This window comes from Methanococcoides orientis (assembly GCF_021184045.1).
In the GTDB taxonomy this organism is placed as follows: Archaea; Halobacteriota; Methanosarcinia; order Methanosarcinales; family Methanosarcinaceae; genus Methanococcoides; species Methanococcoides orientis.
In genome coordinates, this window is record NZ_CP073710.1 from 458393 (window position 1) to 516063 (window position 57671).

Genomic DNA, 57671 nt, shown 5'->3' on the forward strand with positions numbered 1-57671 from the left:
TATCAGCGGTGGAGAGATCATCGTTGGTGGAAATGTCGGTCACTACTGTGGTATTCGCCAGAACGGCGGTCTGATCGCTGTAAAAGGAAATGCGATCCGCGCAGTTGCTGCTGAGATGACAGCCGGTACAATGGTTGTTAACGGAACCATCGAAAGGTTCTCACCTGGATTCGAATATGTAACAAACGAAAGCGACCTTAAGTTCGATGATATAGAATGTCCTGGTAACTTCAAGAAGTTCCTCGGTGACAATGCGATCACAAAGAGGCCAAAAGGCACACTCTATGTCAATCAGGCAGCAAACATGGATCTGTGAGGTGTGATTATGAGAGTATTACTTAACACAGGAAGTACCATTGACGAGGGCAGGCTTGCAAAAGGCGGTGACAAATATACAGAAGATTACAGACAGGAATGTGCTGTATGCTGGATCTCACCTTGTGATTTTGCAACTCTTGGAAGCCCGGAAAAAGTAAAAGTAACAAGTAAGGACGAAAAACATTCCATCATAGTTTTCACAAAGTGCACAGATGCTGTAATGGATGGAAATGTATTCATGCCAAGGGCTATCTGGTCCAACGTGGTCATTGACCCTGATACATTCTCTACAGGTTCCCCTCTCTACAAGGGTAACCCTGTAACTGTTGAGGCAGGAGAGGGCGAGGTGCTAAGCGCAGAGGATGTTGTCCTTAAACTGTACATGGGAGGTAACTGATATGGTTTTTAAGAACATTATGTGTCCGGTTTGCGGAGCATCATGTGATGATATTCAGGTAGAGCTCGGGGACGGCGAGATCACTGTCAAGAACGCATGTAAGATGGGTAACGGAAAGTTCCAGGAGATCGTAAGCTCACACCGTCTTAAAGACCCACAGGTCAGGAAAGACGGAAAGCTTCAGAAAGCTGCATGGGATGAGGCGATTACAAAGGCAGCAGAAATGCTTGTAAACGCTGAGAGACCTCTTTTCTTCCTCGGAAGTGAGACCTCATGTGAAGCACAGGAAGTCGGTCTTCACATCGCAGAATACCTTGGTGGTGTAGCAGATTCCAACGCTACCATTTGCCACGGTCCTACTGTAATGGGTATCCAGGAAAGTGGATGTCCTGCAGCAACGGCAGGTCAGACCAAGAACAGAAGTGATGTTAACATCTACTGGGGAAGTAACCCTCTGGCATCCATGCCAAGACACATGTCAAAATATGCTGTCTTCCCAAGAGGCTACTGGTCCAAGAGAGGAAGGTTTGACCGTAAGGTCATCACAGTTGACCCAAGGGTAACTGACACTGCAATAGCATCAGACCTTCACGTCCAGCTCAACCCTAACACCGATTATGAGCTTTTCAGTGCATTGCTGACACTCATTAACGGTAAGAGACCACACCCATCTGTTGAGCAGATCACTGGTGTGTCTATCTCTGTAATGGAAGAGATGGTCGAGACAATGATGAATGCAAACTTCGGTAGCATTTCCGTTGGTCTTGGTCTTGGTTCATCTATCGGTAAGCACAGGAACGTTGAACTTGGACTTAACCTTGTCAAGGAACTCAACAACAACCACGGAACAAAGTTCGTACTCGGTGCATTGAGAGGTCACTGTAACGTAGCAGGTTTCAACCAGATCGCATCATACCTGTACGGATACCCATTCGGTATCGACTTCTCAAGAGGATATCCAAGGTACAACCCTGGAGAGACCACTTGTGTAGATGTTCTGAGAGAGAAGGACGTAGACGCTGCATTCGTAATGTGTGCTGACCTTGTCAACCACATCCCTGCAGATGCTGCATCATACCTGGCAGAGATCCCAATGACCTGCCTGGATATTGCACCATGTCCAACAGTCACTGCTTCAGATGTTGTTCTTCCTGGTGTTATTGACGCAATGGAGAATGATGGTACATTCTACAGGCTCGACAACGTGCCAATGTACTTCAAGCCATTCACAAAACCTCCATTCGAGTTCACCCAGAGCAACGAAGACACACTCAAGCAGCTCTTCGCAAAGATAAAGGAAATTGCATAATCATGCCGTTGGATTGGCACGTCGACAGGAAAACAGGTCAGAACAACTTCTGGCGTGATGAGGAGAGGGATGTATCCGCTCCTTATCTTCCTTACAGATGTGTCGAGCTTACGGAAGATGGCAATAACGAAATAGACGTGGACGTCATCGTTGAGAAAGAATTCCATCTTTCTCTCAATGATGTCCCACTTGCTTCTTTTTTTGCTACCCCCAGGGAGTTTAAGGAACTCGCAACGGGATTCTTATTATGTGAAGGTTTTATTGATCACGCTATTGATATCATCTCAGTTGAAGTCGAAGATGACAAACTGGTATGTCATGCGGATATCTGCCCGGACCGCATAAAAAAGACCAGGCGCGATATCGATCCGGATGCAAGATTCGATTTTTGCAGTTGTGCAATTGGTTCAAGACCATGCAGGAAAAAGATCGGAAGTGAAACGGATATTAAATTTGACCGCAAGGTCTTCTTCAAGGCAGTCGAACACCTCAAAAAGGATGCTAAGACATGGAGACGTACCGGTGGTACACACTCGGTCATCGTCTGTGACAGTGAAGGCGAGATCCTTGCATTCTGTGAAGACGTGAGCAGGGCTTCAGCCGTTGATAAAGCAGTTGGCAAAGCAGCCCTTGCAGGCGTTGATATGTCAAACTGTGCACTGGTAGCTACCGGAAGGCTGTCAGTCACAATGGTCTCCAAGGCCATCAATGCAGGAGTTTCTGTACTTGCCAGCAAAGCAGGTCCGATAAATGAGGGTATCGATCTTGCAAGGGCAACAGGCCTGGCACTGGTGGGTTTTGTCCGACCTCCGAATATGTATGTCTATAACGGCATTGAGAGGATTATCTGAGTAAATTTTGATTTTTTTCTATTTCTTACGTTTCTCCTTTCTATATTGATTCATTACTTCTTTAATTTCAGACTAATTAAGAATATTTTTATACAATAGATGATAATTTCCTATGTATTGTTAGATAACAATTTCTTGTTTTGGGGAAGCAGGTATGAAATGCATCAAACGTCTCAGAATTATTAAAACATCTAAAACGATACTAGTCTTGCTTTTAATAATTTCCATACTCTTCACAGTGGGATGTGTCGATTCAAAAGAGCCTGAACAGCAAACAGTTGAATTGAATTTTACTCTTGTACCTGAAAAGGCACAGGTACAGGAAGAAGAAATATTCAAGATTCATCTGATGCTAACAAATACCGGTAACAAAACAATCAATTTATGGAAACTGGAAGAACAGATTAGTTATGACATCAATTTTTATGATCAAGACGGTACTGCAGTCCCTTATGAGTGCGGGGTAATTTCACGACCATCGTTAACTAATGAGTTCCTTGTTGAACTTGGTCCCGGCCAATCTCTTAACGCAACTTTTGATTCAAGATGCTGGACTTTGAGCGATGGAAAGTACACTCTCAATGCCATATACCACACCTCAAGAGGTGAATCAATTGCAAAACCTTACTGGCTAGGCAATGTTGAATCTAATAATGTCACCATAGAGGTTGTAAAGGCGAAGCAACCGGAATTGATCGAATTATCGATGTTTGATGATTCACTGATCAGCCTGAGTACCGGGGTGGAACCTTTAGGGTCGGACTACGAAGGCCCTTTAAACATGGAGCTGATGGGTTTACTTGCATCAATGGGCCAGGATGATCTGACCATCAGGTCTGATACAATCCTCACAGGTACCGTAAAGGAGATCCTTCCGAGCAAATGGAATATTCCTGGTGGATGGCATAACGATTCGGTCAGGGGTTCAGAAAAGGCAATGTATACTGATGTTGTCATAAACGTTGACCAATATCTCAAGAATCCATTATCATCCGATGAAGTTATCGTAAGAATACGGGGTGGAACAGTTGAAGGCACCACGATGTCTGCTGATTTTGAACCTGATTTCACTAACAATGAAAAGGTACTGCTTTTCCTGAGGGAAGATCCATTCCGTTTGACCAGGGACATCGCTCCCGAACATTTCACCGTCACCGGGTATGTACAGGGTAAGTTCACATTGACTGAAGATGGGAATGCTGTCAGGTGGAGGGAAACTGTGCCTATTGGGGAGTTGTTGGACACAATTGAAACTCATGCCGACACTACTCTGAAGTTACCGGAAGACTTTGTTGGACATATGATCATAAGTCTTAATGTAAACCTTGAAAAGTTGAGCTATGAAGATCTCAGCAGGGAATCCGATAGCATTCTCATTGGTGAAGTCCAGAAGATTCATCCTGCCAGGTGGAATACTCCTGATGGAAAAATACCAACCGGTTCGATAGATGATCTACAAAGGGACGATACCATCTACACTGATATTACTATAGATGTTGATCAGTATCTCAAGAATCCTCTGCCTTCCGATGAAGTTACTGTGAGAATAGAAGGGGGAGCTGTTGACAATGTCATTGTTTTAACGGACCATGAACCGTATTTTACAGAGGGGGAAGTTGTTTTGCTTTACCTGAGCAAAAACACATATCCGCTTGCTAAGGACATTGCTCCCGAACATTTCATCGTCACCGGCTATAAGCAGGGCAAGTTTACAGTGCTTGATAACGGAAAAGCTGTTGGACAGGATGAAACAACAAATTTGGAAAACTTGTTGGATATAATTGATGACAGTGTTGTTGAAGGGGTAACAATTTGAGGTTCAAAATTTCCTTTGTAGTATTCCTGTTGGTTCTGCTTATGATCAGTGGTAGTGTTGCAGCTAAAGAGATCACTGTGGATGATGATGTAGCTGCAGATTTTATTTCAATACAGGATGCTGTTAACTCTTCAAAAAGTGGAGATGCCATTGTGGTCTATTCCGGTTCGTATGTCGGGAACTTGTATATTGATAAAGAAATTAAATTAATATCGAAGGCAAGCGAATATGATGCTGCCTTTGTGTATGCAACCAATCCCGATGACCCTGTTATCCATATAAACGCAAATAATGTTACTGTCTGCGGTTTTGCATTATTGGGAATTGAAGAATTTGAACAGGCAGGAATATTTCTCGATGAGGTTTCCGGAAATATAATTGAAAACAACAATGTTGTGACCTTGAAGTATGGAATTTGCATGTTGAATTCCAGTAACAATACAATTGCTGGCAACACTATTAATCCGGACAACTATAAGTTTTATAGCTCCTACGGCCACAATCCGGCTGATATCGGCATCAAGTTTTATCTCTCGGATAACAATATTCTGTCCAACAATGTTGTAAATTCAAATAATGATATGGGCATTTCTTTCCAGATATCCAGCAATAATACATTGGATAATAACCATATATCGAAGAATGGGGTCGGTATTGATCTGGTTTCGTTTAGTCAGGGCAACATAATAACGAACAACTCTCTTTCTGATAATTTGAAAGGCATTGATTCAGATGATACTGCTGTGAATAACATCTACAATAATGAGATCACATTTCGAGAGCAAAAGGAAGAAAGATCTTTTAATATCTCAATTAGTCTGATCATGCTTTCAGCAGTGTTTGTTCTCTTCATAATACGAAAAATGCGGGGCATGGTATTTTGATGCTGATCTGTATTGAAGAATTTGATGTAATGTGTCAATAGGAGCTGATCTCGTGAAATTGAATATTAAAATTATGATTTTTCTTCTAATTCTATCCGCACTGACATCAAATGCCTGTGCAGATGTATTATTTCCCGGTACACGCGGGATGGAAAGATGCGTTAAAATAGTGAATCTGGATGAATTCCCGGAAATAGTTATGGTAGGACATATTACCGGTCCGGTCATACAGTGTGAGAATCCTTACATCATAAGTTCGGATGAATGCCTGACTAAATTTTATAAGGCCAATGACCTGACGATCTATGCGATAGATAAAGATTATCTGGAGGCCAAAGGGCTTGAGAATATAGATCTGGAGACTGATCCGAAGCTGTGTTATTATGAAGTTGAAATAAATCCTGAATGGGATGTTGTGAATGAAGATGATCCGCTCATCAGGGAAGATCTCGAATATTCGATAGCCGGTTTTTTGGAGGACAGTCTGGTCATCTATACTTCGAGAAAAGTTTCAAGATACAATGATGTCACTCCGGATCGGATCGAAACATTTGAGGAACCTGATATTCCGGGTATCAGATTTGAGATAAAAGAAAATACCTCTTCTGCAGAAGAAAATATGTCTTCTCTTGATGATGATCTACCTACAGATGAAGGGACGGTTCAGGATGGGGGTAAAGTAAAAAATGAAAGTATTCTGGATTCCATAATTCGTTTTCTTAAGGGTCTGTTTAACACCAAGTGATGAAAATGATCTATGAATACCACTTTTTAATTGCATTGCTTGTTACGGTGATGATAGAGATAATGGTACTTTTCACTACTGTCCGTTATCTCTTCAAAATAAACCGGACATCGATCCCTGATTCATTGTTGCTATTCACAGGGACTTTTTGTTCATTTTCAACACTTCCGTACCTCTGGTTCGTACTGCCAATGTTTATCAAAACATATTCTCATCTGGTTGCCATCGGAGAGGTTTCAGTGATCCTGGTGGAAGCTGTGATCTACTTCTTCGTATTGAAGGTCCGTATTGAAAAAGCACTCTTCATGTCCTTCATCTGTAATCTTGCTTCCTTTTTGGCAGGAATTTATTTGTTTTCTCTTTTTTGAGTTATTGCTGACCTCCCCTTTTCTTGAGATATAGAATTGCTTCCATAGAAAAAAGCAACGAAAATTCTGATATTTGAGATCGTTATTCTCTTAATTCAATGGTGTTTTCTTATATTTCAGCATGAATTACCGTGTTCAGCTCTGGTTCCACCCGGGGGTCCAGAGAATACCTTCTATATCTTCCGTCCTTTTCAGCTAGCAATAGTTCGTTTGTGGTCATCTTTTTCAGGTGGTATGAGACCGTGCTGTTGGTGATGCCAAGGACTTCTGATATCTCATTGTTTGTCATACCCGGCTTATCCCTTATCATCAGGAGGATTCGTTTTTGATTTTCATCCTGCAAAAAGGGAGCTATGATCCGGGCTTGATCGCTGTAGGTCGAATTGTTCTGAAAGAACCTTGGAGAGCTTCCATGATCGGATACAATGATCTTATGTTCGCTGTGCAGCTTTTTCAGATGGTATTTTACAGTACCGCGGTTTAGCTCAAGACCATGGGATATGTCAGCTACACTGCATCCCGGATTACTTACGATATGATCAAAAACATCGTTCCTGTTCTTATTTGCAAATATCAGATTGAACTGTGCCAGTATAAGGGGAGACAGTTTGGCAAGGCCAATCGCTGCCAGAAATACGGTAAAGATATGTATCATCTGCAATTTTAAAGGAAGTTCCCAGAAACTTAAGGTTCTATCTGCTCCTTCATAATGGTAACCTGGTTCATACATCTCCTCGCTGGCTGGCACTACGACGTATTCACCTGTGTCTGTATTGTATTCGGATTCAACATATACGATCCCGCATGCCAGAAGTGGTACTAGAAATAAGAGCAGGATTGCTAGTATCCATTTGTTCATTTAATGCGAATAAGATTTTATAATGTATAAACATTTCTTAAATTTCAAACAATTGCCTAAAAATAATCTCTCTGATTTTCATGTACATTTTTCAGTTCGATGAAATGGACACAAACAATTTATAAAAGAATGTTACATTGGTGACATTATAAAAATTTAGTAGACTGTTATATGTTGATAATTGGAGAATGAGGTATTTGAAAAGGACTAAGATTTTACTTGTATTGCTCTTGATGTGTTCTGCATTTTTCTCAGTGGGCTGTGTGGATGAGCAGCTCACGGCAGAAGAGATAGTAGAGCAAATGCAACAGAAAGAAGATAGTATTGAGGACTACTCGTGTACTATGTACATCACATCTTCGTTAGGCGAAGAGGACAATGTGGTGGTATATGAAATGCTCTTTAAAAAGCCACGTAAGATGAGGTCAGTTGTAATACAACCTGCCGAGAAGGCAGGAAGTCTTGTAGTTTCAGACGGAGAGACCATCTGGACATATCTTTCACATGAGAACAAGGTCGTGCAAAAGGGAATGCCTGATATTTCGGAGGTTGGTCATATGGATTATATCGGAATGATCGGAGATGTCCTGAATGAGAGTGATGTTTCATTTTTGGTTTTTGAAGAGTTTGATAACAGGGATGTTTATGTGATCGGTCTGATTCCAAAAGAAGAGGATGAAACCCCTCTCTTTGGAAGTAACGGAAAAGCCTGGATCGATAAAGAAACCTGGGTGCCGCTAAAATATGAAAGGTACGATGAGGATGAAAATCCGATGCTCTCATATGAGATTCGGAACCTGAAGGTGAACACCGGCATTTCAGATGATGAATTCGAGTTTAAAATACCAGGAGGTGCAGAGGTAGAGATCATTGATCCTATTGACATAAATGAAATTGCTGCTCCGGAAGAGGTCACATTGGAGGAAGCTAAGGACACTGCAGGGTTTGACTTACTTTTACCTTCATATATTCCGGAAGGCTATGAGTTTGACCGAGCACTGATCTTCAACAATAGTGCTACCTTTGAAGAAGATGTTTTTGAAAAGGTCATATTGGTATATAATAAGGGAGATGACTGGATCCGTATATCAGAAGTAGTTTATGAAACCGGTTCTTCGGATATATCTGAGTTAGATGATGCGGAAACAGTTGATATCAATGGTTCCGAGGGAAAATTTGTAGCTTTTGTTCAAACCAATCTCTTAAGATGGACGACAGGAGATATTGAACTGAGCATACTGGGGATGGAGGATAAAGATGAGATCGTGAAAGTGGCGGAATCCATGGATTGATCTGATAAAGTTGCTTTCTTATGTCTATTTCATCGGATTTTTTACTTTTCATTTCGGTGAAATGGACATAAAAGTTTTATAATGTGATATTACATTTGATAATGGGACTGTTGAAGAGAGTATGTTTAATATTTAAACTTAGTTTTGCAAGTACTCCTATTTTTATAATAGTTCCTGCAGGCATTGTGATAACAGACATGACTGCCATTGAGGCCAACAGAGGGACGAGGGAGGAATTATTTAGCAATGGCAAAAGAAAATAGGGTTGATAAGAAAACCCCCGATATTGATCGGGAAAATTTTAAAAAATCCATTTCGCCTCCTAAAAATACAACGCATGATGACTATCTCTACTTGAACAAAAGGATTGAGAAGTTAGAGAAACGAGTTGCTTTTCTCGAAGGTAAGGGGTATACACAGGAGCCTGAAGTAAGAGTAGCACCAGCAGCTGAAAAAGTGATGGCTGAAAAAGTGGCAGCGGAAGCTTCCAGAGAAACGTACAAACCAACCGAGAATCTTGGATTCAAGATCTTCGGAGCAGTAGGTTTCGTGCTACTTATGCTTGGTATGTTCTACCTTTACAGTTACGCTGTTGACCAGGGATGGATAGGGATCCTTGAGCGTGTTGCTTTGGGGATTGCCTTCTCACTTGCGGTCTTAGTAATTGGGGAGATATTCAGAAGGAAAGAGTATGAGCGTTTTTCACAGCTCATTAACGGTGGTGGGATTGCACTGCTCTACTTCACAATGCATGCCACGTACCATTTTCAGGCATATAGAGAAGCGCTCAGCATGAGCCTTGGTATGAACACCGCATTACTTTTTCTTGTAATGCTCTTCGCTGTCTTCCTGGCACTTAGACAAAATTCAGTTATTCTTACAAGCTTTGCGTTTTTCCTTGGATATCTGGCAGCGTTTCTCACAGGGGGATCGCATCAGATGATGATATCAACCATCATCCTATCAGCTGGTCTGGTGATGATCCTCTGGAAGAAGAATTGGGGAATTGGTCTCTATCCTGTGATTGCCTCGTATTTACTGTACAGCATATTTTTCTTCGACTCGAATATCCTTCGCGGAACAGTGGTATCTCCTATTGTCTATTATGCTATTGGGTATCTCATCTGTTTCTTCGCACTCTTCAATATGCTGAGTATCATTCTCGAAGACAAGGAGAACTATTCTCAGAACATTATCAGTATGGTTATTAATGCATTTGTAACATTCGGTTTCGGGCTTGCTGTAGTCTGGCATTATTGGTATTCTTTCAGAGGTATATTTGTAGTTCTGCTGGCAGCAGTGTACCTGGGGTTAGCATATTTCACAAAACAGAAGGAACTCAAGAACCTGTCCCGGACGTTCTTCATTCTGTGTGTCACATTCCTCTCGATCGCGGTATATGTCCAGCTTGAGGATTTCTGGATAGCACTCACATGGGCAATTGAAGGATTCCTCCTCGTTTACATAGGTGTCAAGCTTCATAATCTTGATCTTCGATACATGGGATACATCGTTCTCGCTGCAGCTGCGATCCGATCATTGTTATGGGATAGCACAGGCTTAATGTTCGCTGAAAGAACGATCAGTATGTTGTCAATAACCCTTGCTCTGTACGGGGCAGCATACCTTGTTTCACATTTAAAACTTGAAGATGAGGAACAACTGGTCCGGGAACTATTAGGGATTGCGGCTACGGTTATTCTAACTATCACTCTCGCGATAGAGATCACTGACAGCACAGGTTTATTTGCTGTATTTTCCGAGAATGCCAGACAGGTTCTCCTCTCTGTGGTCTGGGCTACGGAATCCGTAATCCTTATTGTTGTTGGATTCCTGGGGAAATCAAGTTCTCTCAGGACTACTGGTGTGGTACTCTTTGGTATTACTGTGGTGAAGATCCTAGTTATTGATCTTAGTAATCTTGAAATGATCTACAGGATCGTCGTCACGATCATCGTAGGTCTCATAGCGTTGAGTGCTTCGTTTGCGTATGTGAAGAACAAAGAACGTATTCAGGAGTTCTTACAGGAAAATGACTGATCGATTAGGGGATGGTATGGAAATCAATGAGTGGTTATCTCCTCAGGGATATACATCCTCTTCAGTTCGATGAAATGGTCACAAACAATTAATACTAAATTTATCGTTATAATTATTAAAAAAAAGTAGAATGACGAGCTTATGAATAATCCTGGTAAAATACATCTGAACTACATACTATATGCATTTATATGTGCAGTCATTGGTGCAAACCTATTTCTGGTTTCCATTGGGCAAATGCTGACATCAAACATCTTTTACCAGGAATATCTTTTTGGACCGCTTCTTAGCTGGACAGCTTTTGGTACCGGCTTTGTACTTCTGGTGGCATCAATATTTTTTGTAAGGGAATCTTTTGGAGAATTGTAAGATGATGGACAATTTAACTGAGATACAAAAGAAATACATATTTTTCTTCTGCATTGGAATTTTTACGTTCTATCTTAGTGGTTATGTTCTCAGAGGCTTCCATCCACCTCAGAACATCTATTTGATGCTTCTTATCTATGGGATACTATTTGGAATCGGAATACTGTTCAGCAAGGAACGATCCAGTGTTTTTGTCGTAAATGCATTCGTAATATCGTTTGTAGCTTTACTTCTGATCTCTGCAGGTTTCTTTGCATGGGGTGCATATGGGCATATGAATTCTAAATCGATAAGTGCTCATCGATTAGATTATGTTCCTGAGGATTTTGTCGTTGTAACGCAAGAGGAGTTGAATGATTATCCTGCCCTGAAGGAAACTATCGAAACCCAGAGCTATGTGAAAGCGAGTCCCGGTGAATGGAGAAGAACAATTGAGTTCCTTGAAGAAAAGGGATCCTCTGTGATCAAGGTTGGGGATGAATATTATGGGATTGGATTCGATACTGCGTGATAAGTTGGAAATATCATAAAAATCTTTAATTACACAATGTCTGAGAACTTAATTTCGTTGAAGGTAAGTCAATGCAGGGAAACAAAAAGTCCGTAGTTGCAATTTTGATCACGTTGTTGTTGGTAGTGCTTGTTATCGGTGTGTTCATCTATCCCGGAGTCCGCATGGACGCGGAAGTTCCTGAAGTACCGGTAAATAATCTGTCTGTCTTTCAGGCAAAAGTACCTTCGAGTATCCTGCACGTCGATTTCGTGAACTCAACTGAAGACTTCAATAGTTCTGCAACCGATGTTTGTTTCTTTATTATCAATGATTCTATTGGGAATACGAAATTCAATGCAGATAGCTTTCATCCCATAGGGGAAGCAAAGATTGAAAATTCAAAGGAATACCTGATCCGGCAAGTAAAGGCCGGCAACTTTGTCACAGACAGGGGTGATTATCCCATGTCATCTCTTGGACGTGTCAGGATCACTGAAGTCGAATTTGTTTATTTCGATCGTTTTGCTGATTATCCGTATGACTATCGGGGTGAAACCACATACTATCCAACCTGGAAACTTACAACAGAAACCTCTAATTATGGGCATGAGATCCTGATGGTCAAGGCAATATCTCCTGATACATCCATATCATATACTGATGTTTATGACAGCATTACCGTGGCAGGATCATTAATATCTGATATGGCAGATGAGAATATTTCTGTCAGGGTCAATGCTGTCAAAGAACTCGTTGAAATGGATAAATCAGCAGTAGAACCTTTGATCCGGGCATTGGAAAGCTATAATCCGAAGATCCGGGAGAATTCAGCCCGGGCTCTTGGTAAGATTGGGAATGAAACTGCTGTGGAGCCACTTATTCATGCTTTGGGTGACAGGGACAGCGAGGTTCGAAACGCTGCAAAATTTGGTCTTATGGATATTGGTGATTCGGCATTCGAACCCCTTGTAAGGGTTGCGAACGATCTAAATGAAAGTCACGCCTCCCGGGTATGGGCGGTCCAGACTCTTGGTGAGATGGGGGAACCGGCAGTGGAACCTCTGATTTTTTTACTGGCTGATGAAACCGGACTTGATTCGACAGCAGCACATTCTTTGAGCATAATAGGTGAGCCTGCGGTAGAACCTCTTATCCTTGCATTAGATGACAATGACCTCAAAGTACGTAACCATGCTGCTGTGGCTCTTGGCAGGATTGGGGATGAAATAGCTGTTGAACCTCTTACCAAAGCATTGAACGATGAATCGGAACTTGTACGCACTTCTGCAAAAATAAGCATTGAAGGAATTGTAAACAAACACAAGTATGGTGCCATCGCTACTTATGGAAATGTGCCGGAATTCTATATTGGGGATGAGAGGGATCTGTGGATCGATGAACTTGCAATTATTGAAAAAGAAGTAAGTGATGATATGCTGGCATATACCTATCCGAATGGATCAGTGGTCACATATGGGCCTGATATAAATGGATTTATTGTTGTCGATATTCTGGACGATTCACAGGTCAGCACTTCTCTGATGGATGAGATCTATGGGATATTTGATCAGCAAAGCAGGCAGTTTGGTATCAACGAAGTGCCGGTAGTCTTCCAATTCCAGACCAACGAACCGGAAAATGGCTGATTTCCACAATGAAGTGCTGAGTTAAAAAATCATTTCGATTTTGGATCTTATCAGATATAAAACGTGGTGAGTATTGTAACAACGACCACTTACTGGTTCTATCTCTATTTTTTATGATTGTAACACTTCTCTTAAATACTGTGTCGTTCATCAATTACCTCTTTTCAGATTACTGCAACATGTTTCAGGCTAATTCAAAATACCGTTTCATCCTATTGTGGCTTGATCATAAATGTCAAGGATGGCATAAAATTGATCAAAATCACAAGTTATTGGAAAAATGATCATACTTGTTCTTCCTGGCAATTTTCCGGGGGTTCAGTTTAGAAATTCCATAGGCTTGATTATATCGATAAATTGGAGGATGAAATAATTGACAAGGATTAAAAATATACTTGTGTTGCTCTTGCTGTGTTCTGCATTTTTCTCAATGGGATGTGTTGATGAGCAGTTCCCAGAAGAAGAGATTGCAGAGCAAGTGCAACAGAAACTTGATGATTTCGAGAAGCAGAAGGATGATAAATTCGAGAAGCAGAAGGATGATGAATTTGAAAGTTCGGATGGCTTGATACAATTCACTGGTCAAGATGATGACATTCCAATTCAGGAAGAGCTAACATTAGATGAAGCAAAAGATACTGTCGGTTTTGAAATACTTTTGCCTTCATATATTCCGGAAGGGTATGAGTTCGATCATGCACTGGTTTATAGTAATGGTGCTACGTCTGAAGACAACATTATTGAAACTGTTATTTTAGTCTATAAAAATGGTGACGACTGGCTTCATCTATCACAAATATTTTCTGGAAACGAATTTTCAGGAATGCTTCCGGAGGGTGATGTAGAAACAGTTAGTATTAATGGTTCTGAAGGACAATTTTCAGCTCTTCTTGAAACCAATATTCTACGATGGACAACAAATGATCTGAAACTGAGCATAACGGCGAATATCGATAAAGATGAGCTTGTGAATATGGCTGAATCAATGGCCTGAACTGGCAAAGTTTTCCATGTCCTTTTCATCGAATTGTATCACTTTTCAGTTCGATGAAATGGACACAAACAGTAATCAAAAATTATTTGCCATTTACTATAAATATGTTCATTACCATTATGAATTCATCATGAACGGTGATGTTCTAAAAGGCTTCCATCCACCAGAGGCCATCTATTTGATGTGGCTTATTTTCTGGTAATTTTTACTACTGGTGTGATATTCAGCAGAGAAAGATCCCGTATTTTTACCTTAAATGCATTTGTAATATCGTTTCTGGATTTACTTCTGATATAGATATCTTTTTTTGCATGGAGTGCATACGACATATGAATTCTAAATCGATAGATTCTGATCGATGAAATTATGTTCCTGAGGATTTTGTCTTTGTAACAGAAGAGGAGTTTAACGATTACCCTGCCCCGAAGAAAATCATCGAGACTCGGGTCTATATGAAAGCTAGTCCCGGTGAATGGAGGCGAACAATTGAGTTCCTTGGAGAAAAGGGGTCCTATGAGATCAAGGTGGGGGATGTATTTTATTGGATTGGCTTTGATACTGCGTGATTAGGCGTAATCTGCGGGACTGTTTTTCTGGACCTTATTTATGATGGTGATCTATGAGACCTATTTTAATTTCGGCGGCTTATCCGTAATGAAATCGGTTTCAGTTTTGTGAAACATTCTTTATTTATTGGTCGCAGCATAATGTTTTTCGTGAGGGATAAATTTTGCCCTATCTGGTTGCTTGCCAACTTGTCGTGGAGTTTTATTAACTGTATTTAATTCTATTTTCCGTATCTTTTTGTTTTGTTCTTCTAGATATTAAAAAACCTTTACCATTCCGGTCCCTATTTTTGAACATACACTTATTTAATCAGTTGTTTATGAAAAATAAAATGCGGTCTATATTGGAACAACAGGTAAATGCTTTAGTTCTTCTATTTTTTCGGTCATAAACATGCCTTTTAAATACTGTATCGATTACCAATTACAATTTTTAGCGTTAAAGCAACATGTTTCAGGCTAATTCAAAATACCGTTTCATCCTATTGTGGTTTGATCATAACTGACAAGGATGAATTAAATGAATCAAAATTACACATTATTGGATAAACAATCTTACTCGTTCTTCCTGGCAATTCCCCGGGAGGTTCAGGCTTGATAGGCAGAAAAAAAGTAGTGATGTCATTTATTATGGCAATATTTGTACTTGCAGTTCCTTCACTGGCTACAACTAATTCTGTAGAAGTGTCTGATCTGAATGATATCAACTACAAAGGCTGGCTCAAAGAAGAGATTGAGCTATCAGCTAATGAGGAAATAGAACTGGGTAACTACACTTTGAATTATATCTATCCTCAGAGCGGTGGTACCTTTGTTGTAGGTCTGACCATTCAGGAAAAAAGGACAGATGGTGCTGGTAATGAGAGGTTCTATCAGATAGCAGATTTCAGCGGTCATGAAGATATTTTTGGTCTCAAAGGAAAAGTCATCTTTATTGAACGATCATCTCTGGCATTCAGGATCAATGAGGTCGAGAATGGTGACCTTAATCTGACAGTCTGGTCAAAAGATGATATCTTTTCAGATGTTGAGATCTCAATAGATGTTCCTGAATTTGTTCAGTTCTATAAGGATGAATCTGTGGACATACCTTTAAAAATAAACAATTCAGGTTCTCTTGATGAAATATTCGATCTTTGTATAAACGGTGACGGTTTTTATTCTTATGAATTTCTTTCTAATGGATATAAAGTATCCAAAATAAACGTGGATTCCGGAGATATGGATAACCTGAATCTCCGGCTTCACATAGATAAGAACTGTCCGGCTGGGGATTACAATTTAAGTGTAAGTGCTTCAGGAAGAAGTTCGGATACTTTATATTTGCCTTTCAGTGTTACAGAAGACCTGAACACTACAAGTGATCCGGAACTTAAGATGCAGCTCTCAAACCTTTATGTATCCGGAGAGGCAGGTTCAGAGATAATTGTACCTGTAAGGGTGCTTAATTCTGGTAACGTTGAACTTGAAAACATCGAGCTTGATGCGAGTTCTCCTGGAGGTAACTGGGACTTTGAGTTTTCAGAAGATGAGATTGAAAGGATTAATTTCGAAGAATACATGAATGTCGATCTCAGGATCAGGATTCCTTCTGAAACCGAAAATGGTGATTATTTTGTGGATATCAATGCTGTATCCGGTGATGTTGAGGCTGACGAGATGAAGTTGCGCGTCAATGTTAAAAGCAGCTCGAATTCAGTCTGGATCGGATTGTTAATGATAGTTCTTATGATTGCAGGTCTGGTCTTTGCAGCTAAGAAATATGGGAGGAGATGAAAATGCAAAAAGTACTTGAAATACAGAATCTGACGAAAAAATATGATGAATTTACAGCGGTTGATAATGTGTCTCTTGATATCAATGAAGGGGACCTTATTGGTCTTCTGGGTCACAACGGTGCAGGAAAGACAACCCTCTTTGTAATGCTTACAGGGCTTACAATACAATCATCTGGGAGCATAAAAGTACTCGGTGAGGATATCGGGAAAAATATGATGATGTTAAAGGAGAACATCAGTTTTCTTCCGGATAATACACTTTATTATGAGAACCTGACCGCAAAAGAGAACCTTGAATATTTCTGTGACCTGGCAGATGCAGATCGTTCAAAGGTCCCGGAACTTCTTGAGATCGTAGGTATGAGCAAGTGGGCAGACAAGAAAGTAGGCGAGTTCTCCAGGGGAATGGTGCAGAGAGTAGGATTCGCACAGGCGCTTGTAAAGGAACCGAAGGTTATCTTCCTTGATGAGCCTACATCAGGTCTTGATCCCGAAGCAAGGGTGGAGATGAACCAGCTTTTAAAGAAGCTTAATGACAGGGGAATCGCGATTGTAATCTCTTCCCATGTACTATCGGAGATCAAGGATATCTGCTCAAAGATCGCCATAATGAAACAGGGAAAGCTTGTTGCTTTTGATACTCTTGAGAATCTACGCAGGAAGGAAAATAGCAATGTCATCCTCCTGGAGACAAAAGATCCTGAGCTCACAGTGGAAGTCCTCAGTTCGATCGATTCTATCAAATTTGTTCGTGAAGGCAATATTTTCAGGATAACTTCTGAAGGGGATGTCAGGGAACGGATCAGCTCAGAACTGAGCAGCATAGGCATCATAATTTTGAACCTCCGGTATGAAACAGAGGATCTTTTCGAGATATTTGAAAAATATTATCAGGTGGATTAAATGAATCTTAACAGAATAAAAACCATAGCAAAAAAAGAGTTCTTTGATAGTGTGAAGAGCAGGTCCTTTGCGATCGTATTTGGAATTTTTCTAGTGCTGATGTTAACATCTTCAATTTCCGGTGTAAATCAATATAATGAGGATCTTCAGAGTTATCAGGAAACCATGGCAAGTTTTGAGAGTATGAAAGACAGTGTTCTATTCTTGTCATTTCCTGAACCGGATCTGATATCTGTACTGTTTGGAAACATCGTATCGAACATTGCAGTAATGGGTGCAATACTGGCAATAATGCTTGGATATAATGCGATTTCCGGTGAAAAAGAAAGAGGAAATCTGAAATTACTGTTGTCCTATCCTCTTTACAGGGATGATGTTATCAATGGGAAGTTCCTTGGAAAGATCGCAGTACTTGTCATGACCCTGATAATAACCGCCCTTATATCGGTATCTGTTGCATTGATAATGGGTTTGGTCCCAACTGGTGATGACATCATTAAACTGATGCTTTTCATGGCTGTTTCCATAGTATATCTTGTAACATTCTTAGGAATAAGCATATTTTTCTCAACGGTTTCCAAAAACGAGACCAGCTCGATGCTGAATTCGTTTATGTTCTGGATTGTCAGTGCGATACTAATAACTTCGGTTTCAGGTTTGGTTGCAGATGCCATGGTTTCGGATGGTCAGGGTTCCAATAGCGTATCTTTTGTCGTGTCCGGAGATGCTGGTTCAGGGGTTGATATGTCAGATTTTGAAGATGCATCCCAAGAAGTCGGTATGGATTTTTTTGATAGTTATGAAAAGAAGTGGAAAGTCCAGAATATGATTGAAGCTTTTATCTCACCCAGCCTGAATTATGAGCAGGTGGCAAATGCTGTTCTGGGAAATTCGAAAGAGAAATTTTCACTTATGTCCGATGATCCGACACAAGACCTTTCGGTCTTTGATATCCTCATGGGTAAAATGACAAATCTGGTCAGCATGTTCCTCTGGGCAATCATTTCTCTCATAGCGACTTATTATGTCTTTATGAGACAGGACATCAGGTGATTCTATATAGGATGGATATTCACGGCTAATAAAGAGAGATCTTCTCCCTTTTATTGGTTTTCGGACTCTGCGATAGCTATAAATTTTTTGTTTTATTCCGGTGCAAAAAAGTAATGTTGGGGTGTTTCAAATGTTTCTCTTTCATCTGTTCCAGATGTAGCTTTTTGAAATTATGATTCAATTGCTCAAACACATTGCCTTATATATTATGAAATAAAAGGAGTTAATGCTTATGATGGACCTCAATAATGGGAAAATGGCTGTTCTATTGATAACCATGTGCATACTAGCTGCAATCGCAGGGGCCGCGGTCAGTCCGTTCCTTCTGACTGATGATAATTCCGATAATCCTGTTAAAGAAGAATTACGTATTCCAGGTTCTCTTGTAAACGATGATGTCGTGGTCATTATTAAGGATCTGGAGAGTTCAAATCCGGGCAATGTTGTGATGGTAGATGATGGCTTTATTCTTAAGGGTTCAGCTGTAAACGAGTTTGATGAATTCTATTTCACCGATAGGGTCAGGTTTAATGAAATTCAGGTTTCAGCAGCACCTGTAGAAATTGAATATATTGTAAGTGATGGTAATATCAAATATTCTCAGGACCTAACCAAATATTACCTCTCTGAGGATAAGATCACTGAAAAGTTGTTTATTCCGGAAAGTTTACTGAATGAGAACATCAGTTCCATACTAGTTGAGCTAAATTCAACTTATGATCATGCTATCGATACATCCGATGATCAGGTCATCATCTCCGGAAGGTTGCCAATAAATGACTTCAACAAGGTCTATTTCTCTACCGGATCCAGTTTCGAGTGGGGTAAGCCTGATGGTGCTGAAGAGACTATTACATTGAATGTCTATGAAGATGATACTCTGTTGTATTCGGAAGATTATGCTAATTTCTATAACAGGGATTCATTGATCAACCTTGCTGCGGTTGAAGGGGGAAGTTTTGTGGTAGTTTCCTACGATGAACTTGAAAAACTTATCGAAGGCGATGAAGAAACGATCGAACACTTCAGCGCGGTGCTTGAGAACATGAACAATATTTCAGTGGTCAAAGGCAATATTATAGAAATTGGCACAACTGCTGAGGTAGGATGGGTCTGAACTTACATTGAGGGGATCTGGCATGGAAAAGAAAGATACATTTTTTGCGATTATCCTTGCAGTATCTCTGTTCTCATTATCATTGCTTCTTTTTTCACAGGGCATGTCAGATCTTTCTGTTTCTCTGAAAGACGGAAGCACTGTCGGGGTCGAGGTGCCTCTTATGTTCCCAATAAATTCGGTTTTCCTGATGCTTATAATGGCATCGGTTGCAACCTATTGTGCTACGATGTTTACCTCAGACATATTCAGTTCAGATAAACAGAATCTTCCTGAAGCGGATGAGTACCTTTCTGATCCCATTGTTAGTTCTAATTCGTCCAATGATGCTGATCCACGCCCGGAATTCCATAATTCAGCTACCGCCATATCACCATCATTCAATCCTGTCAGTAATGTTGAAAAGCCAGATGACACTGCACACAAAAAGGACCTTGTTGCAAGAGTTCTTGATGGTGATTCACGAAAGTTATACCGGATCATAGCTGAAAAGGAAGAGATCCTTCAGAGTGAACTTGTTCTGGAATCCGGATTTTCCAAAGTAAAGGTAAGCCGTATTCTTAAAAAGCTTGAAGATAAAGCACTGATAGAAAGAAAGCCTTATGGGAATACGAATAAGATTGCTATTTCACTATGAAACGAATGCTTCTATAACAGTATTTCTATAACTGATATTGCTATTGTTAGGTTTTATCAGGTGAACCATTTTACAATTTATTCGCATCATTCCATCTTCTTCAAACAAAGACAGTAAACCTCTATCCCAGCACCACGGCATGCTGTCATCCTGCTGTTGTCAATATTCGTACAAACGATCCCCAGCCTTATATCCTCAGGATCGACCCCATACTTTTCAGCATAAGGGAGCTTGAACCTCTGCACCTGACCGATGGCATTGTCCTTTGCGTTGATCTCTATCTCTATCAAAAAGTGCTTTCCCTGCTCGTCGATAAAGACCGCATCTATTCTTCCACCATCAACTTCCACTTCGATCTCGTGGAAGGTAAGTCCGGTTTCGATCAGTTCCGGCAGGCTGGTGATCATCCTTGAGATGTCATCTTCGGAAATGTGGCTAGAGTCAAGTGCATCTTCCACACTGGAAGAATTCAGTATAAGGTTCAGGTACTGGACAACGGTTGTTAATTTGTTGTTCTTCACGTTAGGGTGGACTGAAATATTTTTTTCATCACGTGAATGGATGAGAATACCTACATTGCTGAGATTCTTCTTGCGTGAGATCGGAAGGGAACCTCTGCCTTTACTTACAACACCGACCGTGTTCCTCCGGCTTAATATTCGGATATTTTCCAGAACATCTTCCTGTTCATCCTCTGAAAGTTCCTCTATAGCAATTATTGTATAATCGCAATCATGTTCTTCCTTGATGGCCTGAAGGGTCCTTAATGTCGATTCCGCTACTTCTACCGGAGTGTCATCTCTTACATAGTACCTGAAATTATCCATACTATCACACTTACAACCTCCCGATATAAAATCAAGTACTACTTGCATAGGGAGTTTTTGTAATTCCAAATTGAGCTTCAAAGATCGAATTGAAAATTATTTATTAGTACATTTAAAGGTGCTGACTGGGGGAACTAAAGAAAACCTTATTCTGATCGATCACAAACATTTCTCCTCTTTTGGAATTTTGTCGGAATTCTCTTGAAGATTTACAGTATAATGCTTATTATCTATTTCTAATTAATTTGAAACCAATATCTATTTATATCTATTTCAACATTATTCGAAATACGAAGTTTCAATATTATTTGAAATAGCTTGAAGTTACTCGAATTACCAGGATTGCTCTATGGTAAAGATTGGATGTGATCGTATGAAAATAGAAATACTCGGTACCGGATGTGCAAAGTGCGTTAAGACAAAAGAAGTAGTTGAAAAAGTTCTTCAGGAAAGCGGACTACAGGCGGATGTTGTCAAGGTTGAAGATTTTGAGACTATTCTTTCCTATGGTATAATGATCACTCCGGGACTTGTCATTGACGGTGAGGTAATGGTTGCCGGCAGAGTTCCCAGTGAAGACAATGTAAGAAAATGGATCAATGGATAAACGGGCAATAATACAGTTTCATGTCCATGATACAGAATTAAAATTACAAAATTAGAAAAGGTGCTAAAAATGACTGAAAGTATGAAATGTGGTTGTGAATGTGAATGCGAGTCGGAGATCGTTGGTATCTATCCATGTTCAGGCTCAGCGAATGTAGGTATTATCTCTAATCAGCTGGCAATAGAACTGACTAAAGCTGGAAAGGGCAAGATGCTGTGTACCTCCGGAATAGGTGCTAAGGTCCCTGGTCAGTTGAAGTCTGCAGAGGGGTGTGACAGGGTTGTTGTGATAGATGGCTGTCCAATGAACTGTGCCTCTAAGATTTTCGAGAACGCCGGGATTGCAGTGGATGGACATATTGTTGTCACTGAACTTGGCGTGAAGAAGACAAGGGATATGGATATCGAGGATTCAGTTATCTCAGATATTCTGGAAAAGTGTGTCAAGCTTTTCTGATCGATCCCTGTGATCTTTGTGAATACGAAAAGGATACTAAAATTACTGTGTCCACTAAAAAAGTGATGTTATAAGATACATGACAGGTGCGAGTCAGCCGGATAATCCAAAGATTCTGCTCCCCTGTCAATTTACTCTGGAGGAAATGATACTATGGTTGACGTGTTCTATCCCATGCAGTGGATAGCAGATAAGGTCACCTACGATCTACTTGGGATCGAAGCCACCACAGGTCTTGCAAAAAGCCTGAATTTTATTATCTACGATGTACTGAAGATATTTACACTTCTTTCTGTAATGATCTTCCTGATAGCTTACATGAGGTCCTATATTACTCCTGAGAAATCCCGAAGGATACTTGGGGGCAAAAAAGGACCGGTATACAATGTAGCAGCATCAATTGTGGGTACTGTCACTCCGTTCTGTTCATGTTCATCCGTTCCGATCTTCATCGGTTTCATTGAAGCGGGAGTGCCTCTTGGTGTGACATTTTCGTTCCTCATCACTTCTCCTCTTGTGAATGAAGCGGCCATTGCTGTACTTTGGGCCACACTGGGATTCAAGGCTACTGCACTCTATGTTGTTTCAGGTGTTGTTATCGGTGTTGTCGGTGGCTATATCATAGGCCTGCTCAAGCTGGAACGATACGTTGCAGATTTCGTCTACAATGTCCACTCTCTGCCTTTCAAAGAAGCTGAGATGGCTTCAAGACAGAGGCTCGATTACGCTGTTGATGAGGTCAAAAGCATCGTTGGTAAGGTCTGGTTATATGTTATTATAGGTGTAACTCTTGGAGGTATATTCCATGGTTTTGCTCCAGAAGGGATACTTGCACAGTATGCAGGAAAAGATAATCTCCTCGCTGTCCCTGCTGCAGTACTAATAGGCGTACCACTCTATTCCAATGTCATGGGTCTGATCCCTGTAGTTGAAAGTCTCATTGGAAAAGGGCTTCCTATTGGTACTTCTCTGGCATTCCTCATGTCTGTTACTGCAGTATCACTGCCTGAGATGATCATACTGAAAAAGGTCCTGAGCAATGAACTGATCGCCCTGTTCGTGTCTATCGTGGCAGTAGCTGTGATATTCACAGGATATATGTTTAATGCGGTTCTGTAAAAAAGGATACCTGATGAGCAAGATATTGATCTTGCTCTTCTTGTTCTTTCAAAATGTATTTCTTCCTTGTAGGGAAATCAGTATATTCTGTCAATACAACATTTTAATAAGTTAATGGGGGTCACATGAAACTAATTATCTTATCAGATACTCATATTAAGTCCGGGCAGTCACTTCTTGAGTTGTTGCCGGGTGATCTGGTCACAATTATCAAAAATAGTGATATATTGATCCATGCAGGGGATTTTGAGACGCTGGAATGTTACAATGAATTGTCCGGTTTGGGAGACCTTGTGGCAGTCCACGGAGATACTGATGTTCCTGAATTGATGGAACTACTGCCTGAAAGGCAGGTCATTGAGGTTGAGGGTGTAAGAGTAGGGGTCATTCACAAGGGCCAACTGACATCAGATAACCCGGACGGCCTGCGCTATCTGGCAAAAGAGATGGGTGTGGATGTCCTGATCTTCGGTCATTTCCACCATCCGATCATCGAGGATTATGAAGTACTTCTGCTCTCCCCGGGCAGTGCGATAGTGCCTGGAATTGCTGAACCCAGCGCCATAGAGCTTGAGATATTTGAGGGTAAGGTAAAAGGAAGGGTGATAAGGTGTGATGGGGATGTGTGTAGTTATTTTGAGTATGAGAGGAAGTGAGTTCAAAGCTCCTTATCTTTGATCTTTCAATTCCTCCATCTCAGTTTCTCTGGAACTTGATCTTTATTTTTTGGCAATCAGTTCATCATGGCAGGCCGGACTGCAATGTTACTGTCTTTCGATGTTAGTTGTAAGGTCAAAAGGGCTTGCATAAAATGGTGCTGTGGTAACTACAAAATCTACTGATGCTGCATATTTTGGGATATCCTCAAATGTAATACCGCCGACAGCAAGCTCGAGTTTTGGATTTATTTCCCTTAGCTTTGGTGCCACTTCTTTTAGCTCCTCGGGGGTGTAATGGTCAAGTAGCAGTATGTCTGCAATAGGTGCATACTGGAAAACCTCTTCCTTTGTGCGTGGTTCTATCTCTATCTTCCTCATAGCCCTGAGCTTTTCAAAAGAACCGACCACGTTGAAGTGGTTCTGTGTTATCAGGATGGAATCACTGAGAGAATTTCGATGATGGTCTCCGCCACCTACATGTACGGACTTCAACTCGTATTTGCGAAAGCCGGGATGTGTCTTTCTACTTGTGGCTATCATTATGTCAGGATTCACTTCTCTTGCACTGTCCACCATTCTCTTTGTCTTTGTTGCAATGGCGCAGGTCATTGAAAGAAATGTCTGTGAGATCCTCCATAGCTTGAAAAGTTTACGTAGATCACCTTCTGCTTCGAAAAGAACAGCATTCTCTGCAAACTCCTTCCCGTTTTCGAGATGCATCTTCACTTTCAAGCCTTTCTTTTCATAGAATTCTGCCAGGTCATCCGCACAGGAGGCAATACCCGGGTCTCTTGACCTTATAGTCAGGCTTCCTTCTCCTTCGATACCAAGGAGTTCTGTGGTCTCATCTCCGTAGGGGCAATCCTCAAGCAGATAATGTTCGAATTCTTCAATCATCCTGTCACCTTTTACGATCTATCAATACAGTCACTGTCTTATTGCATTGATCTCTTCTTATGGGTTGCAAATATCGATAGGGTATATAAATAGCTTGTTAACTTCTTCTCAAATTAACGCTGTTAAGTTATTAATTCATACAGTTGTTTACATTTTTACTGCATGCACAGCTCCTTTAATTACCTCTTTTGCGTATTAGAAAGAGTTTTGCAGAGGCGGTATGGAAAAGATCATGATTCTGGCAGCAAGCACGCCAAATATCTCTGTGATTTCCATACCTGACCTCTACATTAAGCACTGTTTTGGTGCCTGCACATATGTGATGACCCTGTTTCCCTGTTCAAGACTTTCCTTATTCCACTGCCGGAGTAGATGAACTTATACAGGGAATACGGGTGAGATGCAGGGGGGGTCGATCATATAAGTGTGATTTCGAGCCTATGGTGCATTCTTGATCATTTGCTCTCATGACTGGTCGAAGCGTTATGTTATCGTTATGTATGAATGAACATAACGGTTATATATCTATCGATTGGTTCTCTGACCTTTTTCCGATAAATTGATATCTCCAAAAAATTATTGCTATAGCATGGAACTATCAGTTATCGTAGAAACACTTGAGGAGATCGCACCTCCTGAACTGGCAGAGGATTTCGATGTTGGAAGGATCGGCCTTACTCTTGATCTGGATAATGATGTCAACAGGATAGCTGTTGCACTTGATCCTACGGAGTATGTTCTAAAACGTGCAGCTCAGATAGGTGCGGACCTGCTTATTACCCATCACACGCTGATATTCCATTCTGTGAACCTGATCTCAAAAGAGCTTGCAGGTCTTTTAAAGATCGCTCTTGACAATGGTATTTCCCTTTATTCCATGCATACGAACTATGACAGGGCTGAGGGTGGTGTTAATGATGTGCTTGCCCGGCGTCTTGGTCTTGGTGATGTGAAGGATGTAGGCATGGGTCGGATCGGCAGGATCGATGATTGCTCTGTTGATGTTTTCGTGAATCATGTTTCAAAGAGCCTCAACACTCATCTGCAATATGTGGGTGAGAAGGATTCCATAAGAAATGTAATGGTGTTTGGTGGGAGTGGCTTTAAGGACGATTTCCTTGACATAGCAAGAGAGCACAATGTTGATGCATATGTTTCTGCTGAGCTTAAGCATGATGTACTGCGTAATTATGATGATATCTTGCTTGTGGATGCCACTCATTATGCTACAGAGAACCCTGCAATGGAATCGCTTTGTGAGCGTCTGAAGAACATGCTCAACATTGATGTGGAATTTATTGACAACGATCCATTTATCGGAGTGTTATGAATGAACTCTAAAGAAGAAGCATCGGCAGTAGCAGCAGGAAAAGAAAATGAAGAAAATGGAGCTTCAGAAGAACTGACGGATGAAGAACTGGATGAACTGATGATGGAACAGTCTAAAGCTCCCGGGTGCAAAAAACACAGGGGCTATGGTAAATTTGACAAACCTCCTGTTAATCGGGGAGTAGCAGTAAGTTCTGATGATAGCAAAGAACAGGGCAAAAAAGAAGGCCAGAAATGAGTCCAGAAATGGAGATCTTTAATATCAGAAAAAGAAATCAAATAACAAACAGGAAACATATTAGGAATAACTTGCACATTGTAGCTGTTCCTGCTATGCTTAATATTGCATATCTCAGAGTTTATTCCTGTTTGTTTTTAACTTTTTTAGGTCTTATTCTTTTATTTTATTATCAATTACTCTTTTACCGTATTCTGTGGGTATGATAGTTAGTTCTGCATCTGGGAATTCCTGCCTTAAAGGTTCATCCTGTGCGATCCTGTCCATTGTTAGGGCAACTGCAGCAACTTCTGAGTGTGGCTGGTTGCCTACTGCAACATTCCAGTCTGCCATGTCATATATTTCAGTAGGTACTTTTTCGGCACCGACAACGATCATGAGCTTCTCACAGATTTTGATATCCTCGGTTGCATCAGGCAGGTTTATGCCGTACATGGAAAGATGGCAGACCTTTCCGCCTTCTTCTTTCCATTTTTCTATCTCAGCTTTCCAGTTCACATCGTTCTCGACGTAAAAGTTTCCTCCCCATCGATCTGCAACGTCTTCAATGGCATTCTTAATGCCTTTGTCATTGGATGCAAGAAGCATTCCTTCTGCACCAAGTGCCCGGGCTGTCAGTCCAACATGGGTGGTAATTCTCTTATCTCTCTCTGGACGATGACCCAGACGGAGTATTACTACTCTTGGCATCGAACTCATATCTCCTTGAAGCTCTGGATACGTTCCAGTAGCATTCCTTCTGCGATGAATGGTGGTTTTGCATTAGCATTCTGGAATGCAGTGTTCAGTTTTGCTTCTTTCTCAGCATAAATGGTGAACAACTTATCTCCTTCTTTGATCGGTTCGCCCAGCTTTTTGTGGAGAACTAAACCTGCTCCTTTATCATTTGGAGCACCTGCGATCCTTGCGATCTGAACGAGCCTTTTGTTGTCAAGTTCCAGGATATATCCATTGGTAGGGGCAAGAATGTCTTTAGTGAATTCGCCCACCGGAATATCCTTGTGGGTTACATTCGGGTTTCCGCCCTGTATCTCGATGATCTGCTTGAACTTCTCAAGGGCTTTTCCGTTCTTCAGGGTCTCGATAGCAAGATCGTATCCCTGGTCCCTGGCAGCCACTCCTCCCATCTCGAGAAGCATTCCAGCCAGTGATGCACTCTTCTCTATCAGGCTGTTAGGGCCATCGAAGTTCTCAAGGACCTTTAATGCTTCAATGACCTCAAGTGCAGGACCAACTGTACGTCCGACAGGTGATGCGCCGTAGGTTAAAGCACAGTCAACATCCATTCCAAGCCTGTCTCCCAGATTAATGAGATCTCTTGCAAGTTTTCTTCCTTCCTGGACATTTGGTATCTTTGTACCTGGTCCGGTTGGTATGTCCATTACAACGTGAGTTGCACCAATTGCACCTTTCTTTGCCATAATAGATGCCAGCATCTGGCAGTGTGGATCAATGGATAGCGGATACTCGACCTTAATGAGCTTGTCATCAGCAGGTGCGATGTTTGTGGCACCTCCCCATACAAGAACGCCACCAACTTTTTCGGTCATCTTCTTTATCTCATCAGCATCGAACTCTACCGGTGCAAGGATCTCCATCAGGTCAGCAGTCCCCCCTGCTCCGGTTATTGCTCTTGAACTGGTTTTTGGTATGACGAGTCCATTAGCTGCAACTATGGGTACTATAAGAAGTGATATTTTGTTACCAGGCACTCCTCCTATGGAATGTTTATCCATGATCAGGTGTGTATCGAACTCAAGCTTATCACCTGTTTCGATCATGGCTCTTGTTAACCATTCTGTTTCATCATCTGTCATGTCGTTAATGTATGTTGAAGTAAGGAAGGCTGCAAGTTCGATCTCACTAAGATTTTCTTCCACAATGTCCTTTACAAGTGTATCGACCTCTTCTTTAGTGAGCTTTTTTCCATCCATGACCTTTTTGATGATGTATGTCGACATCGGTCTTTCTGCAGGGAATACCTCTATTGTTTCGGTCCATTCCTTTTGCATAGCTTCCTTGACCTCATGGTAAAGGCCGATCATTCCCGGTGATATCATGTCCTCGGTAAAATCCACAATGGCTGTAAGCGTTTCATGATTCTTTATTCGAACGCGATCTCCTTCATTGACACCAAGCTCTTTTGCATCGATGGTGTTCAGGATTACTTTGTATTTGCCAACTTTGATATCAATAGGTTGTACTTTTAGTTGCATATTTTTCACCTTAAACTCTGTACTACTTTTGTTTTTGTGGATAAATAGATTTACATTGCTTATTCATTGTGGGTATGTTCGGTTTTTTGATCTTTTGAATTAACCAATAATGATTTATAGCGTTCAACATAATTATCATTATGATGAGTAATGGGTATAATCTGCGGTAACTATATAAGCCGTAGATGCGTACTCTTTTTAACAATAATAGAGGACAGGCATGGGGGCCTGAATGTTTCTTATTGTTGTTATGATCAGGAATGGCAATTACCAAAGGCGTGGTATAATGGTTGAAAATTTGAATCCTCAAAATGCCGAGAAGGAAGACGAGATCGAGTCTGTGGAAGATGGCATCGTTGATATAGTAGACATAGTTGAAGATGATTCTCTTTCAGATGAACTTTACACAGAAGAACTTGATGAGAATATCGAGGACATGGAAAGCATTTCCACTGATGATGAAGATGAAAGTGATGATCAAAACAAACTACCAGAGGAAATTGAATCCTTATGGGAAAAGACGATAAAAGAGATTGCAGAAGAGGAGGAAGAAGTTGAGGAGTTTGAAGAGACTCCGATGTTCATTTTCAAGAAAGAACCTTTCCATAAGCGAGTTATCAATGCTTTCAAGACAAAGGACTTCGAGGTAGAGGAATATGATGTTGCCATCCATGGTCCTCTTGTAGATATTTCTCTGGATGAAGAGTCCGGGTTTGAAGAGATCGAGTTCTTTGAAATAAATCCTCCTTATTCTTATGTAAGAGTTTCTTATAATTCTGACCTTCATGAGTATCAATATCAGGTGCTTGAACCAGAGTTTACTGATGAAGAAGAACAATTGTTCAGGATGATCAAGGAGCGTATAGCTGAGGTTCTTCATGCACACTTGAAAAGCATGTCAAGAGAAGTTGCAGAAGAATACCTGCGTAAGAACGTCAATATCTTCCTTGTTGATTATAGGATCCGGCTCACCACTCTTACACGTGAGAAGATCATGTATTACATTATCCGTGACTATCTAGGATATGGTGAGATCGATGCCATGATGCGCGATCTGTTAATAGAAGATATATCCTGTGATGGTCCTAATACGCCGATCTACATATACCACAAGAAGTATGAGTCCATTCCTTCAAATGTGCTGTTCGATTCGGACGATCATCTGGACCCACTCGCTATCAGGCTTGCACAAATATGTGGTAAGCATATCTCCATAGCAAATCCGTTGCTTGATGCAACGTTGCCTGATGGTTCACGTATACAATTAACACTTGGAAGAGAGATCACTACCCGGGGTAGTACTTTTACCATACGTCGATTCAATGAGGATCCAATTACACCTTCCGATCTTATTGGTTATCATACGTTCTCGACAGCAATGCTGGCATACATGTGGCTTGCTGTGGATTCAAGCAAGAGTGTCATCTTCTCCGGAGGTACTGCTTCAGGAAAGACCTCTGCAATGAACGCTATTTCAATATTTATCCAGCCGGAAATGAAGATCGTTTCCATTGAGGATACAAGGGAATTGAACCTTGCTCACCCCAACTGGATCCCCGGTGTTACACGTGAAGCATTTGGTGGCGAATCCAAAGGTTCCATTGAAATGTATGAACTGTTGAGGGCATCACTGAGGCAGCGTCCGGAATATATCCTGGTGGGTGAAGTAAGAGGTGCTGAAGCATATGTTCTGTTCCAGGCAATGTCAACAGGACACACAACGTTCTCTACAATGCATGCTGACTCTGTGCAGTCGATCGTACACAGGCTTGAGAACCCTCCGATCAATATCCCGAGGATCATGATACAGGCTCTTGATATTGTATCTTTGCAGGTTCAGGTAAAAGTGGATGGTGAAAGGGTCAGGCGGTGTAAAACTCTTACAGAGATCGTTGGTGTTGATCCAAGGACTGGTGAGTTGCTGACAAATGAAGTATTCTCCTGGAATGCTGCAAAGGATCTTTTCCAGTACTCAGGCCGCTCCTATGTTCTCGAGAGTGTTATGGATGCAAGAGGTTGGACCGAGGCCAGGGTAAGGGAGGAGTTACAACAGCGTCAGGATGTCATGGAGTGGGCACGTTTGAAGAAGATCACCCATTTCAGGGACTTCTCTAAGATCGTGGTTGCGTATAAACGTGAACCTGAAACACTACTGAAAGTTATAAGGCAGGATTTGAATGGATAATTCATATTTTAGTATTGCATTTGCAATATTTGGGAAACACTATGTGAACAAACGTTCAAAGTATTTCTCACTTAGAAAAAACCTTATGAAAAGCAGGATCAACATAGGTTATGACAGGTACCTTTCAGGTGTCCTTCTAATGGCAATCATGAGTACTGTGTTAATGTCTATCCTGTTCAATGCGCTTCTGGCCATAATTCCAATTCCTGATATCTCTGGAATTGCACTTGGTTTCCCTGTATGGACCGCAAAATATGCTGCTTATAAGCTTCTTGCACTGCGCGTGTTCGGAGGCATTGGATTTGCAGTTCTCTGTTTCAGCAGTATCTATTATTTTGCCATATTATATCCGGCTATTGTAGCATCTGATCGAAAGCGAAAGATAGAACAGATGCTTCCCTATGGTATCAATTATATGTCTGCCATGTCCGGAGCAGGGGTTCTTCCGGTAGATCTGTTCCGTTCCCTTGCATCCAATGAGATCTATGGCGAAGTTGCTGTGGAAGCAAGATATCTTGTGCGTGACCTTGAAGTATTGGGGTATAACCTTGTAAGTGCAATGAAGAACCTCGCAGCTTCTACTCCTTCTCCAATGATGCAGGAATTCCTGCAGGGTTCAATTACCGTTGTAACATCAGGTGGTGATCTGGAGCCTTACTTTAAGATCAAGGCCGATCAATATCTTATCGACAACAGGCAAAGGCAAAAGGAATTCCTTGAGACGCTGGGTCTTATGGGTGAAACATATGTTACTGCATTTGTAGCAGGTCCTCTTTTCCTGATAGTAGTAATATCGATCGTAGCATTGATGGGTGGAGCAGACTTTATGTTCCTTTATCTGATGGTATATGGTATGATCCCAATTGGAACTCTTATGTTCATAGTTCTTGTCAGTGCAATGACGCCGGAGGAGTGAGAAAATGAAGGATGTAGAGAACACTGGATCTGATGATATTGCTGAAACTGGTGAGATTATCGAAGCCGATGAGCTTACTGAAGCCGATGGGATTGTCGAAGCTGATGAGATTGTTGAAGCCGATGAGATTGCCGAAGATGATGAGCTTGCTGAAGTTGATGAGCTTGCTGAAGTTGATGAGCTTGCTGAAGTTGATGAGCTTGCTGAAGTTGATGAGCTTGCTGAATCCGTTGATCTTGCCGAAGCCGATAATCTTGCTGAATCCGTTGATCTTGCCGAAGCCACTGAGTTTGGTCCAAACGGTGAACCTATTGTAATTCATGAAGCTGAGATCCCGGAAATGGATGAGTTGGAACTCAAAAGGATTGAACAATATGTCATTGATTTAAGGCTTGGAGATTCAAGAAAGAACATTCGCTTGAAAGAATTCCTTAAGGACCCGAAAGATGCATTTTATAGGTATCCTTATTATGCTATGTTATTCAGTGGCCCTGCCGCTCTTTTGTTCATGCTGGTGGGATTCTCGTTCACCTGGGGAACGCCAACTATCGACCATGTGATCTTATTTTCGGTGTGGATATTTATCATCCCGCCAGCAATAACCTATTACAGGAAGCATAAATTTGTCAACAAGGTCGAGGAGTACATGCCAAATTTCCTGCGTGATATTGCGGAAATGAGTAGGGCGGGCCTCACTCTCCCTGCAGCATTAGGTACTGTTGCAAAGGGTGAATATGGTGAAATGACGGATGAGATCAAGAAAATGGATGCATCTGTCTCCTGGGGTATTTCCTTTGAGGAAACCATCGAATACTTCGCAAAAAGAATGAACACTCCCCTTATATCACGTGCTGTAGCTCTGATCACTCAGGCAAGCCGTGCAGGAGGTCGTGTGTCATTTGTACTTGAAGCTGCTGCCAGGGATGCAAGCGAAATAAAGACACTTGAGAGGGAACGTCGTGGTAACATGGCTGTTTACGTAGTGATAAGCTACATTGCTTTCTTTGTGTTCATCTTTGTTATATTGATGCTGACAACTCGCTTTGTTCCGACAATGTACGAAGCAAGTCAGGCTGTGGCAGGTGCATCTGCTGGAGGTTCCTTTATTGGAGGTTTCGATCCCGATGCTTTCATACGTACCCTTTTCCACGCATGTCTGCTACAGGGATTCATGAGTGGTCTGGTTGCAGGACAATTGGGAGAGAATCGCCTTTCAGGAGGTCTGAAGCACTCATTCATAATGACCTTTATTGGCTGGATATGCTTCCTGATCCTATGATGAAAAGATGCTTGTAGTTCAACCAATAAACAAAGAAGTAAGAATATAATCTAAAAATAAATAATATATAGTAAAAAAATAACTTGGGAGAGTTCACTTCTTTAAAAAGGACTCTCGTGCTTTTTCTTTTATAGATGTGAACAGGTCATTTCCCTTTGTGTCAATACCGACAATGAGGGGGCCGAACTCAACGACTTCAAGTTCCCATACTGCTTCAGGCATTCCAAGGTCCAGCCAGTGAACTTGCGGTACATTCTTTATGGAACCTGCTGCAAGTGCTGCACATCCACCGGTGTAAGCAAGGTATATACATTTCCCTTTCAGGCTTTCAGCCACGTTGTTCATGCCACCTTTTCCTACAAGGGCACGGACTTTGAAATGCTCAAGAAGGTCCGGTGTCATCTTTGACATCCTGTCGCTTGTTGTAGGTCCGGCTGCAACGACAATCCATTTTCCTTCTATCTGCTGCATCAGGGGTCCACAGTGGTAAATAGCTGCGCCTTCCAGTTCAAAAGGCAGCTCAAGGCCTTCCTCATGCATTTCAAGGATGCGTGCATGTGCTTCATCGCGGGCTGTCAGGACAGTTCCTGTGAGGTAGACAATATCACCGGCATCGAGTTGTTCGACGTCTTCCTTCTTAAGAGGTGTATTTAGATGATATTCCATTATTCATCACCTCCGAGTGTGACGGAAGCATGCCGGTTTGCCCAGCACTGGATATTAATAGCTACAGGCAGGGATGCTGTGTGGCAGTGAGATGTGTTAAGATGTACTGCAAGAGCAGTGGTATCGCCTCCAAGGCCCATTGGTCCTATCCCCAGTGAATTTATCCTGGAAAGGACTGCCTTCTCTTCATCATTCATGTCATCTACGGTTCGTAAAAGTGAGGATTTAGCAAGCCTTGCAGCTTTGTCGAAAGAACCTCCGATACCGACACCTACGATAACAGGCGGGCATGGTCTCCCTCCGGCATTGAGCACGGTTTCAACAATGAAGTCATCAATGCTTTTAAGCTCGGTGGGGTTCATCATCTTCAGAACGCTCATGTTCTCGGAACCTGCACCTTTTGGGGCTACTGTTATCTTCAGATGCTCTCCTTCCACAAAGTCATATTTGATATCGGGAAGGCCTTCGCCTGTATTGTCACTGCTGTTGTTTCGAGTAAGTGGATCTACAGCATTTGGACGCAATGGGACCTGTTGGGTTGCTATCCTGGTAGCTTCAAGTATCGCTCCCTTAAGGTCAAAATCAATATGCAGGTCCCTGCCTATGTCGACATAAAAAATAAGTATGCCTGTATCCTGGCAGAGGGGAATGCTGTTGTTCCCTGCAATCTCTATGTTCTTAAGGATCGCTTCTATCTGCGATCTTGCAACGTTGCTTGATTCATTTTTTTTTGCTGTTTCAAGAGCTTTTATAACATCATCAGGGAGAAGTGTCTCAGCTTCTTTGATTGTGTCAATAGTGGCCTTAACTACAGCATCATAAGTTATCTTGCCAGTCAAAAAAGATCACCTTAAATGGTGCGGGAGAAGGGATTCGAACCCCCGAACGTCTACACGAGCAGATCTTGAGTCTGCCACCGTTGGCCACTTGGTTACTCCCGCATTTGAGAAATACGTTACCAGAAATAGCAGTATTTGTTATAAACTTATCTATTGTTCATTCGTATGTGCCTTTTTAATTTGAATGAAAGTGCTATTTTGCAGAAAATATGCTTTTCTTTGAAATATACTTATTAAAGAGTAAGTAATTGTAATCTAACGATGACGACAGATATACCTGAAAATAGTGCATCCTTTGACCCGCGCAGGATCGAAGAAAAGAACAAAGAAATGGTTCTGGGCATTTCAGATCGTGGTTGGCATCCAAAACAATTGACGGATAAGTGCAGCCCTGACTATAAGATTCATTTTGGCGGTGAAACACTAGATCTTGAGTCTCTTATGGATTTCATGGAATCCATCCACAAGGCTCTTCCTGATCTTCATTTTGTTGTTAATGATGTTATTGCTGAAGGTGACAAAGTTGTGACCAGGTGGACTGCCAGTGGTACGCATCTGGCTGATTTCCAGGGAGTTCCGCCCACACACAAGCCGGTTACATTTACCGGTATCACGATCACACGTATAGAGGATAGCCTGATCGCTGAGGACTGGGAAGAGGTGGATCAATTAAACTTTGCCCAGCAGTTCGGTGCTTTTTCATCTGATATGCTTTGAGAGGATCTGAATAATACTCAGGTCTTAATGGCATATCTTTTATACAAACAGATACCAGATTAGTTGAAAATGCATGGTCTTATTCCAGACATATAATCCCGGAGAATTCATTTGATAGAAACCAGAATTTTGATTGCCTTTTTCCTTTTGTACTGGGTCATTGTATCGATCCTTGACAAAAAAGGCATACTTGAGCGATATAACATCTCTACCTATGGTCCTGTACTTATGATAAGGACTCTCAGGGGCCAGAAACTGTTGGACTTCCTTGCAAAGCCTAAAAGTGCGTGGAAGTTATTTGCGAATATTGGCATAATCCTTATGTTCATTGGCATGTTCGCCATGTTCCTCATTATAGTTATATCAGATGTTGCCATGCTGTCTTCCATTGGGGATAATACACTTCCTGAACCGGGTAAGTTCAATGAGGCAAGGAACATTTTCCTAATACCGGGTGTAAATGAGTTCATACCTCTTTCCTGGGGTATTATTGCTCTTCTGGTAACACTTGTAGTACATGAGTTCTCACATGCGATCCTGTGTAGGGTAGAAGGCATCAGGGTCAAGTCCATGGGTATCCTGCTTGCTATAGTTCCTATCGGAGGTTTTGCCGAACCGGATGAGGAGGAGCTTTTCGGGGTAAGGGCGGAAGCTGATACTGATCAGGTCACAAGTTCCACTGATGGGCCTATCGAGAGGAAGGTCCTGGGTATAGATAAAAAGCCAGATAATAGCAAAGTGGCCACAAGGGAACAAAGGGCACGGATACTGGCCGCCGGTGTTATGTCCAATTTTATGGTTGCAGCAATCGCATTAATACTTTTGTTCGGTCCTGTCCTTGGAGCGATATCACCTCTTGGTGATGCTATGATAGTTAATGTTACACCTGATTCTTCAGCAGATATTGCAGGACTTCAGGATAACATGGTCATCACCCAGATCGATGATACTCCGGTTGCGAACGTGAACGATATTCTGCTTTATATTGATAATATTGAACCTGGTACTGTGGTGGAGGTGCATGCTGCCAAAGACCGTGTGGTCTCGACCTATGATGTTCAGGTGGCAGAACCCGGCCTACAGGAAGCTAATGGAGTCTTTATAAACAATATTGTTCCGGACTCGCCCGCTGAAGCAGCGGGTATCGAGAAAGGAATGCTTATCATTAACATTGATGGAACTCCAATAAATTCCTCCGATGACTTCGTAGTTTTCATGAGCTCAACAAAGGCCGGTCAGACGATCATGGTAGAGGCTCTGGTGGGCGATGGTCCTGTGGAAGAAGCATCCTCTGCTTTCTTTGAAGTAGAGCTGGCTCCGGGTCAGGATGCCACTTCTGAGAAAGGTTTCCTTGGTGTTTATTATAATGGACTGGAGATAACCTCTCTTGGCCTTACTGTGGGTGAGTTCCCTGCAAAGGCCTACCTTGAAGCCCTGCAGTCAATACCTTCACTGATGACCGGTTTTGTCGGCTGGGTCATTCTTCTGGGACTTCCTATCGTGGGCTTTGCTGGTGAAGGTTTCCCTGGATTTAGTGGCACACTTGCCCAGTTCTATCATCCTGTAGGGTGGGGTGAACCTCTGGGTATCGGTGTGTTCTGGATCGCCAATACTTTGCTATGGGTCGGTTGGCTTAATTTCTATGTTGGCCTTTTCAACTGTCTTCCGGCAGTTCCATTAGATGGTGGTCATGTGTTCAAGGACTATCTCAGGTCCTTTGTTGGCAGGCTCGTATCGGATGAGGGAAGGGCAACAGAGATATCAGCAGCCATAGCCGCAACTTTCACATTTGTGATCCTCATATCCTTCCTGTTCATGATATTCGGACCATATATCGTACATGGGTTCTGATGGCTGCAACAGTTTGGAATACATCAATGGATCAACTATGAATTGATATGAAAACATTATGAAAGTACTATGACACAACAAAACGTGGGAATCTAAGAGGTCGCGAGATGAGATATCCAAAATTCTTGAGTTCGTCGATTGCAGCTTATCTTGCAATGTCGATCTTTGTCGTTCTGTTTTATATGGTGCTTTTCATAAATCTGATGGAATATGAGGGGCAGCATGAATATGCCAATCTGGCAAATTCTATCTATTGGGTTATGGCTTCCGTAACTACAGTTGGTTATGGTGATATTGTCTTCCAGTCGATGATCGGTAAGATATTTTCCATTATAGTTATGCTCTCAGGTATTCCTTTGTTCTTTGGAATTTTGATCACACTTGTCATCACTCCCTGGTTCGAGAAAACGATGAAACTTCCTCTTGCTGTCAAGGTTCCAAAAAAGTATTCGGATCACATCATTGTCTGTGGGTATAATGCACTTGTGGAGACCCTGGTGGAGGAGTTTCAGGGGCAAAATACAAGTTTTGTTATTGTATCAGAAGATGAGGATGCTCTGCGAATGTTATCCAGGAATAACATTCCTTGCATGTATGGCGATCCAAGCGATGAGGTCACACTTGAGAATGCTAACATAAATTCTGCCCGCTTTCTCATTGCTAACCAGTCAGATAATGAAAATGCGAACATTGTTCTAACTGCTCGAAAAGTTAGTGATGTCAAGGTTATTGCTGTGGCAGAAGATGCTTCAAAGATAAAATACCTGAAATATGCTGGTGCTGATCGTGTCATATCACCAAAACTTGTACTGGGCAGGTTCTTTGCAAAAAAAGCAGTTGATCCCTTCCTTGGCGTACTTTTTGGTACTACCGAATTCTTTGATGGGTGTAGCATCGTAGAGTTTCCTGTATACTCAAAAAGTGAATTGATCGGAAAAACTCTGGCACAGTCTACTATTAATGAAAAGACCGGAGCTACTGTCATTGGCTTAAGAAAAGGGGGGCAGTTAACTTTTAATATTCATCCGGGTGATGTGATAAAAGATAATACTGTCATTCTTGCAGTAGGCAGCAAGGAACAGCTTCAGAAATTGGGCAAATTGACCGATTAAAGGGCGCAATATGATGATAACAAATGAACATTTGATCTTACTTGGCTATGGCGATGTTGGCAAAAGTATAGTTGAGGTATTTGTTGAGAATGATGTTAATTTCATCGTGGTCGATAAAAATGAGGCTGCATTATCAAATGTCAATTTTGACCACATCATTGGTGATGGGAATGATGAAGCTATCCTCAAGCAGGCAGGTATTGAGAAAGCATCTACGGTGATCATTACGTTGAATACTGATACCGAAGTTATCTTTGCAACTCTTATGGCACGTGGTCTAAAGCCTGATTGTATCATTTTCTCCCGTGCAAATTCTGTTAATTCCATTGATAAGTTATACAAGGCCGGAGCGGATTACGTAGCTTCACTTTCCATCGTGTCTGGTCAGCTGCTTGCCAAGATCACATCAAAATGCTCCCGTCCTGAATGCTATCAGCTTTATGAGGAGATCGTACTCTATGAGGGTATCGAGATCGAAAAGTTCCAGCTCAAGGAAGGTTCCGGTATGGTTGGCAATAGTATAGGAGAACTTGATCTTGTAAATAAATTTGACTGCAAGATCATAGGTGTGGAAAGAAAAGGCTCAGTGACTGTCTCTCTTCCTTCTTCCTTCATACTGGAGGTAGGCGATACGATTGCCGTAGTTGGAAACAGGGAGCATGTCGAGAAATTCAGGAATATCTTCCTTAAACAGGATTGAGAATTTCGGTGGATATACATTTATGGAGCTATTTTTCTATATTGCAATTGTTTTCTGCCTTTCCATCCTTTTCTCGTTCCTTGGAATGGGTGGTGCGATCATATATGTCCCTCTGTTATACTGGCTTGGGATGGACCTTTTGACAGCGATCGCAATTGCACTGTTGTTAAACGTGGTGACCACTTTTTCAGCATCGATAACTTATATTAAAAAGAGGATGGTGGATTTTCATACGGCTGCACCATTTATACTATCCTCTGCAATAGCTGCACCATTTGGGGCTTTTATTTCACGATCTGTTCCTGATACTACAACATTAAGCATATTCAGTCTGGTAGTTGCATTGGCAGGGTTCATTGTTATATTTTCAAAGAGGATCGGGAAGGCGGAAATTGGAATGAAGGCCAGCTGGAAAGCACGCTTTATTGTCGGTATCATTCTGGGCTTGTTTATCGGAACAGTTGCAGGAATGCTGGGCATTGGTGGCGGTACATTCCTGGTTCCTGTCTTGTTGCTTCTGGGATTTGGAATAAAGAGTGCACCTGCAACATCCGCATTAGTAGTTCTCTTTTCATCTCTGTCCGGATTTCTGTCACATATAGGTAGTTTACAGATCGATCTTTCACTTCTTGCTGCTATGGGATTTACGGCACTGGTGGGTGGGCAGATAGGTTCACGGCTGATGTATCTTCGGCATGATAAGCTTCGTTTATTCTTTGAACAGTATTTCAGTAAGATACTCGGTATGGTGCTGCTGTTGATAGCCGTGATGCTACAGTGGTCTCTTATTGGGAAATAAGGGTAAGGAAAATATGGCTAGGAAAGAAGGATTAGGGAATACGGTTGGGAAAGAATGATTAAGGAATGTGGCTGGTAAGAGGCGTGATGTGTAAGGTCAGGCTGATAAGATTCTGAACTTCTGCTCAATGCTCTCCTTTCTATGATAGAAAGGTTTAATACGAAACATCACAATGATACAACGCAATTCTAAGTTGTATGGGCCCGTAGGGTAGCCAGGACATCCTCATGGGCTTCGAAGTGGATTATTCCTCGAAGAGACCCATTGACCCGCGTTCGAATCGCGGCGGGCCCGTATTTTTTAACTTCATTTTTAATTTCTACTCAATATTTAGGTTCTTATCAAAAACTTATAATGTTTTGAAAATAATTATCATTTATGGATCTCAGATTAAAAGAAGAGATAAGTAAGTTTCATTTTTTTAATGTAAACTGGAAGGACATAGATATTTTTCTCTTGTTCTTTTTTCTGCCATCTATTTTATTGATGTTGTTTATACTACCTGATTATATGAAGTTCGATCATTTCATTCTCTTTCCATTGGAGCCAAGGGTCGAAACACTTTTTCTGTCCAACTATGTCCATTCTTCATATTCTCATTTGATGGAGAATGTGGTCTTTTATCTGATCGTCATGTTCCTGATCATTAATTTTGAAACCGACAGGAAATTTTTCATCATATCATTTTTGTTATTTTCTTTCGTCCTTCCATTTGTTGTTTCATTTTCAATGGTATATTTTATAGACCTTCCATTTCCTGTTCAGGGATATTCAGGAGTTGTAAGTGCACTGGTAGCTTACCTGATGTTTGCTTTTTACAGGTATTGCAAAAAGTATTATTGTCCTAAAATAGGGCACGAGTTCATTTATTTTTTGATATTTTTGAACCTCTTCCTGGTGCTTTTTAATTTGAAAGCCTCTATTTTCATGTATATGGGAATATCTATACTTTTACTGGTAACTGCTTATGCCAATCGTCCGTTCTTTGATTGTATTTCCCTGAAACTCCATTCATTTTGTGGATCAGGCATAAAGCACGGTTCCTCGAATTTGATTCTCTTCTATATCGGACTTGTCTATCTCGTTCTTGGATATTTTCTGATAGGTCTGCCATTACTGATCCCAGAAAACATCATAAATGAAACAGGAATTGTAAACAGTCTGGGGCATTATGCCGGCTATGTATTTGGATTAATGTCCGCTCTTATGCTTGAACAGGTAAATAAGATAATTTAAAAAAGAAGTTTCCCGGATATTTCCGGGAAGATTTGATGGAATATTTAATTTTAAGTCTGAAATATTATAATCTTACATTTCATTCTGTCATATCGATCTCAAAAGCAACGATCGGCTGGCCAAGGCCAAAGTTGACAATAACTCCTGGATAGAGTTCTCCCATTACACCAACCTTCTTACCATCGACAATGATGTCAGCACGTCTGCCTTCGATAAATGCAGGATCTGTTGATTCGGTTACCTCGTATTGAATATCCCTCTCCCTCATCACAGCGTCCAGGACTTCCCTGATCTCAGTGAAGTTTGCCTGCGCATGGATCGAGGCAGCTGAAAGGTGAAGCCTGTTCTTTGCATTCACAACAACTTCTCCGACCTCAAAGATGCGCTGGGGGAGCTCATGGTGCTGGTTCAGGGAGAATATTTCTATGAGATTTGGTAATATGGTTGTGCGGACCATTGTCTGGTCTTCGCTTATAGGGTGAAGCACGAACGTAACATCATCTGTCTCTTCACGTCCCATCCACTCAAAGTGTACTTTCTGGCTGGTGAGTGTAAAAGGCATGACCTCTGAATATCCCAGGCTTACCATTATCTCACGCATTGCTCCTCTAGTAAGGGATATTGGATGTGCGCTTCCTATGGTGGCATTCTTTGGAAATTTGCTCTGGATCTTGTCAAAGCCATATCCGATGGCAATATCCTCGATCACGTCAAAATTGTGCAATATATCTGCCCTGTAGGAAGGGACCATGATGTCGAAGTTCTCTCCGTCATCAGAAAGGCTTGCACCGAATCCCATTCTTTCCAGCTCGTTGATGATCTCCTCATTAGTAAGTTCCACGCCTATTAGTGAATCGATCTCTGATCTTGGAAGTTTGAGATCGCGAGCTGTCATGTCAGGAGTTATCTTTTCAGTTCCATCCGGATAGGTGATCTTCACCGATTCGACCTCGCCCCCCCTCTCTGCAAGTGCGGTCACTACGATGTTAAGTGCAGTGTAAACAGCATCTCCCAGACCGGTCACATCAATGAACAGGTCAGTAGTGCTTTCTTCTACTCTTGTAAGCGTTCCATTGATGATTGGAGGGAATGAAAGTACATTTTCCTTTGAATCAGTTATCAATGGATATTTTTCCATTCCTTCAAGGATGTCGGCAAAGCGTACTCCCTTTGGATGTTCCGCAAGGATCTCATCCATTGTCATTGGTTCTGTAAAGTCAAGAGGTACGAATTTATAATCCGGGTCAACAGCCTGATATTTGAATGGCGGGGTGATACTTGCCATGTCGTGAACGCCGATGGAAACTTTCTTCCTGTTCCTTCCAAGTCCCCAGTGTAGGGATTCCTGGAGGTCCATCAGGGATTTAATGGAGCTGGATGTGAAGTTTATTCCCCTTACAACCGCACAGCCAAGTACCGGGCGGACATTCCCGATCTGATCATCAAGCTCTATCGTAATGTCTGATGGTGTTACGTCATAATGACAAAGCCCGGTTTCGATGTTCATAAATCCGCGCATGGCTCTTGCCACTCCTTCCACACTGTAAAGGTCAGGGCGGTCAGGGAAGAACTCAATGTCTATGGATTCTTTTTCGATACGTTCGATGTCTGCACCTATCATTGGTACGCGGTCAATGATCGTGTCCTTGTCTGAACGTGTGAGTGATTCCAGATCCTCATATTGTAAGGTAATTATTGGCATGTGGGATATCTCCGTGGTCATATTATATGACCATTAGCAATTTGAACCGATAATAGAACGAACATGTGTAGCTTTTGATTTAATATTTTTCATTAATTTTCTTTATAATGTGCTCATTTAAATGCAATAAGTTTAATAATAGATACTGATAATTATCATTATGATAATAGGTCACACCATCTGTGGCTATCATATGCACAGACCTCTTGCGGTGTAACAATGGCAAAAAAGGCAGAAGATAATCTGAATGGCGACAAGTTGAATGGCATTGAAGATGCTGATCATAAAACTGTCGAAGGAAAAGACTCTGGTGAGGCTAATGAAGGTGAGGATCTTAGCGACACACTATCTGAATTTCACAATAGTAATGAAATTAATGAAGAAGACCTTGAAGCAGTTATTCTAACACCAAGAAGCAGATCAAGAAATAGCTTTGTTAATCCTCCTGGAAGGAACAGTTTTGATAATGGTGATGAGGATCTTAATGTCCTTCTGCCAAGGTCAGAGAACTTTGCCCGTCCAGAGAAAGAATTCAGGTCCAACCTGGAGGACTGGAGGCCGAAGAATGGCTATCCTGAGGGGTTTGAACCTGTTAGCATTGACCCGGAAGAATTCGAATTATCTGCAGGCAGGCAGCAAAGTGCGACAGAAACTGTCCCGAAAATGCACATTGAGCTTACAGAAGAGGGCAGTGGGGATAATGAGATCCCGGAGGGTTTTCATCTTGCCGGAGAACCGGTAGGTAAAGAGAGTAATGATCCGGAAGAACCAGTTCCGGAACTTTCAGATGCTTTCGGAAAAAGTGGGGTCGAAAACATTGATGCCGAAAGAGGTGTTTCTGCCGACGATCTTCAGGAAGAACTTATCTCTGCAGATGACGAGGAATCCTTTTCCGCTGAAAAGATCGGCTTTAAGGAAAAAATAAAGAATCTCTTCAGAAGAGAAAATGAAGAGGTAGAACCCTATGATCCGGAAGTCCATGACATCCTTTCAGAATTTACAGGTGTCGAAGACTATGAGGAAGTAGAACGTTACTGGATCTCGGAACCGTATGTTTTTATTGTAATTCTTTACAATGAGGATCGAAATGATCATATTTATTATGTGGTCGAGCCGTCACTGTCTGACTTTGAGCAGGTATTCCTGACCGAAATAAAGGATCGTCTTCATAATGAGCTTCTGGTAGAAGATATTGATGAAACTGAAGACAAGGAAAAAGTGCTTGAAAAAGAGATCCGTGAAATCATCAAGGACTATGCTATCGAAATAACTCCTGCAATGCTTGAGAAGGTATTTTATTACATTAAGCGTGATTTCATCAAATTCGGTAAGATCGATCCATTGATGAATGATAGTTCAATAGAAGATGTTTCCGGGAATGGTCACAGTAAGCCAATCTTCCTTTATCACCGTGCTTATCAGAATATTGCTACTAACATTATTTTTGAGGAAAAAGAACTTGATTCTTTCATTATCCAGCTTGCACAGAAGAGTGGTAAGCATATCTCAGTGGCAGATCCGATGGTAGATGCCACTATGCCGGATGGTTCAAGGATACAGATGACACTTGGTGTCAGTGTTACAACCCATGGTAGTACATTTACTATCAGGAAGTTCAGCGAGGATCCTATCACTCCGGTAGACCTCCTGAAGTGGGGAACATTCTCTCCGGAATGTATGGCATATCTTTGGTTATGCATTGAGAATAACAAGAGCCTGATCTATGCCGGTGGTACTGCATCCGGTAAGACTTCTTCACTGAATGCTGTATCTCTGTTTATCCCTGAAAAAGCTAAGATAATAAGTCTTGAAGATACAAGGGAATTGAAATTGCCTCATCCAAATTGGATCCCTGGTATGACCAGAGATTCCTTCACCGCGGATGATCGTGGTTCTGTAGATATGTATGATCTTCTAAAGGCTGCATTACGTCAGCGTCCGGAATATCTCCTTGTCGGAGAAGTTCGTGGTAAAGAAGCTCTGACACTTTTCCAGGCAATGTCCACAGGACATACCACTTTCTCTACAATGCATGCAGATTCAGTTCCATCTGCTATCCACAGGCTTGAGAACCCGCCTATAAGTGTGCCGCGTAATATGATACAGGCGCTGGATATTATGTGTATTCAGGCACAGACCTATTCCATGGGCAAGCGTGTCAGAAGAAATCTGAAAGTTGTAGAGATCATTGATATTGATCCAAATACACGAAATGTCAGGACCAATGATGTTTTCGTGTGGGATTCTTCGACCGATGCCTTCCACAGGACAGGTGATTCAAAAGCTTTGATGGATATTCGTATGAGGAGAGGTTGGGGTGCAATGGATGTCAACAGGGAATTGGCAAACCGGCAGCGTATACTGGAATATATGGTAGATAATGAAATTGAGGACTTTAAGCAGATCTCTGGTATTATTAATGCTTATCAATCCACACCGGATAAAATTTTGAAGGAACTTGATATGCTATAACGTTCTTTGGAGTGGTAAGGTGACAGAAGATATGTCTCAGGAAACAGCTCATGAAGGCCAAATCCAGGAAAAAGTTCCCGATCTTGTCGAAGAACATGGTAGTCTTCAGGATGTCGAACCTTCAATCGAAACAGAGGTAAACAGCTCCTCATCACTTTCTTCCGGGAGTAAAAAAGATTCATTCCTGAGTGGATTTAAACGAAAGTTATCCGGAGGTCCAAAAAAGGACAATGAAACTTTTGAAAAGTTCTTTGAATACTTTGCGATTTTAAAAAAGATCCCTTTTGCATTACTCGGTGATCGAATTAAGGCAAGGAAAGAAAAATATGCACATCTTCAGGTGCAACTTTTCCAGGCACGTGTTCCGCTTTCATATGAGATGTATGTTTCAAATGCGATTTTCTATTCAGTATTTTGCTGTATAATTGGCCTTATTCTTGGTCTTTTCCTCTCGCATGTTGTTGTGAATCTGATCGGTCTTCCTGATTCTATAACAAATCTGGAGTTCAGTACATCCACTTCCTGGATACTGCAATTTAAATCACTATTCGTCGGATTTTTGATAACCGCTCTTTTTTCTGCAATTATTGGAGGTGTCACCTATGTATCCTTCATGCTTTACCCCGCTTTCAAGGCAGGTGAACGTAAGGGTGACATCGACAGGCATTTGCCTTATGCTGTAACTTTCATGTATGCTCTTTGTAAGGGTGGCATGAATATCATTGAGGTATTCAGGCTATTGGCTCGTTCAGAGGATACTTATGGTGAAGTTTCAAAAGAAATAGATGCTATCCTGCGTGAGATGGATTATTTCGGACACGACCTTAGAACTGCTATCTCGAACATTAGCGAGGTAACTCCTTCAGAAAGGTTTCAGGACCTGATGCAGAACCTTCTGACCATCATTGACAGTGGTGGAAGCATTCCACGTTATTTCCAGGACAAGTCTGAACAGTACTTGCAAAAATCCATAGTGGACCAAAAAGGATTCCTGGAGACCCTGGCATTGCTGTCAGAATCTTATGTTACTGCATTCGTTGCCGGTCCTCTCTTTATCATCATACTTGGTGTTATGATGGCAGTAATGGGGTCCGGGTCGGATGTCATGGTGTATGCTATCATTTATGCTGTACTGCCGATCGGCTCACTGATGTTTGTTGTGATGATCAGTATTATCACTCCAAGTGAGAGTGGAGAACCTGATATCCTGCCTACTACGGTAGTTCTTGATCATGGTATTCCTCAGGTCCCATCATATCTTGAACCTGTATATAATGAAGCAGGTGAACTTATAGATGAGACTGAAGAAAAGGTTCAGGAGAGAGCATTGTATGAGGGTCTTGCAAAGTCAAAAAAATCATTATCATTTAGTGATTTCTTGCAGAATCCTCTCAAACCGCTGTTAAATAACCCTCTTTATACCCTTGCTGTTACATTACCAATTGCATTTCTGGTTATTTTGATCCCGTTCTTGATGAACAAAGGAGATCTGTATACAACATCCGATATCGTCGCTTTTATTGATGATTATATTGTGCTTGGTCTTTTCTTTGTGATAGTGCCTCTTGCTATTTTCCATGAGATTAAATCTCATAGGAAGAAAAGTCTTGAGAAAAATTTCCCGGATTTCTTAAAAAAGCTTGCAAGCACTAACGAGACTGGAATGACCCTTCGTGATTCCATAACACTGATGGCAACTTCAGGTAAAGGAAGCCTTGGCAAAGAGATCCACAATATCTGGAAGGACATCTTCTGGGGAATGAATGTAAATGATGCTCTCATAAGGTTTGCCAACAGGCTTCGGACTCATGTTATAGCGCGTTCTATGACCCTTATTACAAAAGCCAATGAATCAAGTGGTGATGTGGGTGAAGTACTTCTGGTAGCAGCACGCGATGCGGCATCAGAACAGTCTATGAAACGTGAGCGTTCGATGAACATGATGATCTACATAGTGATCATTTATATTGCGTTCTTTGTGTTCGTTGGTGTCATCTATGTTATTTCCACGACCTTCCTGGCAGAGATGGCAAATGCTGGTGAAAAGATGGCTGAAGCAGGAACCCAGGCTGGAGGATTCCTTGGTAATTTCGACCTTGATGCATACACTCGTTTATTCATGCATGCTTCCCTTCTTCAGGGATTAAGCTCCGGGCTTATGGCAGGGGCAATGGGCGAAGGTAATGTACTTTCAGGACTGAAACACTCAATAGTCATGATCACTGTCGGTTATCTTATATTCACCCTGTTCGTATGAGTAGTTGTTCTGCTCAAGCAGGACAATTACAATGATGGGAGATTTCAATGAAGATAGTGGGAATTGATGAAGCTGGAAAAGGTCCTGTAATAGGTCCGATGTGTATTGGTGGTGTGAGAATTGATAAGAGTAAAATTAATGCTCTTAAGAATCTCGGGGTTGCCGATTCTAAGAAACTGTCGCCAAAAAAGAGAGTGCATCTCGCGTCCCAGATCAAGAAATATGCAGATGACTATTATGTTTTTGAAGTTTCCCCTGACCAGATAGATGAGCTTCGCAAACTTATGACCATGAACGAGATCATGGTGCTTGGTTTTGGAAATGTGATCGAGAATCTTTCGGGTGACGAGATCTATGTGGATGCAGCGGATGTAAAAGAGGAACGCTTTGGTAAACGTCTTCTTGAGAATTATTTGAAAAATCATCCTGACATAACGGTTCCGAAAATAGTTTCAAAACATGGTGCAGATGATCTTTTCCCTATAGTATCTGCAGCATCCATTATAGCGAAGGTCAGGCGTGATGAACTTATTGAGGAGCTCAAAAAAGATATTGGTGTGGATTTTGGAAGCGGATATCCCTCTGATCCAAAGACCAAGAAGTTCCTGAAGGATTGGTATGATGAGCACGGTTCACTGCCGGATATCGTCAGGCATTCCTGGAAGACTGCACAGAACATCGTTGAAAAGTAAGATAATCTGATAATCTGGGATGGATCGGTTTAGTTCAGCAGGGGTATATCGGAGTACATCTAGACAAAAATATGTTTTCGGTAGACCATATTTTACTAGAATGATCTGCGCTAGGCCAGATTGTACTAGAAAAAATTGTGTTACTAGATTGCAGTAGAATTAGTCGTACTATATATAAGAGTTAATTATAGAATATAAAGAAAAAAAGTTGAGTATATTCAGGCAATATTACCTGTTGTTAATATACTCCACCATTGACTGGAACATCCTGATGCCATCATTGGAGCCGAGGATTGATTCAGCTGCTCTTTCCGGATGAGGCATAAGACCCATTACATTCCTTTTTCCGTTCAGTATGCCTGCAATGTTCTCCTGTGAACCGTTAGGGTTTACCTCATCGGTCACACGGCCTTCTTTGTCAACATACCTGAAGGTTACAAGCTTTTCATCTTCCATGGCTGAAAGGGTTGCTTCATCAGCATAGAAGTTACCATCCATATGAGCGATGGGTATGCGGATGACCTCTCCTTCCTTGAAAGCGGAAGTAAATGGTGAGTCTGTGGTCTCAACTCGCAGATTTGTCCATTCGCATCTGAATTTCGGATATTTGTTGGTCATCAGGGCACCATTGAGGAGTCCTGATTCGGTCAGTATCTGGAAACCGTTGCAAATTCCCATGATAGGCTTACCCTCATCTGCCATCTTTTTTACGGAATTGATGATGGGTGTGCGTGATGCGATAGCGCCTGAGCGCAGGTAGTCACCGTAAGAGAATCCTCCGGGGATAATCGCACCTTCGAACCTGTCAAGGTCTGTTTCCTTGTACCATACACGTTCTGCATCTACACCAACAACATCTTCCAGTACGTGCAGAACATCAAGATTACAATTACTTCCACCAAACTCAATGATGGCTATTGTCATTTAAGCTTCCCTCATGTCTATGGTATAATTGTGGATGATCGGGTTTGCGATAAGCTTCTGGCACATCTCATCGACCTTCTTCTCTGCCCTTTCAGCGGATTCTTCCTCAAGGTCAATGATGTATCTCTTTGATGTCCTCAGTTCGTTTGTGTGGTATCCAAGGTGTTCCAATGCCCTTTTGATGGTGGTACCTTCCGGGTCGAGCATTCCCGGTTTAAGCTCGATTGTTACTTCTGCACGATATTGCATTTTGATCCTCTGTTTTTGCTATAATGTGATTAGGGGTATAATGGTTATCAAGCAATTAAAAATATCGCTTTAACATACACTTTTAAATTACAATGTTTGTTTTGCATTCCATATTCTTTGTACAAGAGTGAAGTGTGCAAGTACTGCTATAATGGCTACTGCAATTAAAATATATCCTGTGATAGCACCCAGTACGAGTATAATAAGTCTTTCAGACCTCTCTGCAATTCCCACGTTCATCGAAGTGGATCCTGCGGCCTCTGCTCTTGCGCGTGTGTAACTGACCATGTACGAGCCGATCAATGCGAGAACGCACCATAGCCACAATGGTGCCTGCAGCAAGGTGGCCTGATGGATGCTTCCATTAACGGAGCCATAAATGATGCCTGCAAAAATGATAGCGTCTGCATATCTATCACATACCGAGTCCAATACGCCTCCAAATGGTGTTATGTTGCCTGAAGCCCTTGCAACTGCGCCATCAAGAACATCAAAGATACCACTTAGCATAATGAAGGCCGCACCCATGATAAGTTCGCCGATGGCAAACTCAAGGGCTGCAATGCCACTGATGAGCAGTCCTATGATGGTTAGGATATTTGGCGAGATCGGAATGTTCTTTGCAAGCGGCAAAACCGAGATTCTGATAGTGTCTTTTAGTTCATTGAAAATAATTGATCCCTCTTGCTATCAAGTTCTATCTATAGGGTTACATTATTAATGAAAGTACTTGTTAAAGTTAATTATAAACCGTGCTCAGTAACGTTCTTGAGCTTATTCATTGCATTCGCCATATTGTTCTTTGCATCTTCATATTCCGGGTCCACGTTGAGAACTTTTGCAAAGCAGGTGATAGCTTCCTCATATTTGCCAAGGTGGGAATATGCAACGCCTTTCTTATTCCATGTAAGGGCATATTTTGGATCAAGTTCCATTGTAACATGGACCTTCTCATAGCTTCTGATGGCTTCATGATACTCTCCCAATATATCATGGAGCATTCCTTTGTTTATCCATGCATTATCGTATTTAGGGTTGATCTCGAGGGCTTTTGTATAGGATTCGATCGATTCCTTATGGTAACCGAGGTAGGAATGTGCAATTCCTTTGTTGTACCATATATCTGGATTACGGGGATCAAGTTCTAATGCTTTTTCAAAACAGTAAACAGCTTTCTTATATTCGCTGAGGTCACAGTAAGCGATCCCTGTGTTTGTCCACACAAGTGCCAAAGCTTCTTCATTCCACAAATGAGGATTTCTGGAATCAGATTCAAGAATTGCAGAATAGTACTCTACTTTTTCTTCCGGATATTCTGCATGGAAGCCAAGATTGAACAGTGCTTCTATTGTTCTTTCCTTCTCTTCCATCAAATACGACTCCACCTTTATTTTTGAATAAAGATATAAAAATCTACCTTTTTTTAGGTATGCCAAATATAAATTGGTACACTTTTATTTTCCGGTATCTTTCAAATTAATAGGGCAGGCTTAGAATATATATTCAGTGGTCAATATACTTCGTTTTTTTTGTGAATTACTCTCTGTCTTCTATCTCTTCAGGTGTTAAGGTAGGTGAGTACTGGGGGAATACGATGAATGTGACAAGGAATACAAGTGCAATGTCGATAACAGTGACCGGGGCAAAATTACTGTTCATCGAGAATGGGTGGCTATCAATGTTGAAAATCCAAAGAGCGTTGTCAGGTCTGGGGCAATGATCGCTTTTTCGCTCTTCTTACTTGCCTCACGCATAGCTTCTGCGGGAGTGTGTCCTTTCTTTTTTTCTTCTATCTTTTAATATATCCGATACATAGATATATGGTTGACAGGTTCTTTCAAATAATGGGCAGGATAGCAGGTTATTTTAACACAGGAAATAAAGGGATCGATTCCAGTGCTATTTTCAGGGAGATGGAAATACGCAGACACTATGATGCTCTCATCTACACAAAAGATGAAGTCCTTGTTTTCCCATCCGGATCGGAGATCCCGGATATCTCTTCTAATGGCTCCATGATAACTTTCTTTGACCCTGCAATGACTTCCTCGACTACTTCCTCAATGATAGATCTTTCATCACCTGTGAAGGATGTTATAACTATTTGTGATGTTGATCTTTATAATCGGGAAGATCTATCTGAAAATTATGAAAAGGCTGTTACTGATGCTATCAGTAATGATGCTGATCTTCTTGCTCTGTTCATTCATAATTTGCTTAAAAAAGCATATAATGATAAATTAAATGAATTGGATATCCTATCTTTTCTTGACACATCACTTCGTCAGCTACGTGGTGTTTATGCATTTGCCTGTAAGGTAGATGGGAAAGTCTATCTCGGCAGGGATCTCATAGGTGTCAAGCCTCTTTGGTATGATCTTTCCAGTGGGCTTGCTTTTGCCTCTGAGAAAAAATTCCTTGAAAATGCAGGTTACATGGATATAAAGGAACTTTCTCCCCGGCAATTATTATGCTATGATCTCGAGGAAAACACAATTATGCTGCATGGTCGTGAATTCCTTTCCGAGCCAGTTGAGGTTGGGGGATCGGAGGATGATGTTCGCGACGAATTACTAAAATTACTGATGGATGCAGTTTCAGTACGCGTTCCTGATGAGGACTTTGGTGTTATGTTCTCGGCAGGGATCGATTCTACTATCCTGGCTTCCATCTGCAAGGATGTCGCCGAAGCAAAGGGTGTTTCTGTGACCTGTTATTCTGTTGGACTCTCCGGTGATACTTCCTCACCGGATATTATCTGTGCTAAAAAGATAGCCGGAGAACTTGGACTTAATCTGAAGGTTCATGAGATTGACCTTGACAAAGTTGAAGAATACCTTAAGGTGGTCGTACCTCTGATCGAGGATGCCAGTGTCCCAAAGACAGGTGTTGCCATTACAATGTATGCTGCGAGTGTTGCAGCGAAGAAGGATGGTGTCAATGTCCTTTTTGCAGGTGCCGGCGCAGATGAGCTCTTTGCTGGATACAACCGTTACAAGCACTCCGGGAGCATTAATCAGGATTGCTTGAAAGACATCCTTGAGATGCATGAGGTTAATACATACAGGGATGACACTGTTGCTTCGTTTACAGGAATAACCCTGCGTCTTCCATATCTTGATGAGAAGTTCGTAGAGTATTCCCTGTCTATCCCGGAAAAGTTCAAGATGTCTGATGGCATGAACAAAGTGGTTCTACGCAGGGTAGGCGAGGAACTAGGTATTCCGGATATGATCACAAAGCGCAGCAAGAAGGCTGCTCAATATGGAAGCCGCTTTGATAAAGCGTTGGCAAAATTGTCAAAGAAAGCAGGTTTTAGCAACAAGACCGATTATATCAATAGTTTTGAAGGAGAATGATAAAGTGAAACTGGGTGTTCTTTTTAGTTCCGGAAAAGATTCGAACTATGCATTGCATATTATGCAGGAGAGGGGTTATTCTATCGAATGCCTGATCACTATCAAGAGCAGGAATCCTGATTCATATATGTTCCACACTCCCAATATCGATCTTGCACGACTGCAGGCCGAAGCTATGGGATTGCCTTTACTGGAAACCTTCACTCAGGGTGAGAAGGAACTTGAGCTTGAAGATCTTAAGAACGCGATCATGCAGGCTCAGGATGAATATGGAATTGAGGGCATTGTGACCGGTGCACTATATTCCAATTACCAGAAGGACCGGATCGAGAAGATATGCAATGAACTGGGTCTTGAGTCATTCTCTCCATTATGGCACATCGATCAGGAGCAGGAAATGAGAGAGCTGCTGGAAAAGGGATTTGAGTTCATCTTCAGTAGCATTGCAGCATATGGTCTGAACAGCAACTGGGTTGGTAAGATTATATTTAGCAGTGATGTGGATCGGCTTGTAAAGCTCAACGAGAAGATCGGCTTGAACATTGCAGGTGAGGGTGGCGAGTTTGAGAGCTTTGTTACCGATGCTCCGATGTTCATGAAAAAGATAAAGATAAATAAGTTCAGACTTGTCGAACGTGATGAGTACACTGCAAATGTTGTAATTGAGGATGCAGAACTTGTAGATAAGAATAATAAATAATAAATAATAATATAATTTTTTTAAAAATAATTTAATATAAATTTAAAACAAAATTAAAACGAATTTAAAAATGATTTAAAAAAATAAATAAAAATAAAATTATTTTATTTTTTAGAAATGAGTTAATTTTGATCTAAGCTAACCGATCAGAATATAGTTCCTCTGTATATTTGCAGTCCATCGTCTGAAACTGTGAGGATGTATGGGTCCATACTATGGGCTGATGCACGCATTTTTTTAACTCTTATGAAACGATTTGTACTATCATCTTTTGTATGAACTCCCAGTTCGATTATCCCATCTGCAAGATAACCCTCGAAGTCATGGTTAGGCCCATTTGGATCTGCCATTTCCAGGATCAGGAACGTAGTCAGTTTCTCTCTTCTTAGTGGTTCTAATAGGTGATAGAGCCTTTTTCTCATAAGGCGTGGTTCGACATCCATCAGGGAATAAAGCGCTCCCAGTGAATCCAGTGTTAAGCAAGTAAATTTATCTCCCAATTTATGCTTGTACTGAATGATATTTGTCTCTATAAGGTTTAATAGATCTCCTGAAAATTCATCATACTGGAGCCTGTAATCAGTAAAGTCTGATATGGCTAGATTTTCCGAAAGTTCTATTCCCATACTTTTCATATTCTCAAGGTGGCTTCGCTTATTTTGTTCAAGAGTTATATATATTCCAAATTCACTGCTGTTATCCAGGTATTTTGAAAGTATGGAGAATGTCAGTCCTGATTTGAGACTTCCTGGTGGACCAGTTATTAGAACTACACTTCCTTTTGGTATGTCGTTTTCAAATATGTCATCAAGGCCTTGAATTGTATCTATAAATCTCACTAATACCACCATTTGTTGTATCGTATTTTTTTGATAATATTTCTCAGACTTATGCAGTTTGATCCATTGTTATTGTAAAGTCTCTTTGAAATGTTCCAAACTAACGCTTCTTTCAAAGTTCAGGTTATGTCTGATATTCTCAAAACCATTATTTGATAGGGTCTTGTCTGGTTCAATAAGTCGGTTGGCAATTAACTCGTTTAATTGTGAATTAAGGTATTTCGGTTCAAAATACAATGTATTTGCTATATTGTAATCTTCTTTGATATTCAGATAAAGACATGCCAATAATCGGGTCTGAATATTTTCCTTTTCATTAAATATTATTTCTAATGCAAGTATTACCTGTGAGTTTTCGCATTCAATATCAATTGATGTGCCAGATCTGGTTTGTATGTGAATATATGGTTTGCTTATATTTGACACTTTCAGACCTATGTCTTTTATTTCCGGTACCATTATGTAACGCCAGAGGTCTTCCAGAAATACAGAACCCGATGTAAATGAATATTCGTATTTCTTTGTGAATTGAACTATAGTGTCCTTTGGTTTTAAGTCATTGGATGCTATCTGTGTTTCAATTTCTGGTTCCAGTTCAAAAGGAAAAGGTTTTTCAATGGCAGGATCAGATGTTTCTTTTGTCTTCTCAAGATAGTATTGGCCTTGCTGTGTTATTCTTGCAGATTTATCAACCAGATCTCTTCTTTTAAGCGTCTCAAAAGCACGTTGAAGTATGTTCCTGTCTTCAGATATCAGTGGTAAATAACTATTGATATCTTTTGTTCCGGTTGCCAACAAGTTCAAAAGCTTTATTTCTTCTTCCTTTAGACCCTCAAAACTAGTATTAACTCTTAATCCAATCTTTTCAATTAAATGATCCTTTATTTGTGCAAGATCTTGTGGATTACCTGCCAGGATCATTGAATGTTTTATGTGTGAAGAACCAAATAACGAGCTTTTCTTGTAGTTCACCATCAGCTCATCTAAATATCCACTTTCTTTACGGATATCATTGATAACCGCTGGTGAGATGTCAATGCATACGTTTTCTAGTGATCTGAGAGGTATTACTTTCCAGCTGGTTTCCGTAGGGAACCAGATCTCATTATCTGTAAAGTTAACAACACCATGTTCCCAGGAAAAAACCTGTGCATTCATGCTGTTTACAACTTGGGGTAAATCGATAGCATATGAAATTTCAGCTTCCATTTTGTAACCTTTTACCGGTTTAAATTTCTTCCTTTAACGGTTTCATCCATCTCTTTAGTAGGTGGTATTCCTTTGGCTCGAAGATATTCGAATCAATATTGAAGATCAATCTGGAATCTGATACCATTATGCTGTCATTGGTTTGCTCAATGAACTTAACCACAGACTTAAAATCATTCTCAAGGATAAGGTATTCCAGTCCATCAACTAGTATAATCCCCTCCTGTGCTTTTTTCATGAAATTTTCAATCGTTGGGTGAAGTTTGAATATCTCGGAAGGGGCAATGGATGGGGATTCTGAACTTTTGTTTTTTGTAAGCCAGACGATCGGTGTTTTTTGGATATTATATTTTTCCCTGATCTTTGCAGGATTTTCCCTGGTGATACAAAGACCCGGATTGCCTTGTTTTACCATCTTTGAAAAGATCTCATATGTGCCCATGTTGTCATCTTCATGCTGTATATATGTATATCCTGATTCAAGTTTGGGCAGGTCACTTATATCACCGCTTTCTTCAAGTGAAGGTTTTTCCAGCGAAGGATCGATCAAAAGACCTCGTAATTCTGATATGTTCTGGAGGTTGATGATCAATTCTTTTTCATCATCATTTTTTTTGATAAGAGATGTAGAGACATTAAGGTCAATAGAATCTCCATTTTTCTTTAGAAATCCTATTATCATATCTTTTTTATCAGTAAACTCGATATTCTGGTTATCAAGAACAAGTTTTGACATTGGTGTATGAAGCATGTCGTTAATTTCAAAACCCAAAAGTTCAGCTACACTTTCATTAGCTTTTAGGATCTTGTTTTCTTCATTAATTACAATTGTAGCAATAGGTGACATCTTAATAAGCAGATCTAAATGCTCATTCGCTTTTTTAAGATTATTTTCTACATTTTTCTGTAATGTTATATCTTCACCTGAACAAAGGATTCCATAAGTCTTCCCATTTTTATCCTTTAACTTTATGGCACTCCATGAAAGTATTTTTTCGTTCCCTTTTCTCGTCATTATAGTTTTTTCAGGAATGTCGCCTACATCTCTGCTAGAATCCTTCACAAGATTGTTAAAGCGTTCTTTTGATTCAGTTCGGTACTCTTCAGGAATAAAATTGTTGTACCAGTTAAGGCCAATTATTTCTTCTCTGGTGCATTCAAGCACATGGGTACCCTTATTATTAATTTCGATGATGTTTTGATCATTATCAAGCACAAGTATTAGAACACCTGCTATGTTGAGGTACTTCTGTGCTGTGTCCCTTTCTTCAAGTAACAGGTCGTGCTGGTGCTTTAACTTTAGCAAGGACCTTATCCTGCTTTTAAGTTCAAGTATGTTAATGGGTTTGGTGAGAAATTCATCTGCACCTGCTTCAATGCCCTTTATTCTATCCTCTTTTTCAGATAGGGCTGTAACAAGGATTATGGGGATAAATTTTGTTTCTTCGTCGGTTTTGAGCAACTTACAGGTTTGGAAACCATCCATGATCGGCATAAGGATATCGAGGAGTATGATGTCAGGCTGGAATTGCTTGACCTGTTCTAATGCTTCTTTACCACTAGTAGCCATAGCAATCTCGTAGTCACTTGAAAGATAAGCTTCCATCACTTCAAGATTTGTACTCTCATCATCGACGACCAGTATTTTAGGCAAATCGTTTGTCAATTTATGCTCACCTTTAATTAATTGTAGCGAGTCTCAATCGCTATGTAGCATTTCCTGCCAAAAAATGTGTTAAATGTGCTATATAAAATATGGTTTCTTTTAATAAATATGTTACCATCATTATTATCATAATAGTTCTCCAGACTGGTAACCGTTAGCAGCTACAGATTTCCATTTTCTCTTTTGTAAAGCTAATACTATCAAGCGGAGATACTAAATAATAGTTGCTCATTTCTTAAAAGTAAGGGATGGAGGGACATATTGCAATTTGTATCGATCACTTGTAATCCAGGTGTGGTCCAAGTCCATGGATAATGCAATAACCGACCGACATAATCATTATAATCTATTAGGGAATTTATTATATTAATAATTAAATTGAGGGAAGCATGCAGAACGTTAAAACTGGATTTGGTTCCATTGTCAAATATCTTAGTACAAAAAAGGAAACCGACAGGAGGCGTATAGGACTCCTTGTAGATGGGCCTAATGTACTACGTAAGGAATTTAATGTAAATC

Annotated in this window: 56 protein-coding genes and 2 tRNA genes (2 of these 58 running past the window's edge); 41 read left to right on the top strand and 17 right to left on the bottom strand. The window is 41.1% G+C overall.

The genetic code is table 11. The annotated features are described in order from the left end of the window. From J7W08_RS02470 to J7W08_RS02505, 8 genes are all read left to right on the top strand, one after another. Positions 1 to 316 carry the 3' end of a formylmethanofuran dehydrogenase subunit C gene (locus J7W08_RS02470; RefSeq protein WP_233085074.1) on the top strand. Its footprint begins 494 nt before the window's first position, so 316 of the gene's 810 nt are visible here — the last part of the coding sequence; the start codon falls outside the window, past its left edge; it ends in the stop codon at positions 314 to 316. A 9-nt stretch (positions 317 to 325) separates the two neighbouring features. Then, the gene (locus tag J7W08_RS02475) at positions 326 to 715 is read left to right on the top strand and encodes a molybdopterin dinucleotide binding domain-containing protein (RefSeq protein ID WP_048194104.1); all 390 of its coding nucleotides are present in this window, start codon (positions 326 to 328) and stop codon (positions 713 to 715) included. Position 716: 1 nt separating this feature from the next. After that, entirely contained in the window at positions 717 to 2024 is a 1308-nt protein-coding gene (locus J7W08_RS02480) for a formylmethanofuran dehydrogenase subunit B (RefSeq protein ID WP_233085075.1), read from the top strand. Between the two features lie 2 nt (positions 2025 to 2026). Beyond that, positions 2027 to 2875, top strand: coding sequence for a formate dehydrogenase accessory sulfurtransferase FdhD (gene fdhD / locus J7W08_RS02485; protein WP_233085076.1), 849 nt, complete (start codon positions 2027 to 2029; stop codon positions 2873 to 2875). A gap of 208 nt (positions 2876 to 3083) precedes the next feature. Next, entirely contained in the window at positions 3084 to 4691 is a 1608-nt protein-coding gene (locus tag J7W08_RS02490) for a hypothetical protein (protein ID WP_233085077.1), read from the top strand. Continuing rightward, on the top strand, positions 4688 to 5575 hold the full coding sequence (locus J7W08_RS02495; protein WP_233085078.1) for a right-handed parallel beta-helix repeat-containing protein: 888 nt from the start codon (positions 4688 to 4690) through the stop codon (positions 5573 to 5575). Before J7W08_RS02490 ends, J7W08_RS02495 begins: the two co-directional genes overlap by 4 nt. Before the next feature lie 73 nt (positions 5576 to 5648). Continuing rightward, a complete protein-coding gene (locus tag J7W08_RS02500) occupies positions 5649 to 6320 on the top strand; it encodes a hypothetical protein (RefSeq protein ID WP_233085079.1) in 672 nt (223 codons plus the stop codon). A gap of 5 nt (positions 6321 to 6325) precedes the next feature. Beyond that, complete coding sequence (locus J7W08_RS02505; RefSeq protein WP_233085080.1) at positions 6326 to 6688, top strand: hypothetical protein; 363 nt, start codon at positions 6326 to 6328, stop codon at positions 6686 to 6688. Between the two features lie 109 nt (positions 6689 to 6797). Here J7W08_RS02505 and J7W08_RS02510 read toward each other — a convergent pair whose 3' ends face one another. Further along, positions 6798 to 7547: a winged helix-turn-helix transcriptional regulator gene (locus J7W08_RS02510; protein WP_233085081.1), complete on the bottom strand. Its 750-nt coding sequence runs from the start codon at positions 7545 to 7547 to the stop codon at positions 6798 to 6800. A gap of 197 nt (positions 7548 to 7744) precedes the next feature. On the opposite strand from J7W08_RS02510, the gene J7W08_RS02515 reads away from it, so the two are divergent. The 11 genes from J7W08_RS02515 to J7W08_RS02565 all read left to right on the top strand — a co-directional run bounded on the left by J7W08_RS02515 (position 7745) and on the right by J7W08_RS02565 (position 20435). Continuing rightward, positions 7745 to 8839, top strand: coding sequence for a DUF4367 domain-containing protein (locus J7W08_RS02515; RefSeq protein WP_233085082.1), 1095 nt, complete (start codon positions 7745 to 7747; stop codon positions 8837 to 8839). A gap of 246 nt (positions 8840 to 9085) precedes the next feature. Further along, a complete protein-coding gene (locus tag J7W08_RS02520; protein WP_233085083.1) occupies positions 9086 to 10879 on the top strand; it encodes a DUF2339 domain-containing protein in 1794 nt (597 codons plus the stop codon). A 141-nt stretch (positions 10880 to 11020) separates the two neighbouring features. Further along, on the top strand, positions 11021 to 11248 hold the full coding sequence (locus J7W08_RS02525; protein ID WP_233085084.1) for a hypothetical protein: 228 nt from the start codon (positions 11021 to 11023) through the stop codon (positions 11246 to 11248). 1 nt (position 11249) lies between these two features. Next, positions 11250 to 11759, top strand: a complete 510-nt coding sequence (locus tag J7W08_RS02530) for a hypothetical protein (protein WP_233085085.1) — start codon at positions 11250 to 11252, stop codon at positions 11757 to 11759. A 71-nt stretch (positions 11760 to 11830) separates the two neighbouring features. Continuing rightward, positions 11831 to 13387 (top strand): HEAT repeat domain-containing protein, encoded by a 1557-nt coding sequence (locus J7W08_RS02535; protein WP_233085086.1) that lies wholly within the window; start codon positions 11831 to 11833, stop codon positions 13385 to 13387. 373 nt (positions 13388 to 13760) lie between these two features. Beyond that, positions 13761 to 14381 carry a DUF4367 domain-containing protein gene (locus J7W08_RS02540; protein WP_233085087.1) on the top strand — a complete coding sequence of 207 codons (621 nt, stop codon included), beginning with the start codon at positions 13761 to 13763 and terminating at the stop codon, positions 14379 to 14381. Positions 14382 to 15541: 1160 nt separating this feature from the next. Beyond that, entirely contained in the window at positions 15542 to 16723 is a 1182-nt protein-coding gene (locus J7W08_RS02545; protein ID WP_233085088.1) for a COG1470 family protein, read from the top strand. A 2-nt stretch (positions 16724 to 16725) separates the two neighbouring features. Beyond that, positions 16726 to 17628 (top strand): ABC transporter ATP-binding protein, encoded by a 903-nt coding sequence (locus tag J7W08_RS02550; protein WP_233085089.1) that lies wholly within the window; start codon positions 16726 to 16728, stop codon positions 17626 to 17628. Next, entirely contained in the window at positions 17629 to 18681 is a 1053-nt protein-coding gene (locus J7W08_RS02555; RefSeq protein WP_233085090.1) for an ABC transporter permease subunit, read from the top strand. A gap of 232 nt (positions 18682 to 18913) precedes the next feature. Continuing rightward, positions 18914 to 19798, top strand: a complete 885-nt coding sequence (locus tag J7W08_RS02560) for a hypothetical protein (RefSeq protein ID WP_233085091.1) — start codon at positions 18914 to 18916, stop codon at positions 19796 to 19798. A gap of 22 nt (positions 19799 to 19820) precedes the next feature. Continuing rightward, positions 19821 to 20435 carry a helix-turn-helix transcriptional regulator gene (locus J7W08_RS02565; protein ID WP_233085092.1) on the top strand — a complete coding sequence of 205 codons (615 nt, stop codon included), beginning with the start codon at positions 19821 to 19823 and terminating at the stop codon, positions 20433 to 20435. Positions 20436 to 20521: 86 nt separating this feature from the next. Here the strand turns inward: J7W08_RS02565 and J7W08_RS12255 are convergent, their stop codons facing one another. Continuing rightward, positions 20522 to 21262: an endonuclease NucS domain-containing protein gene (locus tag J7W08_RS12255; RefSeq protein ID WP_375141057.1), complete on the bottom strand. Its 741-nt coding sequence runs from the start codon at positions 21260 to 21262 to the stop codon at positions 20522 to 20524. A 373-nt stretch (positions 21263 to 21635) separates the two neighbouring features. Between J7W08_RS12255 and J7W08_RS02580 the strand changes: the two genes are divergently transcribed. The 4 genes from J7W08_RS02580 to J7W08_RS02595 all read left to right on the top strand — a co-directional run bounded on the left by J7W08_RS02580 (position 21636) and on the right by J7W08_RS02595 (position 24100). Further along, a complete protein-coding gene (locus tag J7W08_RS02580; RefSeq protein ID WP_233085093.1) occupies positions 21636 to 21869 on the top strand; it encodes a thioredoxin family protein in 234 nt (77 codons plus the stop codon). A 69-nt stretch (positions 21870 to 21938) separates the two neighbouring features. After that, positions 21939 to 22325 carry a putative zinc-binding protein gene (locus J7W08_RS02585; RefSeq protein WP_233085094.1) on the top strand — a complete coding sequence of 129 codons (387 nt, stop codon included), beginning with the start codon at positions 21939 to 21941 and terminating at the stop codon, positions 22323 to 22325. Between the two features lie 153 nt (positions 22326 to 22478). Further along, positions 22479 to 23444, top strand: coding sequence for a permease (locus J7W08_RS02590; RefSeq protein ID WP_233085095.1), 966 nt, complete (start codon positions 22479 to 22481; stop codon positions 23442 to 23444). 125 nt (positions 23445 to 23569) lie between these two features. Then, positions 23570 to 24100: a metallophosphoesterase family protein gene (locus J7W08_RS02595; RefSeq protein ID WP_233085096.1), complete on the top strand. Its 531-nt coding sequence runs from the start codon at positions 23570 to 23572 to the stop codon at positions 24098 to 24100. A gap of 108 nt (positions 24101 to 24208) precedes the next feature. On the opposite strand, the gene J7W08_RS02600 is transcribed toward J7W08_RS02595, so the two are convergent. Next, positions 24209 to 25000 (bottom strand): beta/alpha barrel domain-containing protein, encoded by a 792-nt coding sequence (locus J7W08_RS02600; protein ID WP_233085097.1) that lies wholly within the window; start codon positions 24998 to 25000, stop codon positions 24209 to 24211. A 589-nt stretch (positions 25001 to 25589) separates the two neighbouring features. On the opposite strand from J7W08_RS02600, the gene J7W08_RS02605 reads away from it, so the two are divergent. After that, complete coding sequence (locus J7W08_RS02605; RefSeq protein WP_233085098.1) at positions 25590 to 26330, top strand: Nif3-like dinuclear metal center hexameric protein; 741 nt, start codon at positions 25590 to 25592, stop codon at positions 26328 to 26330. Then, positions 26331 to 26567 (top strand): hypothetical protein, encoded by a 237-nt coding sequence (locus J7W08_RS02610; protein ID WP_233085099.1) that lies wholly within the window; start codon positions 26331 to 26333, stop codon positions 26565 to 26567. A 153-nt stretch (positions 26568 to 26720) separates the two neighbouring features. Here the strand turns inward: J7W08_RS02610 and J7W08_RS02615 are convergent, their stop codons facing one another. Then, positions 26721 to 27257 carry a tRNA (cytidine(56)-2'-O)-methyltransferase gene (locus J7W08_RS02615; RefSeq protein WP_233085100.1) on the bottom strand — a complete coding sequence of 179 codons (537 nt, stop codon included), beginning with the start codon at positions 27255 to 27257 and terminating at the stop codon, positions 26721 to 26723. Positions 27258 to 27262: 5 nt separating this feature from the next. After that, entirely contained in the window at positions 27263 to 28783 is a 1521-nt protein-coding gene (locus J7W08_RS02620; protein ID WP_233085101.1) for an AMP phosphorylase, read from the bottom strand. 232 nt (positions 28784 to 29015) lie between these two features. Here J7W08_RS02620 and J7W08_RS02625 point away from each other — a divergent pair, with 232 nt between their 5' ends. Genes J7W08_RS02625 through J7W08_RS02635 form a run of 3 tightly spaced genes read left to right on the top strand, consistent with a single transcriptional unit; the run spans position 29016 to position 33163 of the window. Continuing rightward, positions 29016 to 30968, top strand: coding sequence for a type II/IV secretion system ATPase subunit (locus J7W08_RS02625; RefSeq protein ID WP_233085102.1), 1953 nt, complete (start codon positions 29016 to 29018; stop codon positions 30966 to 30968). After that, the gene (locus tag J7W08_RS02630; RefSeq protein WP_233085103.1) at positions 30961 to 31884 is read left to right on the top strand and encodes a type II secretion system F family protein; all 924 of its coding nucleotides are present in this window, start codon (positions 30961 to 30963) and stop codon (positions 31882 to 31884) included. Before J7W08_RS02625 ends, J7W08_RS02630 begins: the two co-directional genes overlap by 8 nt. A gap of 4 nt (positions 31885 to 31888) precedes the next feature. Continuing rightward, complete coding sequence (locus tag J7W08_RS02635) at positions 31889 to 33163, top strand: type II secretion system F family protein (protein WP_233085104.1); 1275 nt, start codon at positions 31889 to 31891, stop codon at positions 33161 to 33163. A 93-nt stretch (positions 33164 to 33256) separates the two neighbouring features. Here the strand turns inward: J7W08_RS02635 and J7W08_RS02640 are convergent, their stop codons facing one another. The 3 genes from J7W08_RS02640 to J7W08_RS02650 form a co-directional block, all read right to left on the bottom strand. Further along, complete coding sequence (locus tag J7W08_RS02640) at positions 33257 to 33829, bottom strand: FumA C-terminus/TtdB family hydratase beta subunit (protein WP_233085105.1); 573 nt, start codon at positions 33827 to 33829, stop codon at positions 33257 to 33259. Next, positions 33829 to 34668 carry a fumarate hydratase gene (locus tag J7W08_RS02645; protein ID WP_233085106.1) on the bottom strand — a complete coding sequence of 280 codons (840 nt, stop codon included), beginning with the start codon at positions 34666 to 34668 and terminating at the stop codon, positions 33829 to 33831. The genes J7W08_RS02640 and J7W08_RS02645 overlap by 1 nt, the downstream gene beginning before the upstream one ends. 16 nt (positions 34669 to 34684) lie before the next feature. Beyond that, positions 34685 to 34770, bottom strand: a tRNA-Leu gene (locus tag J7W08_RS02650). Positions 34771 to 34929: 159 nt separating this feature from the next. Between J7W08_RS02650 and J7W08_RS02655 the strand changes: the two genes are divergently transcribed. The 7 genes from J7W08_RS02655 (at position 34930) to J7W08_RS02685 (ending at position 41083) form a co-directional block, all read left to right on the top strand. Continuing rightward, positions 34930 to 35385: an ester cyclase gene (locus J7W08_RS02655; RefSeq protein ID WP_233085107.1), complete on the top strand. Its 456-nt coding sequence runs from the start codon at positions 34930 to 34932 to the stop codon at positions 35383 to 35385. A gap of 111 nt (positions 35386 to 35496) precedes the next feature. Continuing rightward, on the top strand, positions 35497 to 37236 hold the full coding sequence (locus tag J7W08_RS02660) for a site-2 protease family protein (RefSeq protein WP_233085108.1): 1740 nt from the start codon (positions 35497 to 35499) through the stop codon (positions 37234 to 37236). 107 nt (positions 37237 to 37343) lie between these two features. Then, on the top strand, positions 37344 to 38348 hold the full coding sequence (locus J7W08_RS02665; protein ID WP_233085109.1) for a potassium channel family protein: 1005 nt from the start codon (positions 37344 to 37346) through the stop codon (positions 38346 to 38348). 10 nt (positions 38349 to 38358) lie between these two features. Next, positions 38359 to 39048 carry a potassium channel family protein gene (locus tag J7W08_RS02670; RefSeq protein WP_233085110.1) on the top strand — a complete coding sequence of 230 codons (690 nt, stop codon included), beginning with the start codon at positions 38359 to 38361 and terminating at the stop codon, positions 39046 to 39048. A gap of 22 nt (positions 39049 to 39070) precedes the next feature. Continuing rightward, entirely contained in the window at positions 39071 to 39847 is a 777-nt protein-coding gene (locus tag J7W08_RS02675; RefSeq protein ID WP_233085111.1) for a sulfite exporter TauE/SafE family protein, read from the top strand. Positions 39848 to 40046: 199 nt separating this feature from the next. Continuing rightward, positions 40047 to 40141 (top strand) — tRNA-Arg (locus J7W08_RS02680). Positions 40142 to 40357: 216 nt separating this feature from the next. Further along, complete coding sequence (locus J7W08_RS02685) at positions 40358 to 41083, top strand: rhomboid family intramembrane serine protease (RefSeq protein ID WP_233085112.1); 726 nt, start codon at positions 40358 to 40360, stop codon at positions 41081 to 41083. Positions 41084 to 41162: 79 nt separating this feature from the next. On the opposite strand, the gene pheT is transcribed toward J7W08_RS02685, so the two are convergent. Further along, the gene (gene pheT / locus J7W08_RS02690) at positions 41163 to 42785 is read right to left on the bottom strand and encodes a phenylalanine--tRNA ligase subunit beta (RefSeq protein ID WP_233085113.1); all 1623 of its coding nucleotides are present in this window, start codon (positions 42783 to 42785) and stop codon (positions 41163 to 41165) included. Between the two features lie 219 nt (positions 42786 to 43004). Between pheT and J7W08_RS02695 the strand changes: the two genes are divergently transcribed. Genes J7W08_RS02695 through rnhB form a run of 3 tightly spaced genes read left to right on the top strand, consistent with a single transcriptional unit; the run spans position 43005 to position 48206 of the window. After that, on the top strand, positions 43005 to 45257 hold the full coding sequence (locus J7W08_RS02695) for a type II/IV secretion system ATPase subunit (RefSeq protein ID WP_233085114.1): 2253 nt from the start codon (positions 43005 to 43007) through the stop codon (positions 45255 to 45257). A gap of 31 nt (positions 45258 to 45288) precedes the next feature. Then, positions 45289 to 47514 (top strand): type II secretion system F family protein, encoded by a 2226-nt coding sequence (locus J7W08_RS02700; protein WP_233085115.1) that lies wholly within the window; start codon positions 45289 to 45291, stop codon positions 47512 to 47514. A 47-nt stretch (positions 47515 to 47561) separates the two neighbouring features. Then, positions 47562 to 48206 carry a ribonuclease HII gene (rnhB, locus tag J7W08_RS02705; protein WP_233085116.1) on the top strand — a complete coding sequence of 215 codons (645 nt, stop codon included), beginning with the start codon at positions 47562 to 47564 and terminating at the stop codon, positions 48204 to 48206. 228 nt (positions 48207 to 48434) lie between these two features. Here the strand turns inward: rnhB and purQ are convergent, their stop codons facing one another. The 5 genes from purQ to J7W08_RS12190 all read right to left on the bottom strand — a co-directional run bounded on the left by purQ (position 48435) and on the right by J7W08_RS12190 (position 51038). Next, positions 48435 to 49130, bottom strand: a complete 696-nt coding sequence (purQ, locus tag J7W08_RS02710) for a phosphoribosylformylglycinamidine synthase subunit PurQ (protein WP_233085117.1) — start codon at positions 49128 to 49130, stop codon at positions 48435 to 48437. Beyond that, on the bottom strand, positions 49131 to 49379 hold the full coding sequence (gene purS / locus J7W08_RS02715; RefSeq protein WP_233085118.1) for a phosphoribosylformylglycinamidine synthase subunit PurS: 249 nt from the start codon (positions 49377 to 49379) through the stop codon (positions 49131 to 49133). Between the two features lie 87 nt (positions 49380 to 49466). Then, positions 49467 to 50012: a CDP-alcohol phosphatidyltransferase family protein gene (locus J7W08_RS02720; RefSeq protein ID WP_233085119.1), complete on the bottom strand. Its 546-nt coding sequence runs from the start codon at positions 50010 to 50012 to the stop codon at positions 49467 to 49469. Between the two features lie 110 nt (positions 50013 to 50122). Continuing rightward, positions 50123 to 50749, bottom strand: coding sequence for a tetratricopeptide repeat protein (locus J7W08_RS02725; protein ID WP_233085120.1), 627 nt, complete (start codon positions 50747 to 50749; stop codon positions 50123 to 50125). 166 nt (positions 50750 to 50915) lie between these two features. Further along, positions 50916 to 51038 (bottom strand): hypothetical protein, encoded by a 123-nt coding sequence (locus J7W08_RS12190; RefSeq protein WP_259370111.1) that lies wholly within the window; start codon positions 51036 to 51038, stop codon positions 50916 to 50918. A gap of 185 nt (positions 51039 to 51223) precedes the next feature. On the opposite strand from J7W08_RS12190, the gene J7W08_RS02730 reads away from it, so the two are divergent. Together J7W08_RS02730 and J7W08_RS02735 are read left to right on the top strand one after the other, a co-directional pair. After that, positions 51224 to 52738, top strand: coding sequence for an asparagine synthase-related protein (locus J7W08_RS02730; RefSeq protein ID WP_233085121.1), 1515 nt, complete (start codon positions 51224 to 51226; stop codon positions 52736 to 52738). Between the two features lie 4 nt (positions 52739 to 52742). Further along, a complete protein-coding gene (locus J7W08_RS02735; protein WP_233085122.1) occupies positions 52743 to 53438 on the top strand; it encodes a diphthine--ammonia ligase in 696 nt (231 codons plus the stop codon). Between the two features lie 146 nt (positions 53439 to 53584). On the opposite strand, the gene J7W08_RS02740 is transcribed toward J7W08_RS02735, so the two are convergent. The 3 genes from J7W08_RS02740 to J7W08_RS02750 form a co-directional block, all read right to left on the bottom strand. Further along, positions 53585 to 54277: an RAD55 family ATPase gene (locus tag J7W08_RS02740; protein ID WP_233085123.1), complete on the bottom strand. Its 693-nt coding sequence runs from the start codon at positions 54275 to 54277 to the stop codon at positions 53585 to 53587. 69 nt (positions 54278 to 54346) lie between these two features. After that, positions 54347 to 55486 carry a hypothetical protein gene (locus J7W08_RS02745; RefSeq protein WP_233085124.1) on the bottom strand — a complete coding sequence of 380 codons (1140 nt, stop codon included), beginning with the start codon at positions 55484 to 55486 and terminating at the stop codon, positions 54347 to 54349. Between the two features lie 19 nt (positions 55487 to 55505). Then, positions 55506 to 57152 carry a DUF835 domain-containing protein gene (locus tag J7W08_RS02750; protein ID WP_233085125.1) on the bottom strand — a complete coding sequence of 549 codons (1647 nt, stop codon included), beginning with the start codon at positions 57150 to 57152 and terminating at the stop codon, positions 55506 to 55508. A gap of 389 nt (positions 57153 to 57541) precedes the next feature. Between J7W08_RS02750 and J7W08_RS02755 the strand changes: the two genes are divergently transcribed. Further along, a protein-coding gene (locus J7W08_RS02755; RefSeq protein ID WP_233085126.1) for a TIGR00288 family NYN domain-containing protein crosses the window boundary here: on the top strand, positions 57542 to 57671 show its beginning. The gene runs 413 nt beyond the window's last position; 130 of the gene's 543 nt are visible here — the first part of the coding sequence; the start codon lies at positions 57542 to 57544; the stop codon falls past the right edge of the window.

Excerpts from the sequence above, each read along its gene's own strand:
- J7W08_RS02635 (WP_233085104.1), top strand. The coding sequence starts at position 31,889 with ATGAAGGATGTAGAGAACACTGGATCTGATGATATTGCTGAAACTGGT.
- J7W08_RS02675 (WP_233085111.1), top strand. The coding sequence starts at position 39,071 with ATGGAGCTATTTTTCTATATTGCAATTGTTTTCTGCCTTTCCATCCTT.
- J7W08_RS02600 (WP_233085097.1), bottom strand. The coding sequence starts at position 25,000 with ATGATTGAAGAATTCGAACATTATCTGCTTGAGGATTGCCCCTACGGA.
- J7W08_RS02620 (WP_233085101.1), bottom strand. The coding sequence starts at position 28,783 with ATGCAACTAAAAGTACAACCTATTGATATCAAAGTTGGCAAATACAAA.
- fdhD (WP_233085076.1), top strand. The coding sequence starts at position 2,027 with ATGCCGTTGGATTGGCACGTCGACAGGAAAACAGGTCAGAACAACTTC.
- J7W08_RS02525 (WP_233085084.1), top strand. The coding sequence starts at position 11,021 with ATGAATAATCCTGGTAAAATACATCTGAACTACATACTATATGCATTT.
- J7W08_RS02480 (WP_233085075.1), top strand. The coding sequence starts at position 717 with ATGGTTTTTAAGAACATTATGTGTCCGGTTTGCGGAGCATCATGTGAT.
- J7W08_RS02630 (WP_233085103.1), top strand. The coding sequence starts at position 30,961 with ATGGATAATTCATATTTTAGTATTGCATTTGCAATATTTGGGAAACAC.
- purS (WP_233085118.1), bottom strand. The coding sequence starts at position 49,379 with ATGCAATATCGTGCAGAAGTAACAATCGAGCTTAAACCGGGAATGCTC.
- J7W08_RS02695 (WP_233085114.1), top strand. The coding sequence starts at position 43,005 with ATGGCAAAAAAGGCAGAAGATAATCTGAATGGCGACAAGTTGAATGGC.
- J7W08_RS02640 (WP_233085105.1), bottom strand. The coding sequence starts at position 33,829 with ATGGAATATCATCTAAATACACCTCTTAAGAAGGAAGACGTCGAACAA.
- pheT (WP_233085113.1), bottom strand. The coding sequence starts at position 42,785 with ATGCCAATAATTACCTTACAATATGAGGATCTGGAATCACTCACACGT.
- J7W08_RS02590 (WP_233085095.1), top strand. The coding sequence starts at position 22,479 with ATGGTTGACGTGTTCTATCCCATGCAGTGGATAGCAGATAAGGTCACC.
- J7W08_RS12190 (WP_259370111.1), bottom strand. The coding sequence starts at position 51,038 with ATGAACAGTAATTTTGCCCCGGTCACTGTTATCGACATTGCACTTGTA.
- J7W08_RS02745 (WP_233085124.1), bottom strand. The coding sequence starts at position 55,486 with ATGGAAGCTGAAATTTCATATGCTATCGATTTACCCCAAGTTGTAAAC.
- J7W08_RS02530 (WP_233085085.1), top strand. The coding sequence starts at position 11,250 with ATGATGGACAATTTAACTGAGATACAAAAGAAATACATATTTTTCTTC.
- J7W08_RS02555 (WP_233085090.1), top strand. The coding sequence starts at position 17,629 with ATGAATCTTAACAGAATAAAAACCATAGCAAAAAAAGAGTTCTTTGAT.
- purQ (WP_233085117.1), bottom strand. The coding sequence starts at position 49,130 with ATGACAATAGCCATCATTGAGTTTGGTGGAAGTAATTGTAATCTTGAT.
- J7W08_RS02700 (WP_233085115.1), top strand. The coding sequence starts at position 45,289 with ATGTCTCAGGAAACAGCTCATGAAGGCCAAATCCAGGAAAAAGTTCCC.
- J7W08_RS02565 (WP_233085092.1), top strand. The coding sequence starts at position 19,821 with ATGGAAAAGAAAGATACATTTTTTGCGATTATCCTTGCAGTATCTCTG.
- J7W08_RS12255 (WP_375141057.1), bottom strand. The coding sequence starts at position 21,262 with ATGGATAATTTCAGGTACTATGTAAGAGATGACACTCCGGTAGAAGTA.
- J7W08_RS02725 (WP_233085120.1), bottom strand. The coding sequence starts at position 50,749 with ATGGAAGAGAAGGAAAGAACAATAGAAGCACTGTTCAATCTTGGCTTC.
- J7W08_RS02615 (WP_233085100.1), bottom strand. The coding sequence starts at position 27,257 with ATGCCAAGAGTAGTAATACTCCGTCTGGGTCATCGTCCAGAGAGAGAT.
- J7W08_RS02535 (WP_233085086.1), top strand. The coding sequence starts at position 11,831 with ATGCAGGGAAACAAAAAGTCCGTAGTTGCAATTTTGATCACGTTGTTG.
- J7W08_RS02610 (WP_233085099.1), top strand. The coding sequence starts at position 26,331 with ATGAACTCTAAAGAAGAAGCATCGGCAGTAGCAGCAGGAAAAGAAAAT.
- J7W08_RS02520 (WP_233085083.1), top strand. The coding sequence starts at position 9,086 with ATGGCAAAAGAAAATAGGGTTGATAAGAAAACCCCCGATATTGATCGG.
- J7W08_RS02665 (WP_233085109.1), top strand. The coding sequence starts at position 37,344 with ATGAGATATCCAAAATTCTTGAGTTCGTCGATTGCAGCTTATCTTGCA.
- J7W08_RS02560 (WP_233085091.1), top strand. The coding sequence starts at position 18,914 with ATGATGGACCTCAATAATGGGAAAATGGCTGTTCTATTGATAACCATG.
- J7W08_RS02685 (WP_233085112.1), top strand. The coding sequence starts at position 40,358 with ATGAAGTTCGATCATTTCATTCTCTTTCCATTGGAGCCAAGGGTCGAA.
- J7W08_RS02500 (WP_233085079.1), top strand. The coding sequence starts at position 5,649 with ATGATTTTTCTTCTAATTCTATCCGCACTGACATCAAATGCCTGTGCA.
- J7W08_RS02625 (WP_233085102.1), top strand. The coding sequence starts at position 29,016 with ATGTTTCTTATTGTTGTTATGATCAGGAATGGCAATTACCAAAGGCGT.
- rnhB (WP_233085116.1), top strand. The coding sequence starts at position 47,562 with ATGAAGATAGTGGGAATTGATGAAGCTGGAAAAGGTCCTGTAATAGGT.
- J7W08_RS02585 (WP_233085094.1), top strand. The coding sequence starts at position 21,939 with ATGACTGAAAGTATGAAATGTGGTTGTGAATGTGAATGCGAGTCGGAG.
- J7W08_RS02605 (WP_233085098.1), top strand. The coding sequence starts at position 25,590 with ATGGAACTATCAGTTATCGTAGAAACACTTGAGGAGATCGCACCTCCT.
- J7W08_RS02580 (WP_233085093.1), top strand. The coding sequence starts at position 21,636 with ATGAAAATAGAAATACTCGGTACCGGATGTGCAAAGTGCGTTAAGACA.
- J7W08_RS02505 (WP_233085080.1), top strand. The coding sequence starts at position 6,326 with ATGATCTATGAATACCACTTTTTAATTGCATTGCTTGTTACGGTGATG.
- J7W08_RS02655 (WP_233085107.1), top strand. The coding sequence starts at position 34,930 with ATGACGACAGATATACCTGAAAATAGTGCATCCTTTGACCCGCGCAGG.
- J7W08_RS02730 (WP_233085121.1), top strand. The coding sequence starts at position 51,224 with ATGGGCAGGATAGCAGGTTATTTTAACACAGGAAATAAAGGGATCGAT.
- J7W08_RS02510 (WP_233085081.1), bottom strand. The coding sequence starts at position 7,547 with ATGAACAAATGGATACTAGCAATCCTGCTCTTATTTCTAGTACCACTT.
- J7W08_RS02595 (WP_233085096.1), top strand. The coding sequence starts at position 23,570 with ATGAAACTAATTATCTTATCAGATACTCATATTAAGTCCGGGCAGTCA.
- J7W08_RS02475 (WP_048194104.1), top strand. The coding sequence starts at position 326 with ATGAGAGTATTACTTAACACAGGAAGTACCATTGACGAGGGCAGGCTT.
- J7W08_RS02550 (WP_233085089.1), top strand. The coding sequence starts at position 16,726 with ATGCAAAAAGTACTTGAAATACAGAATCTGACGAAAAAATATGATGAA.
- J7W08_RS02670 (WP_233085110.1), top strand. The coding sequence starts at position 38,359 with ATGATGATAACAAATGAACATTTGATCTTACTTGGCTATGGCGATGTT.